Origin of the sequence: Castellaniella sp. (assembly GCF_034674885.1) — a bacterium.
Classification (GTDB): domain Bacteria; phylum Pseudomonadota; class Gammaproteobacteria; order Burkholderiales; family Burkholderiaceae_B; genus Castellaniella.
Genome location: NZ_JAUCDS010000009.1, coordinates 56,809 through 113,840, shown reverse-complemented (window position 1 = coordinate 113,840; position 57,032 = coordinate 56,809). Strand labels below are relative to the sequence as shown.

Annotated in this window: 52 protein-coding genes and 1 pseudogene (2 of these 53 only partly in view); 45 read left to right on the top strand and 8 right to left on the bottom strand. The window is 64.6% G+C overall.

The window, feature by feature from the left end; all coding sequences use genetic code 11:
- Positions 1-953, top strand: the 3' portion of a protein-coding gene (gene tldD, locus VDP74_RS07540; protein ID WP_322999011.1) for a metalloprotease TldD. Its footprint begins 505 nt before the window's first position; the window shows 953 of its 1,458 coding nt (coding positions 506-1,458); the start codon falls outside the window, past its left edge; the stop codon is at positions 951-953.
- A 21-nt stretch (positions 954-974) separates the two neighbouring features.
- On the opposite strand, the gene pncB is transcribed toward tldD, so the two are convergent.
- Entirely contained in the window at positions 975-2,219 is a 1,245-nt protein-coding gene (pncB, locus tag VDP74_RS07535) for a nicotinate phosphoribosyltransferase (RefSeq protein ID WP_322999010.1), read from the bottom strand.
- A gap of 106 nt (positions 2,220-2,325) precedes the next feature.
- Between pncB and VDP74_RS07530 the strand changes: the two genes are divergently transcribed.
- Complete coding sequence (locus VDP74_RS07530) at positions 2,326-3,948, top strand: fatty acid--CoA ligase (protein WP_322999009.1); 1,623 nt, start codon at positions 2,326-2,328, stop codon at positions 3,946-3,948.
- Positions 3,949-3,955: 7 nt separating this feature from the next.
- On the opposite strand, the gene VDP74_RS07525 is transcribed toward VDP74_RS07530, so the two are convergent.
- A complete protein-coding gene (locus VDP74_RS07525) occupies positions 3,956-6,790 on the bottom strand; it encodes a valine--tRNA ligase (protein WP_322999008.1) in 2,835 nt (944 codons plus the stop codon).
- A gap of 196 nt (positions 6,791-6,986) precedes the next feature.
- Here VDP74_RS07525 and ndk point away from each other — a divergent pair, with 196 nt between their 5' ends.
- The 19 genes from ndk (at position 6,987) to rpoD (ending at position 27,610) form a co-directional block, all read left to right on the top strand.
- Positions 6,987-7,412: a nucleoside-diphosphate kinase gene (gene ndk, locus VDP74_RS07520; RefSeq protein WP_322999007.1), complete on the top strand. Its 426-nt coding sequence runs from the start codon at positions 6,987-6,989 to the stop codon at positions 7,410-7,412.
- A 78-nt stretch (positions 7,413-7,490) separates the two neighbouring features.
- Positions 7,491-8,642, top strand: coding sequence for a 23S rRNA (adenine(2503)-C(2))-methyltransferase RlmN (rlmN, locus tag VDP74_RS07515; RefSeq protein ID WP_322999006.1), 1,152 nt, complete (start codon positions 7,491-7,493; stop codon positions 8,640-8,642).
- Positions 8,639-9,139 carry a helix-turn-helix domain-containing protein gene (locus VDP74_RS07510; protein ID WP_322999005.1) on the top strand — a complete coding sequence of 167 codons (501 nt, stop codon included), beginning with the start codon at positions 8,639-8,641 and terminating at the stop codon, positions 9,137-9,139. The genes rlmN and VDP74_RS07510 overlap by 4 nt, the downstream gene beginning before the upstream one ends.
- A complete protein-coding gene (gene ispG, locus VDP74_RS07505) occupies positions 9,136-10,443 on the top strand; it encodes a flavodoxin-dependent (E)-4-hydroxy-3-methylbut-2-enyl-diphosphate synthase (protein WP_322999004.1) in 1,308 nt (435 codons plus the stop codon). Before VDP74_RS07510 ends, ispG begins: the two co-directional genes overlap by 4 nt.
- 3 nt (positions 10,444-10,446) lie before the next feature.
- Positions 10,447-11,730 (top strand): histidine--tRNA ligase, encoded by a 1,284-nt coding sequence (gene hisS / locus VDP74_RS07500; RefSeq protein ID WP_322999003.1) that lies wholly within the window; start codon positions 10,447-10,449, stop codon positions 11,728-11,730.
- An 8-nt stretch (positions 11,731-11,738) separates the two neighbouring features.
- The gene (locus tag VDP74_RS07495; protein ID WP_322999002.1) at positions 11,739-12,377 is read left to right on the top strand and encodes a YfgM family protein; all 639 of its coding nucleotides are present in this window, start codon (positions 11,739-11,741) and stop codon (positions 12,375-12,377) included.
- Between the two features lie 5 nt (positions 12,378-12,382).
- Positions 12,383-13,534, top strand: coding sequence for an outer membrane protein assembly factor BamB (bamB, locus tag VDP74_RS07490; protein WP_322999001.1), 1,152 nt, complete (start codon positions 12,383-12,385; stop codon positions 13,532-13,534).
- Between the two features lies 1 nt (position 13,535).
- Positions 13,536-14,918 (top strand): ribosome biogenesis GTPase Der, encoded by a 1,383-nt coding sequence (gene der, locus VDP74_RS07485; protein WP_322999019.1) that lies wholly within the window; start codon positions 13,536-13,538, stop codon positions 14,916-14,918.
- A complete protein-coding gene (hisC, locus tag VDP74_RS07480; protein WP_322999000.1) occupies positions 14,915-15,991 on the top strand; it encodes a histidinol-phosphate transaminase in 1,077 nt (358 codons plus the stop codon). Before der ends, hisC begins: the two co-directional genes overlap by 4 nt.
- Before the next feature lie 106 nt (positions 15,992-16,097).
- Entirely contained in the window at positions 16,098-16,334 is a 237-nt protein-coding gene (gene hfq, locus VDP74_RS07475; RefSeq protein WP_043681925.1) for an RNA chaperone Hfq, read from the top strand.
- 183 nt (positions 16,335-16,517) lie between these two features.
- Positions 16,518-17,621 carry a GTPase HflX gene (gene hflX / locus VDP74_RS07470; RefSeq protein WP_322998999.1) on the top strand — a complete coding sequence of 368 codons (1,104 nt, stop codon included), beginning with the start codon at positions 16,518-16,520 and terminating at the stop codon, positions 17,619-17,621.
- On the top strand, positions 17,599-18,933 hold the full coding sequence (hflK, locus tag VDP74_RS07465; protein ID WP_416232951.1) for an FtsH protease activity modulator HflK: 1,335 nt from the start codon (positions 17,599-17,601) through the stop codon (positions 18,931-18,933). Before hflX ends, hflK begins: the two co-directional genes overlap by 23 nt.
- A 9-nt stretch (positions 18,934-18,942) precedes the next feature.
- A complete protein-coding gene (gene hflC, locus VDP74_RS07460) occupies positions 18,943-19,830 on the top strand; it encodes a protease modulator HflC (RefSeq protein WP_322999018.1) in 888 nt (295 codons plus the stop codon).
- A gap of 75 nt (positions 19,831-19,905) precedes the next feature.
- Positions 19,906-21,069 carry an ATP phosphoribosyltransferase regulatory subunit gene (locus VDP74_RS07455; RefSeq protein WP_322999017.1) on the top strand — a complete coding sequence of 388 codons (1,164 nt, stop codon included), beginning with the start codon at positions 19,906-19,908 and terminating at the stop codon, positions 21,067-21,069.
- Positions 21,070-21,124: 55 nt separating this feature from the next.
- Positions 21,125-22,420, top strand: coding sequence for an adenylosuccinate synthase (locus VDP74_RS07450; RefSeq protein WP_322998997.1), 1,296 nt, complete (start codon positions 21,125-21,127; stop codon positions 22,418-22,420).
- A gap of 18 nt (positions 22,421-22,438) precedes the next feature.
- The gene (locus tag VDP74_RS07445) at positions 22,439-23,002 is read left to right on the top strand and encodes a phosphoribosyltransferase (protein WP_322998996.1); all 564 of its coding nucleotides are present in this window, start codon (positions 22,439-22,441) and stop codon (positions 23,000-23,002) included.
- 131 nt (positions 23,003-23,133) lie between these two features.
- Entirely contained in the window at positions 23,134-23,346 is a 213-nt protein-coding gene (gene rpsU / locus VDP74_RS07440; protein WP_298015764.1) for a 30S ribosomal protein S21, read from the top strand.
- Positions 23,347-25,290, top strand: coding sequence for a DNA primase (dnaG, locus tag VDP74_RS07435; protein WP_322998995.1), 1,944 nt, complete (start codon positions 23,347-23,349; stop codon positions 25,288-25,290).
- Positions 25,291-25,423: 133 nt separating this feature from the next.
- Complete coding sequence (gene rpoD / locus VDP74_RS07430; protein WP_322998994.1) at positions 25,424-27,610, top strand: RNA polymerase sigma factor RpoD; 2,187 nt, start codon at positions 25,424-25,426, stop codon at positions 27,608-27,610.
- Between the two features lie 57 nt (positions 27,611-27,667).
- Here rpoD and VDP74_RS07425 read toward each other — a convergent pair whose 3' ends face one another.
- Complete coding sequence (locus VDP74_RS07425) at positions 27,668-29,503, bottom strand: sigma-54-dependent Fis family transcriptional regulator (RefSeq protein WP_322998993.1); 1,836 nt, start codon at positions 29,501-29,503, stop codon at positions 27,668-27,670.
- A 315-nt stretch (positions 29,504-29,818) separates the two neighbouring features.
- On the opposite strand from VDP74_RS07425, the gene VDP74_RS07420 reads away from it, so the two are divergent.
- Entirely contained in the window at positions 29,819-31,345 is a 1,527-nt protein-coding gene (locus VDP74_RS07420; protein WP_322998992.1) for an aldehyde dehydrogenase family protein, read from the top strand.
- On the opposite strand, the gene VDP74_RS07415 is transcribed toward VDP74_RS07420, so the two are convergent.
- Positions 31,342-32,217, bottom strand: a complete 876-nt coding sequence (locus VDP74_RS07415; protein WP_322998991.1) for a helix-turn-helix domain-containing protein — start codon at positions 32,215-32,217, stop codon at positions 31,342-31,344. The two genes, VDP74_RS07420 and VDP74_RS07415, sit on opposite strands and share 4 nt — an antisense overlap.
- Before the next feature lie 121 nt (positions 32,218-32,338).
- On the opposite strand from VDP74_RS07415, the gene pobA reads away from it, so the two are divergent.
- The gene (gene pobA, locus VDP74_RS07410; RefSeq protein WP_322998990.1) at positions 32,339-33,517 is read left to right on the top strand and encodes a 4-hydroxybenzoate 3-monooxygenase; all 1,179 of its coding nucleotides are present in this window, start codon (positions 32,339-32,341) and stop codon (positions 33,515-33,517) included.
- Here the strand turns inward: pobA and VDP74_RS07405 are convergent.
- Complete coding sequence (locus VDP74_RS07405) at positions 33,499-34,431, bottom strand: helix-turn-helix domain-containing protein (RefSeq protein WP_322998989.1); 933 nt, start codon at positions 34,429-34,431, stop codon at positions 33,499-33,501. The genes pobA and VDP74_RS07405 overlap by 19 nt on opposite strands.
- A 176-nt stretch (positions 34,432-34,607) precedes the next feature.
- Here VDP74_RS07405 and VDP74_RS07400 point away from each other — a divergent pair, with 176 nt between their 5' ends.
- Both VDP74_RS07400 and VDP74_RS07395 read left to right on the top strand, forming a co-directional pair.
- Positions 34,608-34,970 carry a protocatechuate 4,5-dioxygenase subunit alpha gene (locus tag VDP74_RS07400; protein ID WP_322998988.1) on the top strand — a complete coding sequence of 121 codons (363 nt, stop codon included), beginning with the start codon at positions 34,608-34,610 and terminating at the stop codon, positions 34,968-34,970.
- 2 nt (positions 34,971-34,972) lie between these two features.
- The gene (locus tag VDP74_RS07395; RefSeq protein ID WP_322998987.1) at positions 34,973-35,824 is read left to right on the top strand and encodes a class III extradiol dioxygenase family protein; all 852 of its coding nucleotides are present in this window, start codon (positions 34,973-34,975) and stop codon (positions 35,822-35,824) included.
- Positions 35,825-35,855: 31 nt separating this feature from the next.
- Here VDP74_RS07395 and VDP74_RS07390 read toward each other — a convergent pair whose 3' ends face one another.
- On the bottom strand, positions 35,856-36,590 hold the full coding sequence (locus tag VDP74_RS07390; protein WP_322998986.1) for an alpha/beta hydrolase: 735 nt from the start codon (positions 36,588-36,590) through the stop codon (positions 35,856-35,858).
- Between the two features lie 90 nt (positions 36,591-36,680).
- Between VDP74_RS07390 and VDP74_RS07385 the strand changes: the two genes are divergently transcribed.
- From VDP74_RS07385 to VDP74_RS07360, 6 genes are all read left to right on the top strand, one after another.
- Positions 36,681-37,160: a MarR family winged helix-turn-helix transcriptional regulator gene (locus tag VDP74_RS07385; protein WP_322998985.1), complete on the top strand. Its 480-nt coding sequence runs from the start codon at positions 36,681-36,683 to the stop codon at positions 37,158-37,160.
- Between the two features lie 223 nt (positions 37,161-37,383).
- Complete coding sequence (locus VDP74_RS07380) at positions 37,384-38,436, top strand: aromatic ring-hydroxylating dioxygenase subunit alpha (RefSeq protein ID WP_322998984.1); 1,053 nt, start codon at positions 37,384-37,386, stop codon at positions 38,434-38,436.
- A gap of 70 nt (positions 38,437-38,506) precedes the next feature.
- Positions 38,507-39,481, top strand: coding sequence for a PDR/VanB family oxidoreductase (locus VDP74_RS07375; RefSeq protein WP_322998983.1), 975 nt, complete (start codon positions 38,507-38,509; stop codon positions 39,479-39,481).
- A gap of 48 nt (positions 39,482-39,529) precedes the next feature.
- The gene (locus VDP74_RS07370; protein ID WP_322998982.1) at positions 39,530-40,699 is read left to right on the top strand and encodes an ABC transporter substrate-binding protein; all 1,170 of its coding nucleotides are present in this window, start codon (positions 39,530-39,532) and stop codon (positions 40,697-40,699) included.
- Positions 40,700-40,791: 92 nt separating this feature from the next.
- The gene (locus tag VDP74_RS07365; RefSeq protein ID WP_322998981.1) at positions 40,792-41,790 is read left to right on the top strand and encodes an aldo/keto reductase; all 999 of its coding nucleotides are present in this window, start codon (positions 40,792-40,794) and stop codon (positions 41,788-41,790) included.
- Positions 41,791-41,853: 63 nt separating this feature from the next.
- Positions 41,854-42,747, top strand: a complete 894-nt coding sequence (locus tag VDP74_RS07360; protein ID WP_322998980.1) for an NAD(P)-dependent oxidoreductase — start codon at positions 41,854-41,856, stop codon at positions 42,745-42,747.
- Between the two features lie 10 nt (positions 42,748-42,757).
- Here the strand turns inward: VDP74_RS07360 and VDP74_RS07355 are convergent, their stop codons facing one another.
- Entirely contained in the window at positions 42,758-43,672 is a 915-nt protein-coding gene (locus VDP74_RS07355) for a LysR family transcriptional regulator (RefSeq protein ID WP_322998979.1), read from the bottom strand.
- Between the two features lie 137 nt (positions 43,673-43,809).
- Here VDP74_RS07355 and VDP74_RS07350 point away from each other — a divergent pair, with 137 nt between their 5' ends.
- The 14 genes and pseudogenes from VDP74_RS07350 to VDP74_RS07285 all read left to right on the top strand — a co-directional run bounded on the left by VDP74_RS07350 (position 43,810) and on the right by VDP74_RS07285 (position 56,781).
- On the top strand, positions 43,810-44,967 hold the full coding sequence (locus tag VDP74_RS07350; RefSeq protein WP_322998978.1) for a 4-oxalomesaconate tautomerase: 1,158 nt from the start codon (positions 43,810-43,812) through the stop codon (positions 44,965-44,967).
- A 43-nt stretch (positions 44,968-45,010) separates the two neighbouring features.
- Positions 45,011-46,039, top strand: coding sequence for an amidohydrolase family protein (locus tag VDP74_RS07345; RefSeq protein WP_322999016.1), 1,029 nt, complete (start codon positions 45,011-45,013; stop codon positions 46,037-46,039).
- Between the two features lie 17 nt (positions 46,040-46,056).
- Entirely contained in the window at positions 46,057-46,752 is a 696-nt protein-coding gene (gene ligK, locus VDP74_RS07340; protein ID WP_322998977.1) for a 4-carboxy-4-hydroxy-2-oxoadipate aldolase/oxaloacetate decarboxylase, read from the top strand.
- A 10-nt stretch (positions 46,753-46,762) separates the two neighbouring features.
- On the top strand, positions 46,763-47,680 hold the full coding sequence (locus tag VDP74_RS07335; protein WP_322998976.1) for an amidohydrolase family protein: 918 nt from the start codon (positions 46,763-46,765) through the stop codon (positions 47,678-47,680).
- Between the two features lie 3 nt (positions 47,681-47,683).
- A complete protein-coding gene (gene ligA / locus VDP74_RS07330; RefSeq protein WP_322998975.1) occupies positions 47,684-48,073 on the top strand; it encodes a protocatechuate 4,5-dioxygenase subunit alpha in 390 nt (129 codons plus the stop codon).
- The gene (locus tag VDP74_RS07325; RefSeq protein WP_322998974.1) at positions 48,070-48,936 is read left to right on the top strand and encodes a class III extradiol dioxygenase subunit beta; all 867 of its coding nucleotides are present in this window, start codon (positions 48,070-48,072) and stop codon (positions 48,934-48,936) included. The genes ligA and VDP74_RS07325 overlap by 4 nt, the downstream gene beginning before the upstream one ends.
- Positions 48,936-49,895 (top strand): Gfo/Idh/MocA family oxidoreductase, encoded by a 960-nt coding sequence (locus VDP74_RS07320; RefSeq protein WP_322998973.1) that lies wholly within the window; start codon positions 48,936-48,938, stop codon positions 49,893-49,895. Before VDP74_RS07325 ends, VDP74_RS07320 begins: the two co-directional genes overlap by 1 nt.
- A 37-nt stretch (positions 49,896-49,932) precedes the next feature.
- Complete coding sequence (locus tag VDP74_RS07315) at positions 49,933-51,108, top strand: ABC transporter substrate-binding protein (RefSeq protein WP_322998972.1); 1,176 nt, start codon at positions 49,933-49,935, stop codon at positions 51,106-51,108.
- A 104-nt stretch (positions 51,109-51,212) separates the two neighbouring features.
- Entirely contained in the window at positions 51,213-52,070 is an 858-nt protein-coding gene (locus VDP74_RS07310) for a branched-chain amino acid ABC transporter permease (RefSeq protein WP_322998971.1), read from the top strand.
- 9 nt (positions 52,071-52,079) lie between these two features.
- On the top strand, positions 52,080-53,132 hold the full coding sequence (locus tag VDP74_RS07305) for a branched-chain amino acid ABC transporter permease (protein ID WP_322998970.1): 1,053 nt from the start codon (positions 52,080-52,082) through the stop codon (positions 53,130-53,132).
- Positions 53,129-53,878, top strand: a complete 750-nt coding sequence (locus tag VDP74_RS07300; RefSeq protein ID WP_322998969.1) for an ABC transporter ATP-binding protein — start codon at positions 53,129-53,131, stop codon at positions 53,876-53,878. The genes VDP74_RS07305 and VDP74_RS07300 overlap by 4 nt, the downstream gene beginning before the upstream one ends.
- Positions 53,871-54,554, top strand: a pseudogene (locus VDP74_RS07295) (ABC transporter ATP-binding protein); the annotation flags it as partial. The gene VDP74_RS07300 and the pseudogene VDP74_RS07295, both read left to right, overlap by 8 nt.
- Entirely contained in the window at positions 54,528-55,208 is a 681-nt protein-coding gene (locus VDP74_RS07290) for a hemerythrin domain-containing protein (protein WP_322999015.1), read from the top strand. The pseudogene VDP74_RS07295 and the gene VDP74_RS07290, both read left to right, overlap by 27 nt.
- Before the next feature lie 121 nt (positions 55,209-55,329).
- Complete coding sequence (locus tag VDP74_RS07285; RefSeq protein WP_322998968.1) at positions 55,330-56,781, top strand: aldehyde dehydrogenase; 1,452 nt, start codon at positions 55,330-55,332, stop codon at positions 56,779-56,781.
- Positions 56,782-56,838: 57 nt separating this feature from the next.
- Here the strand turns inward: VDP74_RS07285 and VDP74_RS07280 are convergent, their stop codons facing one another.
- On the bottom strand, positions 56,839-57,032 hold the final stretch of the coding sequence (locus VDP74_RS07280; RefSeq protein WP_322998967.1) for a benzoate/H(+) symporter BenE family transporter. It continues 1,021 nt past the right edge of the window; 194 of the gene's 1,215 nt are visible here — the last part of the coding sequence; its start codon lies off the right edge, out of view; its stop codon occupies positions 56,839-56,841.

Here is a 57,032-nt window from a genome sequence, read left to right as displayed (position 1 = left end):
CTGAATATGACGTCATCCTGGTGGCCGGCAGCGACGGGCGTCTGGTGGCCGACGTACGCCCGCTGGTGCGCCTGTCGGTGACGGTGATTGCCGAACGCAAAGGCCGGCGCGAAATGGGGCATGGCGGCGGGGGCGGACGTACCGGCCTGGCCTATTTCACCGACGATATCCTGCGTGGCTACGTGGATCGCGCCGTGCACGAGGCTCGGGTCAATCTGCAGGCCCGGCCGGCCCCGGCCGGCCAGATGACCGTCGTGCTGGGGTCGGGCTGGCCCGGCATTCTGCTGCACGAGGCTGTCGGCCACGGCCTGGAAGGCGACTTCAACCGCAAGGGATCCAGCGTCTTTTCCGGGCGCATCGGCGAACGGGTCGCCTCGCGCGGCGTGACAGTGGTCGACGACGGCACCCTGCAGGATCGGCGCGGTTCCTTGAACGTCGATGACGAAGGCCATCCTACCCAGCACAATGTGCTGATCGAGGACGGCATCTTGCGCGGCTATATGCAGGACTCTCTGAATGCACGGTTGATGAAGCAGGCGCCCACCGGCAACGGGCGGCGTGAATCCTACGCGCACCTGCCCATGCCGCGCATGACCAATACCTACATGCTGGCGGGCAAGGCCGATCCGCAGGAGATCATCGCTTCCGTCGATCGCGGCCTGTACGCCGTGAATTTCGGTGGTGGGCAGGTGGATATCACCAGCGGGAAATTCGTGTTCTCGGCTTCCGAGGCCTACCTGATCGAAAAAGGCAAGGTCACTCATCCGGTCAAAGGTGCCACCTTGATCGGCAGCGGCCCAGACGCCATGCGCCGCATCGGCATGATCGGTCATGACCTGGCCCTGGATTCCGGCGTGGGCACCTGCGGCAAGGAAGGCCAGAGCGTGCCTGTCGGTGTCGGGATGCCCACCCTGCGCATCGACGGGCTGACGGTGGGCGGCACGGCTTCTTGATGGGGCCGGCGGCCCCGCGCGTCAACTGGCGGGGCTGTTGACGATACCGGTATCTGCGGTCCGGCCGAACACCTGCCGCAGATACGCCAGAAACGTTGCATCGGTGCAATGTTCCTTGCCAGGGCTGTCGGGCAGTTTGGCCGTGGGCATGCCATTGCATTCGAACAGCTTCATGACGATATTTAGGGGCTGCGGCCCCAGGTCGTTGGTCAGATTCGTGCCGATGCCAAAAGCCAGCTGGACCTGATCGGCAAAATGCCGGTAGATATTCAGGGCGCGAGGCAGGTCCAGTCCGTCGGAAAATACGAAACGTTTGCTGGCAGGGTCGATGCGCAATGCCCGGTAATGGGCCAGGGCCTTTTCACCCCAGACGATGGGATCGCCCGAATCGTGGCGCAGGCCGTCGAACAGCTTGGCGAAGTACAGGTCGAAATCGGCTAGAAAGGCATCCATGCCAACCACGTCGGTCAGGGCGATGCCCAGATCGCCACGATATTCCTGTACCCAGTCTTCCAGGGCGCTACGCTGGAAATCACGCAGCCGGACTTTCCCAAAGGCCTGATACGACTGCAGGTATTCGTGCGCCATCGTGCCTACCGGTATCAGGCCGTGGGATTTTGCCAGCGCTACGTTGGATGTGCCTGTGATGACCTGGGGGACGGCGGCCCGCAGTTGTTCCACGACTTCGGTTTGCCAGGCCCGGGAAAATCTCCGTCGCAGGCCAAAATCGGAAATCTGCAATGGGAAACGGCGGGTGGATGCTCTGGAAAAATCCTGCAGCAGTGTGATTTTGTCCTGCAGCCGGCGGCGACCTTCTGCCAGCACGGCGGGTGTCTGGTAACGGCGAAAATACAGTTCGTTGACGATGGCCAGCACGAAGACTTCAAAGGCCATCACGTGGACCTGAGGGCCCCGGGCGACGATATTCAAGGCATCGCCATCCGTGCCGACCTGAATGAAGCGGCGCTGAAAATGAAACAGCGACAGGAAATCGACGAAATCCGATTTTATATAGCGCAGCTGACTCAGATAATCGAGCTCGTCCTGGGTGAAGCGCAGGCTGCAGAGATGGTCGATCTGGGATTCGATGGCCGGGGCCAGATCCGCCAGTGAGTGTTCGGGCTGGCTGCGGCAGATGAAACGATATTCCGCCTGGGCGGCAGGGTGGCGGTGCAGCATGGCCTGCCACATCGTGAATTTATACAGATCGGTGTCCAGCAGCGATGTGATGATGGGCTGGAAGGCAGCGGAATGCGAAAAGGGCATTGGAGAAATCAGAAATGTCGGAACCGGACCCATCTTAGCGGATTTCAAACGCAGGCCTGCGGTATAAAACCAGTGACAAGTGATTATTTTCCTGGAGGCTCGCCCCATGACTGCTGAATCCCTGATGGCCGCACCGTCTGCCTATGGTTACCCCTTGCTGATCAGGCAGCTCTTTGAATCTGCCCGGGCGGCGGCCAGCCCGCATGAAATCGTGTATCAGGGCAGGCGCCTGCAGTATGCCGATTTCTTTGATCGGGTGGGCCGCCTGGCCAGCGTGCTGGCCGGCCTGGGAGTGCGCCAGGGCGACACTGTGGCGGTCATGGACTGGGATAGTCACCGCTACCTGGAAGCCTTTTTTGCCGTGCCCATGATGGGGGCCGTGCTGCAGACCGTCAACGTCCGCCTGTCGCCCGAGCAAATCGCCTATACCCTGAACGATACGGGAGCGGGCGTGCTGCTGGTGCACGATGACTTCGTTCCCATTCTGGGCGCCATTCGAGATCAACTGCAGACGGTGCGCCATTATCTGTCGCTGACCGATCAGCCGGATGGCGGCCGATCGGGGTCAGTCGGGGAATACGAGGCCTTGCTGTCTCGATCGGCACCCGATTTTGAGTTTCCCGAGCTGGACGAACAGACGCGGGCCACCACCTTCTACACCACCGGGACCACCGGCCGACCAAAGGGCGTGTATTTCAGCCATCGTCAACTGGTCCTGCATACCCTGGCCACGATGGCCGCACTAGGCAGCCCTCTGGCTCAGGGGCGGCTGCATCAGGCAGACGTCTACATGCCCATGACGCCGATGTTCCATGTCCATGCCTGGGGCTTTCCCTACATCGCCACCCTGATGGGGGTGCGGCAGGTCTATCCGGGGCGCTATCAGCCCGACGTCCTGTTGCGCCTGATCCGGGACGAGGGCGTCACATTTTCCCATTCGGTGCCCACCATCCTGCACATGCTGCTGAGCCATGCCGATGCGGTGGACACGGACTTTTCCGCCCTCAAGATGATCATCGGGGGGTCGGCGTTGCCCCAGGGCCTGGCTCAGGCGGCCCTGGATCGCGGCATTGACGTGTTCACGGGTTATGGCATGTCCGAAACCTGCCCGATCCTGACTTTGGCCCATCTCCGGGATTCGGGCGCCGATGCCCAGGCCCGCCTGCGCGATCGCACGCGCACCGGATATGCGATTCCCCTGGTGTCGCTGCGGGTGGTGGATGAACAGCTGCAGGACGTCGCCCACGATGGCCGCAGCGTCGGAGAAGTCGTGGTCCGGGCCCCCTGGTTGACTCAGGGATACCTGCATGACGCCGATGCCTCGGAAAATCTGTGGCGCGGCGGTTGGCTGCATACGGGGGATATCGGCACCCTGGATGCGCGGGGCATGCTGACGGTGACCGACCGGCTCAAGGACGTCATCAAGACGGGCGGCGAATGGGTGTCTTCCCTGGCGCTGGAAGACGTCATATCCCGTCATCCAGCAGTCAGTGAAGTCGCGGTGGTGGCGGCGCCCGACGAGCGCTGGGGTGAGCGCCCGCTGGTCCTGGTGGTGCTCAAGCCCGGCCAGGCGGCAGACGTCTCGCAGATCCAGGCGCAGGTGCAGGCCGAGGTCGATGCCGGCCGGTTGTCGCGCTATGCCGTGCCCGAATTGGTGCGCTTCGTGGACAGCCTGCCGCGCACCAGCGTGGGCAAACTCAACAAGCGCGCCATGCGCGAAAACCTGTAGCGCCGGGTCAGTCCTTCAGGCGTTCGCGCTGGGCGCGGACGCGTTCCAGGGTATCGCCGAACTGGATCATGCGCGCTTTTTCCTGTTCCACCACGGCAGCCGGGGCGCGTTCGACAAAGCTGGCGTTGGACAATTTGCCCTGGGCCTTGGCGATTTCCTTTTCCAGGCGGTCGATTTCCTTGTCCAGGCGAGTGCGTTCGGCGGCGACGTCGATTTCCACGTGCAGCATCAGCTGTACGGTGCCGACGACCTGCACGGGGGCGCCCAGATCGGGCAGGTGGTCCACGGCCTGGACGCTGTCCAGCCGGGCCAGCGCCATCAGGTAGGGTGCCAGTTCGTCCAGGTCGGATTCGGCCCCCTGGACCAGCAGGGGTACGCGTTGGCTTGGCGCCAGGTTCATTTCCCCGCGCAGGGCGCGGATCGCATCCGTGAGGGACTTGAAGGTCCCCATGCGTTCCGTCGCAGCGGCATCCAGCAGCGAGTCGCGGGTCTGCGGGTAGGCCTGGACACTGATGCTGGCAGGCGTGTTTTCAGAGCGCACCCCAGCGGCCAGGGATACCTTCTGCCAGAGTTCTTCCGTGATGAAGGGCATGATCGGGTGGATCAGCCGCAGCAGGGTTTCCAGCACGTGGATCAGGGTGCGGCGCGTAGCGGCCTGCTGTATGTCGTCGCCGGTGTTCAGGCGGACCTTGGCCAGTTCCAGATACCAGTCGCAGTATTCGTCCCAGATGAAGTGATACAGGCGGTCGGCCACCTGGTCGAAGCGGTATTGCGCGAAGCCGGCATGCACGTCGCCGGTCAGCCGCTGCAGTCCGTCGATGATCCAGCGGTCGGCAAAGGACAGGTCGCCTGCCTGGGGTTGGCCCAGGCTCTGGCCTTCCACGTTCATCAGCACGAAGCGCGTGGCGTTCCAGAGCTTGTTGCAGAAGTTGCGGTAGCCCTCGCAGCGCTTCAGGTCGAAATTGATGTTGCGCCCCAGTGTCGCGTACGCGGCCATGGTAAAGCGCAGGGCGTCGGTGCCGTAGGCGGGGATCCCGTCGGGGTAGTCCTTGCGGGTGCGTTTGCGGATCGAATCGGCCTGCTTGGGATTCATCAGGCCGGCGGTGCGCTTGGCCAGCAGCGGGTCCAGAGCGATGCCATCGATCAGGTCGACCGGATCGATGGTGTTGCCCTTGGACTTGGACATTTTCTTGCCTTCCATGTCGCAGACCAGCCCGTGCACGTAGACGGTGCGAAACGGTACCTGGCCGGTGTGGTGCATGCTCATCATGATCATGCGCGCGACCCAGAAGAAGATGATGTCAAAGCCCGTGACCAGCACGCCGGAGGGCAGGTAGCGGGCCAGGTCGGGGGTCTGCTCCGGCCAGCCCAGGTCGGTGAACGGCACCAGTGCGGACGAGAACCAGGTATCCAGCACATCCGGGTCGCGGGTCAGCGGGCCGGTGACGCCGGCCGCTCGGGCCTGGCGTTCGGCGTCGTCGGCCGAGCGGGCGACGAAGATGCGGCCGTCTTCCGCGTGCCAGGCAGGAATCTGGTGACCCCACCAAAGTTGCCGGGAAATGCACCAGTCCTGGATTTTCTCCAGCCACTGGTTGTACGTGGTGGTCCAGTTTTCGGGGACGAACTGCACGCGGCCATCAGCCACCACTTCCATGGCGACCTGGGTGATGCTCTTGCCGGGGTGCAGGCTGTCGGCCGGGGCGGGCTGGCTCATGGCGACGAACCACTGGTCCGTCAGCATGGGTTCGATGACGCTATTGGTGCGGTCGCCGCGAGGAACCATGAGTTTATGGTCGCGCACCTGCTGCAGCAGGCCTTGCGATTCCAGATCGGCGACGACGCGCTTGCGGGCCTCGTAGCGGTCCAGGCCGCGATAGGCTGTGGGGGCTTCGTCGCTGATCTTGGCATCCAGGGTCAGGATGCTGATCATGGGCAGGCTGTGGCGCTGGCCCACGGCGTAGTCGTTGAAGTCGTGCGCGGGCGTGACCTTGACCACCCCGGTGCCAAATTCGCGATCCACGTAGTCGTCGGCGATCACGGGGATGGTGCGCCCGACCAGGGGCAGGGTGACGGTCTGGCCGATCAAGTGGGCGTAGCGCTCGTCGTCGGGGTGCACCATGACTGCCACGTCGCCCAGCATGGTTTCCGGACGGGTAGTGGCGACGACCAGATGGGTCAGTCCGGCCGTCGGCGTGGTCAGCGGGTAGCGGATTTCCCACATGTGGCCGTCTTCCTCGGCGCTGACGACCTCCAGATCGGACACGGCCGTGCCCAGAACCGGGTCCCAGTTCACCAGGCGCTTGCCCCGGTAGATCAGGCCTTGTTCGTGCAGGCGGACGAAGACTTCGACGACGCCGCGCGACAGGCGGTCGTCCATGGTGAAGTATTCCCGCGACCAGTCGCACGAAGAACCCAGGCGGCGGAACTGCCCTGTGATAGTGCTGCCGGACTGTTCTTTCCAGGCCCAGACCCGTTCAAGGAATTTTTCGCGGCCCAGGTCGTGGCGCGAGACGCCTTCGGCATCCAGCTGGCGTTCCACCACGATCTGCGTGGCGATGCCGGCGTGGTCGGTGCCGGGGATGAACACCGTGTCGTCGCCATTCATCCGGTGGTAGCGGACCAGGCCATCCATGATGGTCTGGTTGAAGGCGTGGCCCATGTGCAAGGTGCCCGTGACGTTGGGCGGGGGAAACTGGATGGCGAAGGGGGCTGCGGCGCGCCCGGCGGGCGGCTGGACGTGCTGGCCCCCGGCAAACAAGCCTTGTCGATTCCATTCGTCATACCAGCGGGACTCGATATCTTGGGGTTCGAAGCTTTTGGGAAGAGAATGGGAGTCGCTCATGGAATCAGGCTGGGTTCAGACGGCGAAAAAACGATTATTGTAGGCGGATGTGGGGCAGACCGTGCATGGTAAAATGCGCGGTTGACCGCTCGTGTCCGTGGCGCCCGATTTTCGGCAGGCTGCGCGTCGTGCGGGATTCATTCTACCTTTTCATCGGGAAAGTCCCTTTTCCCGTTTCTTCACCGGAAATCCTTTCATGGCTATCGAACGTACCCTTTCCATCATCAAGCCCGACGCCGTCGCGAAGAACGCCATCGGCCAGATCGTCGCCCGCTTTGAACAGGCCGGCCTGAAGGTCGTGGCTGCCCGCCTGCAGCACCTGTCGCGCGGCGAGGCCGAGCGCTTCTACGCCGTGCACCAGGCGCGTCCCTTCTTCAAGGACCTGGTGGATTTCATGGTGTCCGGTCCGGTGTTCGTCCAGGTGCTGGAAGGCGAATCCGCCATTGCCAAGAACCGCGACCTGATGGGCGCCACCGACCCGAAAAAGGCGGCTCCGGGCACGATTCGCGCGGACTTCGCCGACAGCATCGACGCCAATGCCGTGCACGGTTCCGACGCGCCTGAAACGGCGGCTGTGGAAATCGCCTTCTTCTTCCCCGAAAGCAACATTTTCGGCCGCTGATCCCGGCTGGCGGGCCCCGGGCGTCCGGGGCCCGGGTGCCCTGCCGGCAGGGCATTGGTTTTTATTGGTTGAATGCTCATGTCTGGCACTGAATCCGTCAATGTCCTGGGTCTGGACCCAGCCGCCCTGGAATCGCTGGTTGCGCAATGGGGGGGCAAGCCCTTTCGCGCGCGCCAGCTGTCCCAGTGGGTGCATCAGCGGGGCATTGACCAGTTCGCCGACATGAGCGACCTCGCCAAGGACTTCCGCGCGCAGCTGGATGCGCACTGCGTCGTCCAGGCGCCGCCCCTGAACATCGAAAAGCGCTCGTCCGACGGGACGCGCAAATGGCTGTTCGACATGGGGGCGGGCAATGCCATCGAAACCGTCTTCATTCCCGAAGATGATCGCGGCACGCTGTGCATTTCCAGCCAGGCTGGCTGCACGGTGGCCTGTCCCTTCTGTTCGACCGGCTATCAGGGATTCAGCCGCAACCTGACGACGGCCGAGATCATCGGGCAGCTCTGGTATGCCAACCGCGCCTTGCGCGACGACCCCCAGGCGGCCCGCTTGAATGGCCCGGCCGAAGACGCGCAGCGCGCCGTCAGCAATGTGGTCATGATGGGCATGGGCGAGCCCCTGCTGAATTACGACCAGGTGCTGGGCGCCTTGCGTCTGATGGTCAGCGACCATGCCTACGGCCTGTCGCGCCGCCGGGTGACGGTGTCCACCTCGGGGGTGGTGCCGATGATCGATCGGCTGGCACAGGATTGCCCGGTTGCGCTGGCGGTATCCCTGCATGCGCCCAACGATGCGCTGCGCGATCGGTTGGTGCCCCTGAATCGCAAATATCCGCTGGCCGAGTTGCTGGCTGCCTGCAACCGCTATCTGGACCATGCGCCCCGCGACTTCATTACATTCGAGTACATTATGCTCGACGGAGTCAACGATGCGGACGAACAGGCGCGGGAACTGGTCGATATCGCCCGGCAGGTGCGTTGCAAGTTCAATCTGATTCCTTTCAATCCGTTTCCCCAGTCCGGCCTGCGGCGCTCGCCGACGGCGCGTATCCGCCTGTTTGCTCAGCAGCTGACGGACGCAGGCCTGGTGGTGACGGTACGCAAGACCCGGGGCGACGACATCGACGCCGCCTGCGGCCAATTGGCGGGGGAAGTCCGCGACCGTACCCGCATCGATGAACGCTTGCCGGATCGCGCCCGGATCGTCATACGCAAAAAGGAGCATGGATGAGCGAATCCCTGAGGGATAGCCTGATGCAGCGGGAATCACCCGATACGGGGACGCTGTCCATCGGAGACGCATTGAAGCAGCTGCGCGAGGCGCGCGGCCTGACGCTGCCCGAGGTCTCCGCGCGGATCAAGTATTCCGCCGTGCAGCTGGGCTACCTGGAATCCTGCGAATGGGCCCGGCTGCCCGATGGCGTGCCGCTGCGCGGCCTGGTGCGCAACTACGTCCGGTTCCTGGGGGGCGACGTGGATTCCATCCTGCGCCTGCTGGACCAGGCCGTGGGGCCCACCCGGCCACAACCGACTGTCGTGGCCCTGGGCACGCGCCGTGCCCTGCAGCAGGCGGACATGACCCCCAAAGGCGAACCCGCGCATCGGACCTGGGCTTGGCTATTGCTGATCCTGGTGCTGTTTGGCGTGGTGGGCGTGTATGCGGTCAATCGGGGCTGGGTCCCCGAACAGTGGTTGATTTTTGATTGGCTGAAGGCCTTGCGCCCATGACTTCTTCTGTGAATACCGAACCCTCGGCGGCTGCCCGCCGTCCTACGCGTGCCGTTGCCGTGCGCTGGGGCGATCACGTGGTGCAGGTCGGGGGAGATGCTCCGGTCGTGGTGCAGTCCATGACCAATACCGATACGGCCGACCCCGAGTCCACCGCCCGCCAGGTGCGCGAGCTGTGGCAGGCTGGATCCGAACTGGTGCGGGTGACGGTCAACACGCCCGAGGCCGCCGCGCAGGTGGCGGCGCTGCGCAATGCGCTGGACCGCATGGGCGTGCCCGTGCCTCTGGTGGGCGATTTCCACTACAACGGCCACAAGCTGTTGACGCAGTTTCCTGATTGCGCCCAGGCCTTGTCCAAATATCGCATCAATCCGGGCAATATGGGCGGCGGCAAGCGCCGCGACGACAATTTCGCCCAGATGATCGAGGTCGCCTGCCGGTATGAAAAACCCATTCGCATCGGCGTGAACTGGGGCAGCCTGGACCACGAACTGCTGGCGCGCATGATGGACGACAATGCGGCGCAGTCCGCGCCGCGCACAGCCAATGCCGTGATGCGCGATGCGCTGGTGGTCTCGGCCATCAGCAATGCGGAACGTGCCCAGGAACTGGGTCTGCCGGGAAATGCCATCGTGCTGTCCTGCAAGGTCAGCCATGTGCAGGATCTGATCGCGGTCTACCAGGACCTGTCACATCGTTGCGATTATCCGCTGCACCTCGGGTTGACCGAGGCCGGGATGGGCTCCAAGGGCATCGTGGCATCCACAGCCGCTTTGGCCGTGCTGCTGCAGCAGGGCATCGGCGACACGATCCGCATTTCCCTGACTCCGGAACCCGGCGGCGATCGCAGCCGCGAGGTCGTCGTGGCCCAGGAGATCCTGCAGACCATGGGTCTGCGCGCCTTCACACCCATGGTCGTGGCCTGCCCCGGCTGCGGGCGCACCAGCAGCACTGTGTTCCAGGAACTCGCTGCCAGCATCCAGACCTATCTGCGCACACAGATGCCGGCCTGGAAGAACCGCTATCCCGGTGTCGAGAACATGCATGTCGCCGTCATGGGGTGCGTGGTCAACGGGCCGGGCGAGAGCCGGCATGCCGACATCGGCATCAGTCTGCCGGGGACCGGTGAGGTCCCGGCGGCGCCCGTGTACGTCGATGGAGAGCGCACCGTCACCCTGAAGGGCGACGGCATTGCCGACGAGTTCAAGCAGATTGTCGAAGATTACGTGGCGCGGCGCTATGGGCAGGGCACGGGCGAGCAGCCCGCCCATCGCCCAGGTGTCGTGCCGCGCCAAGCAGGTTGATGCATGTCCGAATTCAAGAAAGTCGCCGGCCTGACCGGCATGAAAGACACCCTGCCGCCTGAATCGGCGCGTTGGGAACAGCTGGAATCCCTGGTGCGCGACTGGCTGGCCGGCTACGGCTATCAGAACATGCGCACGCCTGTGCTGGAACACACGCGCCTGTTCACCCGGGGCATCGGCGAAGTCACCGACATTGTCGAAAAGGAAATGTATTCCTTTGTCGATCCCCTGAACGACGAACGCCTGACCATGCGTCCGGAATTCACCGCCGGGATCGTGCGCTCTTCCATCGAGCACAATTTCCTCTACGACCGGCCACGGCGCATCTACTCCATGGGGCCGGTGTTCCGGCACGAACGGCCGCAGCGCGGGCGCTATCGCCAGTTCCATCAGATCGATGTCGAGGCTCTGGGCTTTCCGGGGCCCGACGTGGATGCCGAGCTGATTCTCATGTTGGCGCGCCTGTGGCGCCTGCTGGGTCTGGATGACATCCGCCTGGAGCTCAATTCCCTGGGGCAGCCGGCCGAACGCGCCGCACATCGCGCGGCGCTGATCGCCCATCTGGAAAAGCACGTGGACGTGCTCGACGAAGAAGCCCGGCGCCGCATGCACAGCAATCCGCTGCGCGTTCTGGACACGAAGAACCCGGCGATGCAGGACATGGCCAATGCCGCGCCGCGCCTGTTCGATTTCCTGGGCGCCGAATCCCTGGCCCATTATCAGGGCCTGTGTGCCCGCCTGGATGATGCCGGCGTCGCTTACACATTGAATCCCCGCCTGGTGCGGGGGCTGGATTATTACAACCTGACGGTCTTTGAATGGGTCACCGATCGCCTGGGCGCTCAGGGCACCGTGTGTGGTGGCGGGCGCTATGATGGCTTGATCGAATTGTTGGGCGGCAAGCCGGCCCCAGCCGTCGGGTTCGCCATCGGCATGGAACGCCTGCTGGATCTCTGGCTGCAGAATGCCCCCGAACTGACGCCCGACGAATGCCAGGTGTATCTGGTGCATCAGGGCGACGACGGTCAGCGTCAGGCCGCGCGCCTGGCAGAGTCCCTGCGGGATGCGGGGCTGCGGGCACTTGTCCATGCCGGCTCGACTGGGTTTAAATCACAATTTCGCCGCGCGGACGCCAGCGGAGCCAAGGTTGCCGTGATCGTAGGCGGAGACGAGCTGGCCGCCGGATCCGCCACGGTGAAGTGGCTGCGCGTGGATTCCCCGGACGACGCACAGCAGGAATCAGTCGCCTTCGACCAGCTGGCGCACCACCTCAAACAAAGGATCTGATTACAGGCATGGCATACGATCTCGAAGAACAGGAAAAAATTGACGCGCTGAAAGCCTGGTGGGAACGCTATGGCACGTTCAGCTTGGTGCTGGTGCTGGCCGTGGCAGCGGCCTTCGCGGGCTGGCGTGGCTGGCAATGGTATGCCTCGCATCAGGCGGGGCAGGCCATGGGTTACTACGAGGCCCTGGGCACTGCCGCCAGCCAGTCGGGCGACGATGCCGTGGCCCGTATCAAGGCAGCCAGCACCGCGCTGCGCAGCGACTATGCCAGTTCCGGCTATGCGGCCCGGGGGGTCCTGGTTGCGGCCTGGGCCCTGCAGGAGCGCCACGATCTGGACGGCGCCCGCGAACAGCTGGAATGGCTGGTGCGCGACAGTTCCGCGTCGGCCGTGCAGGCGGTGGCCCGTCTGCGCCTGGCGGGGGTGCTGCTGGCCCAGAAACAATATGATCCTGCGCTGGCCCAGTTGCAGGGGACTGCCCCAGACGGCTTTGCCGGTCTGTATGCTGACCGGCGCGGCGACGTGTTGGCCGCCCAGGGACATGCCGATCAGGCAGTCCAGGCCTGGCGTGATGCGCTCAAGGCCTTCGGGACCGATCCGGCCGCACAGATCGTCCAGCTGAAAATCGACGCCTTGAACGGAGCCTGAGCCCCATGCGTATCCCTGTTCGTCTCATTCGTGCCGCCGTTCTCGGGCTGGCGGTCGCGGGCCTGTCGGGCTGCGGCCTGTTCTCCAGTACGGATGCGCGCTTCGATCCGGCCCCGCTGACGGATTACGCGCCGACGCTGTCGGTGGCGACCCGCTGGTCGACATCCATCGGCAGCGGGGGGGATTACGGCTTTGCGCCGCAGCTTGTGGGCGATACGGTCTACGCCGCCACCCCGTCCGGGACGGTGGCCGCCGTGGATCTGGCCTCGGGGGCCTTGCGCTGGCGCGCTGGCGACGAGGCCCTGCAGGCCGGTGTGGGCAGCGATGGCCGCACGACGGCGGTGGTCACCCGCGAAGGGGTCGTGGTCGCGTACGACGCGCAAGGCAAGGAACTCTGGCGCAGCCAGGCGGCCAGCGCGGTCAATGTGCCGCCGGCCGTGGGCAACGGCATTGTCGCCGTGCGCACCACGGACTACCGCATCCAGGCGTTCGACGAATCGACGGGCAAATTGCGCTGGAACGTCCAGCGACCCGGGCCCGCCCTGGCGCTGCGCACCAGTATCCGCATGGCGATGGCTCCCAATTTGCTGATCGCCGGCATGCCCAATGGTCGTCTGCTGGTCATCGATGCAGCCTCGGGCACCGTGCGCTGGGAAGGTTCCGTGTCCGCTTCGCGCGGAGCGTCCGACCTGGAACGCATCAACGACGTGGTCGGCGAACCGCTGATGGTCGGGCCGCTGCTGTGCGGTGTCAGCTATCAGGGCCGCATCACCTGCTTTGACGTGTCGCAGGGCGGGCGCGCCGTCTGGTCGCAGGATATCGCCTCGGCTACCGGCATGACGACGGACGGCCAGCACCTCTATCTGCCCGACATGCGCGATGTCGTGCATGCGCTGGACCTGAAGGACGGCCATGAACAATGGAAGCAGCCAGCGCTGCTGAACCGTCGCCTGACTTCTCCGGCGCTGGCTGGGCGAGCAGTGGCGGTGGGCGACTACGAAGGCTACCTGCATTTTCTGTCGCGTGCCGATGGCAGCCCGATGGCGCGGGTGCAGATCGGCGGCGGCCCAATCACCTCTCCTCCGTTGACGACGCCCCGTGGCATCGTGGTGCAGACGGGCGGTGGCAATCTGATGCTGGTGGGTGTCGGTGACTGATCTGCATTTCAAACCGGTGGTGGCCCTGGTCGGGCGCACCAATGTCGGCAAGTCGACCCTGTTCAATCGCCTGACGCGATCTCGCGCAGCGTTGGTCGCGAATATTTCGGGGCTGACCCGCGATCGGCATTACGGCGAAGGTCGGGTAGGCGATTTTCCATTCATCGTGGTGGATACCGGTGGTTTCGAACCGGTCGCTACCCGGGGCATTCTGGTTGAAATGGCCCGCCAGACCGAACAGGCGATCGCAGAATCCGACGTCGTGCTGTTCCTGGTGGATGGCCGCGAAGGGATCAATGCCCACGATCACGAGATCGCCCGCCTGTTGCGCAAGACCGGGCAGCGGGTGCTCTTGGCGGTGAACAAGGCCGAAGGCATGCGCGATCATGCCGATCTGGCCCAGTTCCACGAATTGGGTCTGGGCGAGCCCTATGCCATTTCTGCCGCCCATGGCGACGGGGTCTCCGCTCTGGTGGACGAGGCCCTGGCCGCGTTGCTGGCCCAGGCGCGTCAGGATGCCGCCGACAGCCCCGAGAGCGAATCCGCGCAGGAACCCGGCGCCGAACCCGATCACCGGATCAAGCTGGCGATCGCCGGGCGCCCGAACGTGGGCAAATCCACGCTGATCAACACGCTGGTGGGCGAAGAGCGAGTGATCGCCTACGACCTGCCGGGCACCACGCGCGATGCCATCGAGATCGAATTCGAGCGGGCCGGTCGACGCTATACCCTGATCGATACGGCAGGCCTGCGTCGCAGGGGCAAGGTCTTCGAAACCGTCGAGAAATTTTCCGTCATCAAGACCCTGCAGGCCATCGAGGCCTCCAACGTCGTGCTGCTGCTGATCGACGCGCAGGATGGGGTCTCCGACCAGGACGCCCACATCGCCGGTTTCGCCGTGGAGGCTGGTCGCGCCCTGGTGGTCGGCCTGAACAAATGGGACGCCATCGACAGCGAACAACGAGAATGGGTGCAGCGCGAATACGAGCGCAAACTGCGGTTTCTGTCCTTTGCCCGGGTCCTGCATCTGTCCGCCTTGAAGGGGCAGGGGGTGGGGCCGGTAATCAAGGCCGTCGAAGCCGCCCATGCGGCAGCCTTCGCCAAATTGTCCACCCCGAAACTCACACGCACGCTGCAGGCGGCCATCGAGCAGCAGCCGCCGCCGCGCAAGGGCATCTTCCGGCCCAAGATGCGGTATGCGCACCAGGGGGGGCAGAATCCGCCGCGCATCATCATCCACGGCAACGCCCTGGATGCCGTGCCGGATTCCTACCGGCGCTACCTGGAAGGCCAGTTCCGCGATGCCTTCAAACTCGCCGGAACGCCCCTGAGCGTCGAGTTCAAATCCTCGCATAACCCCTACCTGAAGGACAAGCAGTCGTGAGCACGCTCTGGAGCGATCACATCGCGGGCCTGATTCCCTACACGCCTGGCGAGCAGGCCCGGATTCCGAACCTGCTCAAGCTCAACACCAACGAGAATCCCTATGGGCCTTCGCCCAAGGCGATCGAGGCCATGCGGGCCGCGCTGACCGACGACATGCGCCTGTATCCGGACTACCAGGCCCTGGATCTGCGCCGTGCCATCGCGCGGCGCTATCGCCTGGATGCGGATCAGGTGTTTCTGGGCAATGGCTCGGACGAGATCCTGGCGCATGTGTTCAATGGCCTGTTCCTGCGTGGCGGGCGTGCCCTGTGGCTGCCCGACGTCACCTACAGCTTCTACCGCACTTATTGCCGCTTCTACGACGTGCCGCATCGCCTGATTCCTCTGGCGGATGACTTCACCCTGCGGGTGTCGGACTACACGGAAGCCGTCGAACAGGAACCCGCCGGCATCATCTTTGCCAATCCCAACGCGCCGACGGGGCGTGCCCTGGGCCTGGATGCCATCGCCGCCATCGCCCAGGCCCGTCCGGACAGCGCCGTGGTGGTAGACGAGGCCTACGTGGATTTCGGCGCGGAATCAGCCGCCACCCTGTTGCGGGACTTCCCCAACCTGATGGTCATCCATACCCTGTCCAAGTCCCGTTCGCTGGCAGGGCTCAGGGTCGGGTACGCCCTGGCATCGCCCGATCTGGTGGCTGGCCTGTTGCGGGTCAAGGACAGCTTCAATTCCTATCCCCTGGATCGGGTGGCACAGGCCGGCGCTTTGGCCTCGATCGAAGACGAAGGCTGGTTCGACCGCACCCGCCATGCTGTCATGGATGCGCGTGAATCCCTGGTGGGCGCCCTGCGGTCGCTGGGCTTTGATGTGCTGCCGTCGCAGGCGAACTTCGTCTTTGCACGTCATCGCACCCAGGAAGCCAGCGTCATCGCCCGGGGGCTGCGCGACCAGGGCATTCTGGTGCGCCATTTTCAGGCGCCGCGCATTGAACAATATCTGCGCATCACCGTGGGCACGCCGGAACAGTGCACCCGCTTGTGTGATACGCTGAAGAGCGTTCTATCCATTTGATGAATTCATGCGCCGCCGCACGACGCTGGTCGTGCTGCGGCGCATGAATCGCATTAAAATAGCCAATAGCCTAAGTACTATAACTTCAATAACCGGAGCCTCGTCCATGAGCAATAAAGGGCAAATTCTTCAAGACCCGTTTCTCAACGCCTTGCGCAAGGACCACGTGCCAGTCTCGATCTATCTGGTCAACGGGATCAAATTGCAGGGCCAAGTCGAGTCCTTCGATCAATACGTCGTGTTGCTGCGCAACACCGTCACGCAGATGGTGTACAAACACGCGATTTCCACCGTCGTTCCGGCCCGCCCGGTTTCCTTCCAGGTGGATGACTCTGCTGAATAATCCCCGCGCTGTTCCGCTGTCGCCATCGCCCGCCGCGCGTCCCGCGCCAGCGGGCATTGCTTTTGGCCCGAGCGGCATACCGGCCGCGAGGGGGGCCTTTGGGGCGCCGGGCCGCCCCAGGCCCCAAAGCGCCCCCTTGGGGGGCAGCAAGCAGGCGATAGCCTGCGCAGCGTGGGGGCCAGCATGAAATCGCTGGTTATCAGCGTTGATCTGGGCGAACCAGATTACGCCGCGCATGCCGAAGAATTCCTGATGCTTGCGCGCGGTGCGGGGGCGGACATTGCCGAGGTCATGGTGGCGCGGCGCAGTCGGCCGGATGCGGCCGGCTTCATCGGCTCGGGCAAGATCGAGGAAGCCGCTGCCCTGGTCAAGGCCACCGCCGCCGAGGTCGTGCTCTTCGATCAGCCCCTCAGTCCGGCTCAGCAGCGCAACCTCGAACGCCACTTCGAGGTCCGGGTCGTCGATCGCGTCGCACTGATCCTGGATATCTTCGCCTTGCGGGCACAAAGCCACGAGGGCAAGCTGCAGGTCGAGCTGGCGCAGTTGCAGCACCTGTCCACCCGTCTGACCCGTTTGTGGACCCACCTGGAGCGTCAGCGAGGCGGGATCGGCGTGCGGGGTCCGGGCGAATCCCAGCTGGAAACCGACCGCCGCCTGATCGGCGTGCGGGTGCGGGCTCTGCGCGACCGCCTGGATCGCGCCCAGCGCCAGCGCTTGACTCAGCGGCGGGCCAGGGCGCGTGGCCAGACCCTGTCGGTGTCTCTGGTGGGATACACCAACGCTGGCAAATCAACGCTGTTCAATGCTCTGACTCGGGCCGGCGCCTATGCTGCCGACCAGCTCTTTGCCACGCTGGACACGACCACGCGCCGGGTCTGGATCGACGGGGCAGGGCAGGTGGTGGTGTCCGATACGGTGGGTTTTATCCGCTCTCTGCCGCCTACCCTGATCGCCGCCTTCCGGGCCACCCTGGAAGAAACCGTGCATGCGGATCTGTTGCTGCATGTCATCGATGCCGCCAGCCCGCAGCGCGACGAGCAGGCGGCCGAGGTCAACAAAGTCCTGAAGGACATCGGCGCGGACGAAATTCCGCAGATCCGGGTCTATAACAAAATCGACACGGCCGGATATGATCCCCGGGTCGAGCGAAACGAACATGGTACGATTGCGCGAGTCTTTGTCAGTGCGCTGCAACGCAGCGGTCTGGACGGCTTACGGCAGTCGATTGCAGAATTTGGGGGGCCTACGGGAAACAATGCGTGGAATGAAACTGTTCAACCTGAATGATCCGGGCTGGGGGCGCGGTCAGCAAAATCAGGACAACGAGCCTTCCAATAACAAGCCCAATCCCGCAGGCGGCCCGCCCGACCTGGACGAGGTCTGGCGCGATTTCAACAAACGCCTGTCGGGCCTGTTTGGCAAGCGGGGCGGGGGGCGCGGTCCGCGCATGCCTTCGGGGGGCGGGCTGCCGTCGCTGCCCGGGCCTTCGCCGCGATTCATCCTGCTGCTGATCATTGTCGCCGTTCTGCTGTGGCTGGCCAGCGGTTTCATGATCGTCCAGGAAGGTCAGGTCGCCGTGGTCACGCGTTTCGGGAAATACACCCACACGCTGAATCCGGGTCTGCAGTGGCGCCTGCCGTACCCCATCGAAAATTCCCAGGACGTCAATATTTCCCAATTGCGCACCTTCGAGGTCGGTTTTCGGGGGTCGTCACGCAATAAGGTCCTGTCCGAATCCCTGATGCTGACCAACGACGAAAATATCGTCGACGTGCAGTTCGTGGTGCAGTATCGCCTGCGTGCCGACGGGGCGCCGTCCTATCTGTTCAATACCAACCAGCCGGACGAGTCCGTGCGCCAGGCGGCGGAAACCGGCATGCGCGAAATCGTCGGTCGCAAACCGATGGACTTCGTCCTGTATTCGGGGCGTACCGAAGTCGCCTCCGAGGTCCAGGCGCTGGCCCAAAGCATTCTGGATCGCTATCAGACCGGCATCCAGATCTCCACGGTCGCCATCCAGAACGTGCAGCCGCCCGAACAGGTGCAGGCCGCGTTCGACGATGCAGTCAAGGCCGGTCAGGATCGCGAACGCCAGATCAACGAAGGTAACGCCTACGCCAGCAAGGTCGTGCCAGAGGCCGAAGGCCAGTCTGCACGCATGATCCAGGAAGCCGAGGGCTACAGCGCCCAGGTCATCGGTCAGGCGCAAGGCAATACCTCGCGCTTTGACAGCGTGGCGGCCGAATACGCCAAGGCGCCGGGCATCACCCGCGAACGCATGTATCTGGAAACCATGCAGGACATTTTCAGCGACACGGCCAAGGTCATGATCGATGCCCCGGTGGGCAACAACATGCTGTATCTGCCGCTGGACAAGATCATGCAGCAGGCCGCACATGGCTCATCTGCGGACACCAGCGCGGCTGCGGGCGGATCGCCTTCGTCAGCCTCGGGTTCGTCCAGCAGCTCCACCGTCAGTACGGCCGGTGCCGCCGGCGCCCAGGCGGCGTCCCAGCGTGCTCCGTCCCCCAGCGGCCCGGCCGCCCGAGGCGTGCCCTCGGGGCTGGATTCGCTGATGCGCAGCCCGTACTCGAACTAGGAGCCCATGATGCAACGTTTTTTCCCCGCCCTGGTCGGTCTGGTCCTGCTGGTGGCTGCCCTGTCCTCGTGCCTGTTCGTGGTGCGGGAACGGGATTCGGCACTGCTGTTTGCCCTGGGCGAAGTGCGTGAAACCATTACCGAGCCCGGCCTGTACTTCAAGTATCCGCCACCATTTGAAAACGTGGTCTATCTGGACAAGCGCCTGCAGACCATTGAAACCCGCGATCCGGAACGCATCCAGACGGCCGAAAAGAAGAACCTGCTGATCGACTCCTTCGTCAAATGGCGTATCGCCGATCCGCGTCTGTATTACGTCACCTTCGGCGCCAACAGCGGCGCGGCCGTCGAGCGTCTGCAGGCCCAGATCCGCGATGCACTGAACGCGGCAGTGAACGTGCGCACGGTCAAGCAGGTCGTCTCCAGCGACCGTGACACCATCATGAAGGAAATCCAGTCCTCGGTTGCCCAGCGGGCGAAACCCCTGGGGGTGGATGTGGTGGACGTGCGGCTGCGCCGCATCGACTTCGCGCCGGAAATTTCCGAGTCGGTCTATCGCCGCATGGAAGCCGAACGCAAGCAAGAAGCCAACCGCCTGCGGGCCAGTGGCGCCGCCGACAGCGAGCGCATTCGCGCCGAAGCCGATCGCAAGCGCCAGGAGATCCTGGCCAAGGCCTATGCGGAGTCCCAGGCCAAACGAGGCGAGGGCGATGCCACGGCCGCCGCCATCTACGCGAAGTCCTATGGCAAGGACCCTGAGTTCTATAGCTTCTACAAGAGCCTGGATGCCTATCGTTCCTCTTTCTCGGGAACCGGCAGCACCTTGGTGCTCAGCCCCGATTCGGACTTCTTCCGCTATTGGGATCGCGCCCCCGGCGACAAGCCCGCGACGCGTTAGGCAGTACCGATGGGCGGCCTGGCCGGGTGCCGGGCCGCTTTCTTTTGGCTGTGATTTTGGAATGAACCACCCATGATGTCGAACTGGCTCTTGCCGGAAAACCTGTCGGACATCCTGCCCGCCGAAGCACGACGCATCGAAGAACTGCGCCGCGAACTGCTGGATCTGTATCGTACCTACGGTTTCGAACTGGTCGCGCCGCCCATGGTGGAATATCTCGATTCCCTGATGCTGGCCGACGATGAGGCGCTGCGTCTGCGCACCTGCAAGCTCGTCGATCAGCTCTCGGGGCTGACCATGGGTGTACGGGCCGACATGACGGTGCAGGTTTCGCGCATCGATGCCCATTTGCTCAATCGTCCCGGGGTCACGCGGCTGTGCTACTGCGGCCCGGTCGTCCATACCCGGCCGGCCGGTCTGACCTCGGATCGTGAACTGCTGCAGATCGGGGCGGAAATCTTTGGCCATGCGGGCGTGCAGGCAGACATCGAATGCGTGCGCCTGGCGCTCGAGTCCGTGCGGCGCGCGGGGGTGCTGCAGCCGCGCCTGGACCTGAATCATCCCGGAGTAGGGCGGGCGCTGGTTGATGCGGACCCCGCCCTGGCCGAAGTCGCCAATGCGGTCTACGACCTGCTCAGCGCCAAGGACGTTCCGGGGCTGGATGCGCTGTGCGCGGACACCCAGGCCCGTGCCGATACGCGCCAGGCACTGCGGGTCCTGGCGACCCTGTACGGGGATCTGTCGGTCGTCGATCGCGCCCGGCAATGCCTGCCGGACCTTCCTGCCGTGCATGCGGCCCTGGATGCCCTGAGCACCTTGTGCGCGGCGCTGCCCGATGCGCCCATCGCCATCGATCTGGCCGATATGGGAGGCAGCTACGGCTATCACTCCGGCGCCGTGTTCGCGATCTACGCTGCAGGCTGGCATGACGCGCTGGTGCGTGGCGGGCGCTACGACGGCATCGGTCGCAAGTTCGGGCGGGCGCGCCCGGCGACAGGCTTCAGCCTGGATCTGCGCAAACTCTCGGCCGGCCTGCCCGATGCGCAGCGCGCCCGGGCGATCCGTGCGCCCTGGTCCGATGATCCGGCTCTGGCGCAGGCGGTCGGGACGCTGCGCGCGCAAGGCCACATCGTCATCCAGAGCCTGCCGGGAGAACCGCAGCAGTACGATGAATTCCGGATCGATCAGGAGCTGGTCCTGATCGATGATGGCTGGAGACTTCGGACGCTTGGCGTCTGATGGTATAAACTTATTCGTTTCCCAAGGCGGCATGGTGCCGCCACAAGCAAGGCATATGAGCAAGAACATCGTCGTGATTGGCACCCAGTGGGGTGACGAAGGCAAGGGCAAGATCGTGGATTGGCTCGCCGAGTCCGCCCAGGGGGTCGTGCGCTTTCAGGGCGGGCACAACGCCGGCCATACGCTGTGGATCAATGGCCGAAAGACCATCCTGCGCCTGATCCCATCGGGCATCATGCATCCCCACGTCACCTGCTATGTGGGCAATGGCGTGGTGCTGTCGCCCGAGGCCTTGCTGGCCGAGATCGGCGAGCTGGAAGCCGCTGGCCTGGACGTGCGTTCGCGCCTGCAGATTTCCGCTGCCTGCCCGCTGATCCTGCCGTATCACGTGGCGCTGGACCAGGCCCGGGAAGCCCGCAAGGGCGAGGGCAAGATTGGCACCACGGGGCGCGGCATCGGTCCCGCCTACGAGGACAAGGTCGCCCGCCGCGCCTTGCGCGTTCAGGATCTCTACGATCCGGTCGTGTTCGATGAAAAACTGGCTGAAGTCCTGGATTATCACAACTTCGTCCTGACCCAGTATCTGGGCGCCAAGGCCGTCGAGGCCAGCCAGGTGCGCGATCAGGTGATGGCGCTGGCGCCCCAGCTCGAACCCATGGTGGCCGACGTCTCCAGCAACATCCATATCGCTCGCAAGGCAGGCCACAACCTGCTGTTCGAGGGCGCCCAGGGCACCTTGCTGGATATCGATCACGGCACCTATCCTTTTGTCACCAGCAGCAATTGCGTGGCGGGCGCCGCCGCCGCCGGTACGGGGGTCGGTCCGCAGGCGCTGGACTACGTGCTGGGCATTGCCAAGGCCTACACCACGCGGGTCGGGTCCGGTCCGTTCCCCACCGAGCTGCTGGACGATACTGGCTTGCGGCTGGCCACGGTCGGCAAGGAATTCGGCTCCGTCACCGGGCGTCCCCGCCGCTGCGGCTGGTTCGATGGTGCCGCCATGAAGCGTTCGGTCATGATCAATGGCCTGACGGGCCTGTGCATCACGAAACTGGACGTGCTCGACGGTGTCGAGCAGATCAAGATCGGGGTGGGCTATCGCTACAAGGGTCAGTTCCTGGACGTGCTGCCCTATGGCGCGCATGCTGCGGCCGAAGCCGAACCCGTACTGGAAGAAATGGCCGGCTGGTCGGAATCCACGGTGGGCATCACCGAATACGACAAGCTGCCGATCAACGCCCGGCGCTACCTGGAACGCATTGCCGAAGTCTGCGACGTCCCGATCGACATGGTCTCGACCGGTCCGGACCGGCTGGAAACCATCGTGCTGCGTCATCCCTTCCAAGGCTAAAAGGACAAGGATAGAAACATGAGCATTCCGCCGAGCACCGACCGCGACCTCTGGGTCAGCTGGGAACAGTATCACGCGTTGATCGAGCGCCTGGCCCTGCAGGTGCATGAATCGGGATGGGCATTCGACAAGATCCTGTGCCTGGCGCGCGGCGGCGTGCGGGTGGGCGACGTGCTGTCGCGCATCTTCGACGTGCCGCTGGGCATTCTGGCCACCAGCAGCTATCGCGAGGCTGCCGGCACGGTGCAGGGGCAACTGGACATCGCCCAGTTCATCACCATCACGCGCGGCACGCTGGACGGCAAGGTCCTGCTGGTCGACGACATGGTGGACACCGGCCTGACCTTCAGCCGGGTGCACGATCATCTGCTCAAGCAATTCCCCGGCATTACGGAAATGCGCACTGCAGTACTCTGGCAAAAGGGCCATGCCCAGGTCCAGCCGGATTACTACGTGGATCAGCTGCCCACCAATCCCTGGATCCACCAGCCCTTCGAAGACTATGACAGCCTGCGGCCTCATCAGCTGGAGTCCTGGATCCGCAAGGGCGTGCGTTCCGCATATCCCGATGCAAAGGCGTAGATTCCCAGCCTGATTCGTGCTAGAATCTTCTGCTGTCTTATATGGATATTTTCCTTTAACCCAACCGTGGATGCACCGGATCTTTAACGGTTTCCGACATTCATGCTTTTTACAGGCTATCAAGGATTTACATGCCGATTGTCCGCCTCAAAGAAAACGAGCCCTTCGAGGCTGCCCTGCGGCGCTTTAAGCGCACCATCGAAAAGACCGGCCTGCTGACCGAACTGCGTTCGCGCGAATTCTACGAGAAGCCCACCGCCGAACGTAAGCGCAAGCTGGCCGCTGCCGTCAAGCGCCACTACAAACGCATTCGCAGCCAACAACTGCCGCCGCGACTCTATTGATTGATTCCTGAATCCTTCATCCAGGAACTGCTGGCGCGCGTAGATATCGTCGATGTTGTCGGCCGGTATGTGCAGCTGCGCAAAGGGGGCGCAAACCTGCTGGGTTTGTGCCCTTTTCACACTGAAAAATCGCCGTCGTTCACGGTCAGTCCCACGAAGCAGTTCTATCACTGCTTTGGCTGCGGCGCCCATGGCAGCGCCATTCATTTCCTGACCGAGCACACCGGAGCGCCATTTCCGGAAGCCGTGCGCACGCTGGCTGCCAGCGTCGGTCTGACTGTTCCCGAGGAACCTCGCACTCCGCGCCAGCGGGCTGCCGAGCGCGAACGCCGCGAGGAAGGGTCCCGCCAGCGCGACGTGCTGCAGCAGGCACAGGCCCACTACCGGGCCGCCCTGAAGCAGACGCCCCAGGCGATCGCCTACCTGAAAAAGCGCGGGCTCAGCGGTGAGATCGCGGCCCGCTATGGCCTGGGATGGGCGAGTGCCGACCGTCGCGGCCTGGCTGCGGTATTCGAGCACTACGAAGACCCTGCGCTGCTCGAGTCCGGCTTGGTGATCGAGGCCGAGGACGGCCGCCGTCACGACCGCTTCCGGGGGCGGGTGATGTTCCCCATCCTGAATGGTCGGGGGCAACTGATCGGCTTTGGCGGTCGGCTGATCGAGGCGGGCGAGCCCAAATACCTGAATTCGCCCGAGACCAGCCTGTTTTCGAAGGGGCACGAGCTCTATGGCCTGCACGAGGCGCGCGCCGGCATCCGCAGCGAAGGCTGTGTGCTGGTCGTCGAGGGCTACATGGACGTGGTGGCGCTGGCGCAGTTCGGCTTGAACAACGCCGTGGCGACGCTGGGCACGTCTACGACCAGCAACCATCTGCAAAAGCTGTGTCGGGCCAGCGACCGCATCATCTTCAGCTTTGACGGCGATGGGGCGGGGCGCAAGGCGGCCTGGCGGGCCTTGCAGGCGTGTCTGCCGTGGGTGGCCGAAGACGTCGCCATGCGCTTTTTGTTTCTGCCGGACGGCCAGGATCCCGATTCCTACGTGCGGGCCTATGGGGTGCAGGCATTGCGGGCCTGCCTGGACGAGGCTCTGCCGCTGTCGCGATTCATGCTCGAAGAGCTGGCGGCGCGCCATGATCTGCGCGAGGCCGAAGGCCGCGCCGCCTGCGTGCACGAGGCGCGGCCTCTGTTCGCGCAGATGCCCGAGGGCGGATATCGCCTGCAGGTCGAGCGCGAGTTCGCCCAGCAGGTGCGTCTGACGCCGGACGAACTCAGCCTGATGCTGGCCAGCGGGCCGGCGGGGCCTGCCGGGGCTGCGCCCGCCGCCGATTTTCGGCGTCCGGACAGCCCAATGCCGGCTGTGTCGGATCGGCGGGCACCGGATACGGCGCCGGACGACTGGCAAGTCCCCGGCATGCCGCAGGATGAGCCCCCTTGGATGAGTGCCGCATTCGGCCAGGGAGGCGGCGTTTCGCCTGGCCGGCCGGCGACTGGCCGGGCGCGGCGCGGCCGCACGGGCCAGGCCCGGACCGTCACGCCCCTGGCGCGGCGTTTGCTGCGCCTGTTGCTGGCGCATCCCGCCTTGGTGGATGGCCTGGGGGACCAACAGCTTGAATTGTTGGCCCACCATCCCCATCTGCAGTTGGTGCGGGAATTGATCGGTCTGGCCAGCTCCTGCGGCGGCCGGCATGCCGGCGCGCTGCTGGAGGCCGCCGATCCGGATTCGGATCTGGCTGCCGCCATCCAGGATCTGTCCACGGAAGTCCTGACGCAGGAACTGCCCGATCCGCAGGCGGAATGGCGAGATGCCTTGCGGCATATCGAATTGCAGGCCGTGCAGGAACAATGCGACCGTCTGATCGCGGCGGGGCTGGCGGATGAGGCGCAGCGCCGGCGATATCAGGATCTCAGCCGCCGCTTGGCCCGGCTGAAGACGCCGACGGGATGAATCTTCCTGTCAAGTGCAGTAAACTACATGGTTTTCAATAAGTTGAGCGCCTTCAACAGAATTGTCGACCCGGAATGTTGCCTCAATCGGCTTTAGGGCCGAGCGGCAACGAAACTGAGAACGGAAAGAGCACATGACCCAAGCAACTGGCAAAACCCCTGCGGCTGCCAAAAAAACGGCTGCCAAGAAAACCAAGGCCCAGAGCGCCGAGCTCGAATCCGTGGTCAAGGCGGCCAGTGTGACGGCGCCCGTGGCGAAAAAGGCCAGCAAGCCCGCAGCCAAGAAAACCACTAAAAAAGCGGCGGCCGAACCTCGTGCGCCGAAAGTTCCCAGTGGGCGCAAACCCGGGCGTCCGGCAAAGAACGCCAACAACGACGGCGCCGACTACGTGGACGACGATGCGGACGGTGGTGAAGTCATCCCCGATCTGAAGCCCCTGCCCAAGCGCGGCGGCAAGCGCGCCAAGGGCGAGAAGGAAAGCCCCTCGCGCAGCCAGATGACCCCCGAGGAACAGGAAGCCCGGCGCAATCGCCTGAAGATCCTGATCAAGCTGGGCAAGGATCGTGGCTACCTGACCTATGGCGAAATCAACGACCACCTGCCCGACGATCTGGTCGATGCCGAAGCCATCGACGGCATCATCAGCACCTTCAGCGACATGGGGATCTCGGTCTACGACCAGGCCCCCGACGCCGAAACCCTGCTGATGAGCGATAACGTGCCCTCGGCCACCAGCGACGACGACGTCGAGGACGAGGCCGAGGCCGCGCTGACCACGGTGGACTCCGATTTCGGCCGCACGACGGACCCGGTGCGCATGTACATGCGCGAAATGGGCACGGTCGAACTGCTCACGCGCGAGGGCGAAATCGAAATCGCCAAGCGCATCGAGGATGGCCTGAAGCACATGGTCATGGCGATCGCCGCCTGCCCGACGACGGTCAATGAGATCCTGGAACACATCCGCAAGGTCCGCGAGGGTACCGCCCAGATCGACGAGGTCGTGGACGGCCTGATCGACGACGAAGGCGAGGACTACGCCGGTTCCGGGGTCACGTCGGATGACGACGACGGCCCGGCCGGCGGCATGAGCAGCAAGCAGCTGGAATACCTGCGCACCAAATCCCTCAAGAAATTCGACCTGGTCGAGTCCTGGTTCGAAAAGATGCGCCTGGCCTTCGAGGGCGAGGGCTACAAATCCCCGGCCTACATCGAGGCCCGCGAGGCCATTCACGCCGAATTGCTGGGTGTGCGCTTTACGGCGAAAATGGTCGAACGACTGGCCGATGCCCTGCGCGCCCAGGTCGCCGAGGTTCGCACCCACGAACGCGCCGCCATGGCGATCTGCGTGACCCGGGCCGGCATGCCTCGCACGCATTTCATCAAGGCCTTCCCCGGCAACGAGACCAACCTTGACTGGGTGACCGAGGAAATCGCCGCCGGCCACGATTATTCCGACACCCTGGAACGCCATGCGCCTGCCGTGCTGGAAATCCAGCAGAAGCTGATCGAGCTGCAACGCAGCGTCGTGCTGCCGCTGAAGGACCTGAAGGACGTCAACAAGCGCATGGCCACGGGCGAAGCCAAGGCCCGCAAGGCCAAACGCGAAATGACCGAGGCCAACCTGCGCCTGGTGATTTCCATCGCCAAGAAATACACCAATCGCGGGCTGCAGTTCCTGGACCTGATCCAGGAAGGCAACATCGGCCTGATGAAGGCCGTGGACAAATTCGAGTACCGTCGCGGCTACAAGTTTTCCACCTATGCCACTTGGTGGATTCGTCAGGCCATCACGCGTTCCATCGCCGACCAGGCCCGTACGATCCGGATTCCGGTCCACATGATCGAGACGATCAACAAGATGAACCGGATCAACCGCCAGATCCTGCAGGAGACCGGGGCCGAGCCCGATCCCGCCACCCTGGCGCAGAAAATGGACATGCCGGAAGACAAGGTCCGCAAGATCCTGAAGATCGCCAAGGAACCCATCTCCATGGAAACGCCCATCGGCGACGATGACGATTCCCACCTGGGCGACTTCATCGAGGACACCGGTACGCTGTCGCCGTCGGAGTCGGCCCTGCATGGCTCCATGCAGGATGTCGTCAAGGAGGTCCTGGATTCGCTCACCCCGCGCGAGGCGAAAGTCCTGCGCATGCGCTTTGGTATCGAAATGAGCACCGACCAGACCCTGGAAGAGGTCGGCAAGCAGTTCGACGTCACCCGCGAGCGCATCCGCCAGATCGAGGCCAAGGCCCTGCGCAAATTGCGCCACCCCAGCCGGGCGGACAAACTGAAGTCCTTCCTGGAAGGTCAGTAAACACGCCGTCTGCGGATATCGCAGGACACGACAGGCCGCCCCTTGGGGCGGCCTGTGTCATTTCAGCCGGCGATACAAGGTGCTGCGATGGATGCCCAGGCGGCGGGCGGCCAGGGCCATATTGCCGGCGCATTCCTGAAGGACGCGCCGGATGGTGGCCTGTTCGACTTCGCGCAGGGGGGCGTCCATGGCGGCCGAAGGGGGTGTCGCGTATGTCGGGGCCGGCTCGGCGGGATGGGCGGCAATCGGGGCGCCGGGGTGGTCGATGCCCAGATCTGCCGGCAGTTGGCCGGGCCGGATGGCGTCCGGCCCTGGATATTGGCACTGCAGCCGTCGCAGGACGCTGCGCAGTTCGCGGTAGTTGCCTGGCCAGACGTGGCGGGCCAGCACGCCGGCGGCCTCGGGGGTGAGCCGCCCGCCCAGGGCCTGGTATTGCGCGATGATGAACCCCGCCAGGTCGGGATGGTTGCGCAGCGGAGGCAGCGCCAGGGGCATGTCCTGCAGCCTGTAGTACAAGTCCGCGCGAAACAGGCCCCGGGCCACCAGGGCCTTGAGGTCCTGGTGACTGGCGCTGATCAGCCCGAAATCCAGGGGCAGCCGTTTTTCCGATCCCAGGGGCTGGACTTCGCGTTCCTGCAGCACTCGCAGCAGCCGGGTCTGCAGGCCCAGCGGCATGTCGCCGATTTCGTCCAGGAAGAGCACGCCCTGATGCGCCTGGCGCAGCAGCCCGCGCGCGCCTTCGCGCCGGGCCCCCGTGAAGGCGCCGGCCTCGTAGCCGAACAATTCAGATTCGATCAGGTGTTCGGGCAGGGCGGCGCAGTTGATGGCGATGAATGCGCCCTGGCGGCGGCCGCTGCTGGCGTGGATATGGCGCGCCAGGACTTCCTTGCCGGTGCCGGTTTCGCCTTGCAGCAGGACGGCCAGACCGTTGTCGACTGCCCGGATGCCCTGTTCCAGCAGCGGACGGTGGATGGTGTCGGGTTGCGGCAGGGTGTCTGGAGCGGGGCTGGGGGCGCTGCGGGGTTTGGGGACGTCGAATGACACCAGCGCCCGGGTGGGCGTGTGCAGGCTGCCTGTCAGGATCTGGCCATCGCGACGGCGCAGCCGGCTGCTGCGGGCTTGCAGGGCGCCATCTATCCATTGCGAGCAGGGGGTGCCGATCAGTTGCCAATCAGTGTTCAACGCGCGCAGGGCGGCCTCGTTGGCCCCTGCGATCCGGGCGTCGTCGTCCAGCAGCAGGATGGCCGGCCAGGCGTCCGGAGCAGACTGTTCGCCTGGATAGAAGTCCAGGCGGCGCAGCGGGCTGTCGATCAGGATCTGGTTGCTGATGCCCTGGGCCAGCCGCTGGACCAAGGACAGGACATAGTGGTGGAGTGCGTCGGCCGGCCCGGAAAGGTCCAGCACCCCCAGGATGCCGCCCGAGGCAGACAGGATCGGGGCCGCGTGGCAGCTGAGGATGCTGTTGCGGGCCAGGAAGTGTTCTGCTCCGTGAACGCGGACGGCGCGCCCGTCGTGCAGTGCGGTGCCGATGGCGTTGGTGCCGCGCTGGGTTTCGGCCCAGCTGACCCCGGGCAGCAGTGCGACGCGCTGAGCTTTGTTCAGGAAGCCGGGGTTGCCGCGTTCGTGCAGAATCAGGCCGCTGGGGTCGGCCAGCAAGGCGATGCCGTTGGTGGAACCTGCCAGGGCTCCCAGGGCGCAGAGACTGGGTTCCGCGTGGCGCAGCAGCAGGCGATGGGCTTCGATGCGTATGCCGAGATCGGCGCGGGGCAGGGGCGCTGCATCGGCCAGCAGCTGCGGGTCGAGGTCGGCGCAGCGCGCCCACGACTGGTGGATGCGGGTCGAGGCCTGAGCGCGGGTGTCAGGTGTGATGACCAGTGGCGATGAGTGCTGCATGGGCGTCTCCGTCCGGATCGCGATGCGGGTGACGCAATCTGATGCATCGCTGTCGCAAAATGCAGGGACAAGTGTCGCAAAATGCGACAAGCCCCTGTTTTTAAAGCAGGTTCTGGTTCAGTATGCCACTGCTGCGGACGTAAGGAAAGCCCAGTGTCTCAGGGGGCTCCGGCCTCTTGGCAATGGCTTCGCGCACAGGGTGGGATCGTACTTGGCATGGACTTTGCTTGATCTTCATCAGGTGCCGGTGCATGGTGCCCCGGACAAACGGCGCCCCGGCAACGGGACAAGCGCCCCCGAATCAAGGAGACAGACATGGACATGACCGACCTGAAGCACTTTGGGATCGACATCGGCTTTCCCTACAAGAAACACTACGAGAACTACATCGGCGGGCGCTGGGTGGCGCCGGCCGCCGGCAATTACTTTGACAATCTGTCGCCCATCACCGGCCAGGTGTTCTGCGAAGTGCCGCGATCCGATGCCGCCGACGTCGAGGCCGCCCTGGATGCGGCACACGCCGCCCGCAGGGCCTGGGGCGAGACTTCGGTGGCCGAGCGCGCCGGTGTGCTGCTGCGCGTTGCCGACCGCATGGAACAGAATCTGCGTCTGCTGGCGGTGGCCGAGACCATCGACAACGGCAAGCCGTTGCGCGAGACCATGGCGGCCGACCTGCCCCTGGCCATCGACCACATGCGCTATTTCGCCGGCTGCATCCGCGCCCAGGAAGGCGGCATTTCCGAGATCGACAACACGACGGTCGCCTATCATTTCCACGAGCCCATGGGCGTGGTCGGCCAGATCATTCCCTGGAACTTTCCGCTGCTGATGGCCGCCTGGAAGCTGGGCCCCGCGCTGGCCGCAGGCAACTGCGTGGTCATGAAACCGGCGGAGCAGACCCCGGCCTCGATTCTGGTGCTGATGGAACTGATCGGCGACCTGCTGCCTCCGGGCGTGCTGAACATCGTCAACGGCTTTGGCAGGGAAGCGGGGGCTGCCCTGGCGTCCAGCAAGCGCATCGCCAAGATCGCCTTCACCGGGTCCACGCCGACCGGCAAGCACATTCTGCATGCTGCCGCCGACAACCTGATCCCCAGCACGGTGGAATTGGGCGGCAAGAGCCCGAACATCTTCTTCGCCAATGTCATGGATCAGGATGACGCATTTTTCGACAAGGCGCTGGAAGGCCTGAGCATGTTCGCACTGAACCAGGGCGAGATCTGCACCTGCCCGTCGCGTGTCCTGGTCCAGGAATCCATCTACGATCGCTTCATCGAACGTGCGGTCAAGCGTGTGGAATCCATGAAGGCCGGCAATCCCCTGGATGCGGGCACCATGCTGGGCGCCCAGGTCTCGCGGGCACAGATGGACAAGATCCTGGGCTACATCGATATCGGTCGCGGCGAAGGCGCTCGCTGCCTGACCGGTGGTGCGCGCAATGCGCCGGGTGCCGGCCTGGACGAGGGCTTCTACGTCAAGCCGACGCTGCTGTTCGGCGAGAACAGCATGCGGGTGTTCCAGGAGGAAATCTTCGGCCCTGTGGCAGCGGTGACGACCTTCAAGGATGAAGAGGAAGCCATCGCGATCGCCAACGATACCGATTATGGCCTGGGGGCCGGGGTGTGGACGCGCGACGGGTCCCAGGCCTACCGCGTGGGTCGGCAGGTCCAGGCTGGCCGGGTGTGGACGAACTGCTTTCACCTGTACCCTGCGCATGCCGCTTTCGGCGGCTATAAGCAGTCCGGCATCGGGCGTGAAACCCACAAGATGGCGCTCGCCGCGTACCAGCAGACCAAATGTCTGCTGGTCAGCTACAGCCCCAACGCACTGGGCTTCTTCTAAGCCGAGACCCGCAGCCGGAAATCCCGGGGGGATTGTCCGGCTGCCTTGCGAAAGAATCGTGTGAAGTGCGCCGGTTCCGAGAACCCCAGCGCGTCGGAGATCTCGCTGACCGTCATCGAGGTATAGACCAGGCTGCGGCTGGCTTCCAGGGCCAGGCGTTCGTGGATCAGCTGCAGCGGGGTCTTGCCGGCGTGGGTTCGGGTGACCAGGTTCAGGTGAGTGGTGCTCAGGCCCAGCTGCCGGGCATACCAGGCGACCGTGTGCTGGCGGCTGTGAGCCCGTTCCAGCAGTTCGCCGAACCGGGCATAGTGCTGCAGGCCCCGGGCGGCCTGGGGCGGCTGCGTCCCGTCGGCTGTGCGGCTGCGCAGGCGGGTGTAGAGCAGGGTCAGCCAGGCCTCGATCTGGGCTTCCCGGAACGGCTGCCGCGCAGCATACTGGGCATTCAGGTGGGCGCAGGCCTCGTGCAGGCCGGCGCTGTGCTCGCCGGATAGAAATTGATGCAGCACGGGGTGCGGCGGCGGCGTCGCTGCCGTGCCCAGGCGCTGCGCCAGCTGCGTCAACAGCACGTTGGTGATCGTGATCACGTGGCCGGTGCAATCGGCGTCGAACTCGAAACCATGCACGTAGGCCTGGGGCACCTCGACCGCTGCCGGCCCTTCGATGATCGGCCGATCCTGATCCAGGCTGACAATGGCCCGCCCCCGATGCAGGTACAGAATCTGATACAAACCGGCATGACGGTGCGGCCGGATATGCCAATTGTGCAAGCGGCTGCGGGATGCAATCGTTTCGCAGTGCAGCATCTCCGCCAGGGGCCATCCGGCTTGTTCGCCGTACAGCTGAAAGAGGGGGGCAGTCTGGAAATAGTTCATATGGGCAATTTTATGCTTGAAAAGTCCATTCCCAAATCAGCGTTTGGCATTCACCATGAGGCCTGTGCCGGATGACTGAGCGCCAGGGGGCGCCGAATCCGGGCGGAGGAGAATCAGAATCATGAAAACACAGGTCGCCATCATCGGCGCGGGGCCTTCGGGGCTGCTGCTGGGTCAGTTGCTGCATCGCTGTGGCATCGACAACGTCATCCTGGAACGCCATACCCCGGATTATGTCCTGGGGCGGGTACGGGCGGGGGTGCTGGAATACGGTTTCGTCAACCTGATGCGAGAGGCCGGCGTATCGGCGCGCATGGACGCAGAAGGGCTGGAGCACGATGGCTTCACGCTGGCCTTCCAGGGGCACCGGCAGCGGGTCGACATGATGGCCCTGACGGGCAAGTCCGTGCTGGTCTACGGGCAGACCGAATTGACGCACGACCTGATGGATGCCCGCCGAGCCAGCGGCGCGCCGATCTACTACGAGGCCACCGACGTGCAGCTGCACGACTTTCTGGACGGCAAGCCGCGCGTCACCTTCATGCACGAAGGGCAGCGCAAGACGCTGGATTGCGACTACATCGCAGGCTGCGACGGCTTTCATGGCGTGTCGCGCCAGTCCGTGCCGCAGGACCGCATCAAACACTTCGAGCGTGTCTACCCCTTTGGCTGGCTGGGATTGCTGACTGAAACGCCGCCTGTCGAAGATGAACTGATCTATGTCCACAATCCGCGCGGCTTTGCCCTGTGCAGCATGCGTTCGCATACGCGCAGTCGCTACTACCTGCAATGCAGCCTGGCCGAGCACGTCGAGGAATGGTCCGATGATCGCTTCTGGACCGAGCTTTCGGCCCGCCTGCCCGAGGACGTGGCGGCCAAGCTGCAGACCGGGCCGTCGTTCGAGAAAAGCATTGCGCCGCTGCGCAGTTTCGTGGCGGAACCCATGCGCTTCGGCCAGCTGTTCCTGGTGGGTGACGCCGCGCACATCGTGCCGCCCACCGGCGCCAAGGGCCTGAACCTGGCTTCCAGCGACGTCTATACCCTGTATCACGCCTTGCGCGGCGCCTGCCTGGACAATCGTCCCGAACTGCTGGACCGCTATTCGGAGATCTGCCTGCGCCGCATCTGGAAGGCAGAACGCTTCTCCTGGTGGATGACTTCGTTGCTGCATGCCTTCGATGGGGATGCATTCAGCCAGCGCATCCAGCAGGCCGAACAGGACTACTACACCAGCACACACGCAGGTCTGACCACCATTGCGGAAAATTACGTGGGCCTGCCCTACGAGCCGGTGGTCTGATCGCTGCCCAGCGTCCGGCGCCGGAAGTCCTTGGGCGACAGGCCGGCCAGGCGCTTGAAAAAGCGCGTGAAATAGCCGGGGTCGGAAAAACCCAGCGAGTCGGCGATGGCGCTGATCGGTCGGGCGGTGTAGATCAGTTCGCGGCGGGCTTCCAGCAGCAGGCGTTCATGGATCAGTTGCAGGGCCGTCTTGCCCGCCAGCGCCTGGACGATGCTGTTCAGGTGCGCGGCCGTCACTCCCAGGCGCCCGGCGTACCAGCCTACCTGGTGCTGGCGGGAAAAATGCGTTTCGATCATCTGCGCGTAGCGCGCCAGATGCAGGCTGCCCGACGAGGTTTCCGCAGGGCTGTCGGGGCGGGGCGCATGATGGCGGTGGACCCATACCAGCAGGCTGCCCAGCAGGGCCTCCAGCAGGGGGCCGCGCTGCGGGTGGTGGGGATGGTGATATTCCCGGTCCAGCTGATCGAAGGTAAGGCTCGTGTAGCCGTCCTGCGCACCCAGTGTCAGCAGGGCCGGATCTGCCAGGGCATGCAGGCTCAGGCCGTGGCGCTGGCATAGCGGCTGCAGCAGAGCGTAGGTCAGCGTCAGGATATAGCCGCCTGCGCCGGGCTGAAAAATGAATTCATGGACGACGTGCTGGGGAATCACCACCACGTGCCCGGCCGGCTCCGCGCTCAGGGCCTGGGCCTGGCCATCGAGCACGACGGTCGCGTTGCCCGATTGCAGGAACAGGATCTGGAACAGATCTGCGTGCTTGTGGGCCGTGACATGCCAATTGTGCAATTTTTCCTGTGCCGCGATGGTCTCGCAGTACAGCGGGTCCGGCTGGGTCCAGACATTGCCGTAGCCGTACAGCTTATAGATCGGCACTGCGGTGTGGTCGTGGGCGGGCGGGGCTGGGATCAAGTCGGTCATGGCGGATCGGCCTCGGTGGCTATCCACGAAATGTACATTTTTAAGCCGTAAAAATCCATTCTCCGTCTTGCCGCCCGGCCGCATGATGGGTCCTGTCTGACATGAAGTGGCCCCGAGGCTTGTTCCGAGCCTCTGATCCCGGCATCCGGGCGGGGCGTTTTTCAAGGAGACCTCTCATGACGACGGCCCAGACCCGCGCGCGCCGGCGCGATATCCCCGGCACCGTGATCTTTGACGGCGACCTGGCGCGCATCGGCTACGCACTGAACCGCATGTGCTACAGCTTCAATGCCGCGCAGTGTCGCGCCGCCTTCCTGCAGGACGAGGAAGCCTACATGACGCGCTACCGCCTGAGCGAAACCCAGAAGGCGGCCGTGCGCAGCCGCGAGGTCCTGCGCATGATGGCGGCTGGCGGCCACCCCTACTATCTGGCCAAGCTGGCCGGCATCTTCGGCCTGGACATGCAGGACATCGGCGCTCAGCAGACCGGCATGAGCAAACAGGCATTCCAGGCGAAACTCGTCGCGGCAGGAGCATGACCATGGCATATCTCATCGGCAGCATCAGCACATCCCACGTTCCGGCCATCGGCGGCGCGCTCGCGCGCCAGAAACAGCAGGACCCCTACTGGAAGCCCTTTTTCGATGCGTACGGCCAGGCCCGCGACTGGCTGGCGCAGACACGTCCCGACGTGGTCGTCATCCTGCACAACGATCACGGACTGAATTTCTTCCTGGACAAGATGCCGACTTTTTCGGTGGGCGCGGCGCCGTCCTATCAGACGGCGGACGAGGGCTGGGGCATTCCCGCCCTGGTCGAGCCGCGCGGCTGCGTGGACCTGTCCTGGCAGATCGTCGAGACCCTGGTGGCCGATGAATTCGACATCACCACGTGCCAGGAAGCCCTGATCGACCACGCGGTGTCCCTGCCTCTGGCCCTGTTGTGGCCTGAAGGCCAGCAGTCCGGGGCCTGGCCGGTGGAAATCGTGCCGGTCTGCATCAACACGGTGCTGGCGCCGTATCCCTCGGCATCCCGCTGCTACCGTCTGGGGCAGTCGCTGCGCCGCGCCATCGAGTCCTGGGAAGACGACCGGCGGGTGCTGGTGATCGCCAGTGGCGGCCTGTCTCACCAGTTGGATGGAGAGCGCGCGGGCTTCATCAACAAGCCCTTCGACCTGCAGTTCATGGACAGCCTGGTAGACGACCCGACCTGGATCACGCAGTACTCCAACGAGGAACTGGTGGAACTCACCGGCACCCAGGGGATCGAGCTGTTGATGTGGGTGGCCGCGCGAGGCGTGCTGGACGACACGCCGGTGCGCAAACGCCATGCGCACTATCACGTGCCGATCTCCAATACCGCCACCGGCCTGCTGGTGCTGGAACCCGCCTGATTCCGGGGCCGGGGCGCGTCGCCAGACGGCTTCAGGCCGTCGGGCGGTGCCGCGCGGCCCAGTCCAGGATGTGTTCCAGGCAGGCTTCGGGCGCTTCGAAGGGCGCCATGTGGCCCGCATCCGGAATGGCGCGCAGTTCGGCGCCGGCGATTCGGCCAGCCATGTCCTCGTGCCGCGACAGGGGGCTCCAGCGGTCCAGTGCGCCACTCATGAGCAGCGTCGGGCAGGCGATTTCCGGCAGCAGGCTGCTGGCATCGGGCCGCTCGATCAGGGCCTGGATCTGGCCTGCGAAGGAATCCACCGTGGATCGCAGTACCATATCCCGCATGCGCTGCATGAGATCGGCGTTGCGACCGGTGTCTGCGGTGATCATGCCGGCCAGCCAGTCTTCGGCAATGGCGGCGATGCCACCGGCCCGGGCTGCACGAACGATGGCATGGCGCTTGTCGAGTTCGCCTTCCCCCAGGCCCTTGTAGCCGGTATTCATCAGGACCAGCCCTCGTATCCGGCTGGGGGCCTGTCGGGCCATTTCGAGGGCAACGCGTCCGCCCATGGAATGCCCCACGATGATCACCGGCCCGTCGATCTGCCGCAGGACGTCTTCCGCTGCCTGGGCCAGCGAGGTGATGCCGCTGAGACGTGCCGCCAGGACAGACCCGGTGCGCGAGAGCGGTCCGATGAAATCGGCCCAGGTGTCTGCGTCGCACAGCAGGCCGTGCAGCAGGACCCAGGCGGGGGACTCGGCGTTCGAAGTCGAAGCAGGCATGATAATCTTGGCTCGGCGCAGGGGCGGCGCCCCGGGGGGTTGTTTGAGTATTCCGATCCGCGTGCCCGGCGGGTTTTCACGAGATCGCGCATGACGGATTCTATTCTGTACGAGCCCCTTTATGTCCAGCCGGGGCATCTGCTGCGGCGCGCGCAGCAGATCTCGGCGTCCATCTTCCACGACGAGATCGGCAACCGGGTCACCCCGATGCAATATGCGGTGTTGTGCGTGGTGCTGGACAACCCCCATGTAGACCAGGTGTCCATGGCGGGACTGGCGGCGGTGGATACGTCGACGGCGGCCAGCGTTGCCACGCGGCTGGAAGAAAAAGGGCTGCTGCGGCGCGAAGTCGACTCGGCCGATCGGCGCCAGCGCCGATTGTCCCTGACGCAGGCCGGACGCGATCTGCTGGTCGAGGTCAACGATGGCATTGCCCGCTTGCATCAGCGCATCTTCGAGAAGTTCTCGGCACAGGAAGAAGCCCAGTTCATGAACCTGCTGGAAAAGCTGGTCCACTTGAACAATCATCAGAGCCGGGCCCCGCTGACGGCGATGCCGGACGGCCGTTAATTTCCTGTTCCGTTCGGATCGGCCGGGGTGGGGCGCCTGGCCGTCACCTCTCGATCCAGGGTAAACCTCCAGAGGGTTAGTACCAGTTCATCCTTTAAATCCATATTTGTAGAATGGGTAAATGTTCAGTGTTCTGAATAATAGTGTGCTGAACACTTAGGATTCAAATATCTCTGTGGAAATGGCGTGCGGAATATCGTTCCCGCGCGCCGGGAGGACCATCATGTTTCCCATGAATGCCTGGTATGTGGCCTGTACACCGGACGAACTCGTCGACAAACCCCTGGGTCGCACGATCTGCGGCCTGCCGATCGTGCTGTACCGAGGCCAGGAAGGCCGGGTCGCCGCTCTGGAAGACTTCTGTCCGCACCGGGGCGCGGCACTGTCCCTGGGCTCGGTCGTGGACGGCAATCTGATGTGCGGCTATCACGGCCTGGTCATGGATTGCCACGGCAAGGCTGTGTCCATGCCCATGCAGAGGGTGGGTGGCTTTCCCTGCATCCGCAGCTATCCGGTCGAAGAACGTCATGGTTTCATCTGGATCTGGCCCGGTGACGCGGCGCAGGCCGATGCCGCTGCCATTCCCGATCTGCCCTGGGCGGACAATCCGGAATGGGCCTTTGGCGGCGGCCTGTATCACATCCGGTGCAGTTACCGGCTGATGATCGACAATCTCATGGACCTGACCCACGAAGCCTATGTGCATGCCGGCAGCATCGGCCAGGAGGAAATCGACCAGTCGCCGGTCAAGACGCACCTGGAAGGCGATCAGGTCGTCACCAGCCGTGAAATGAACGACATCATCGCGCCTCCGTTCTGGCAACTGGGCATGCGGGCCAGCGGCCTGGACGATCAGGCTCGGGTCGACCGCTGGCAGTATTCGCGTTTCACGGCGCCCGGCAGCGTGATGATCGACGTGGGCGTGGCCCTGGCGGGTCAGGGGGGCATCCAGGCGGATCCCTCCAAGCGGGTGTCGGCCATCGTGGTCGACTTCATGACGCCGGAAACCGAATCCTCTCATTGGTACTTCTGGGGCATGGCGCGGCACTTCAAGCCTGATGATGCGGCGCTGACCGAATCCATCCGCGAAGGACAGAGCAAGATCTTCAATCAGGACCTGGCGGTTCTGGAAGCCCAGCAGCACAACCGCGAGGCCTTCAGCGGGCGCCGCCTGCTGGCGCTGAACATCGATACGGGTGGCGTGCGGGCCAATCGCATTCTGGATGACCTGGTTGCAGCCGAACGCGCGGTGTCCCCCGAGGCCGCAGTGGGCTAAAGTGCAGCTTGTCCCGGTCTTGGCACACGGCACATGGGCCGACCCGCGACCGGGCTCGCGAGAGAGAATCATGACCGATACTTTGTTGTCCGTCCGGGTGTCCGCCAGACATGAGGCAGCCCAGGACATCGTCAGCCTGGATCTGGAAGATCCTGCTGGCGGCCTGTTGCCGGCCTTTACGCCGGGCGCCCACATCGACGTGCATCTGCCCGGTGGCCTGATCCGCCAGTATTCGCTGATGAACGATTGCCGGGAGCGCACCCGGTTTCGCATCGGCATCCTGCGCGAGCCGCAGTCCAGGGGCGGCTCCGTCGCGCTGCATGATCAGGTCCGTGATGGCGACCTGCTGCAGATCAGCGCGCCGCGCAACCGTTTTGAACTGGTGCCTGCCGCGCACAGCGTGCTGTTGGGCGGTGGGATCGGCATTACGCCCATCCTGTGCATGGCCACCGAACTGAATGCCCAGGGGGCGGATTTCACCTTGCATTACAGCTGCCGCAGCCGCGCGCGGGCAGCGTTCCTGCAGGACATCGCGCCAATCGTCCAGGCGGGCCATGCCCACCTGCATTTCGACGACGAGCCGGACACCGCGCTGGATGCGGCGGTGCTGCTGGCCCAGGCTGCGGCGGATCGGGCGCAAGTCTATGTCTGCGGGCCTGCGGGCTACATCGAATTCGTGCGCGCCCAGGCCCGGTCAGCCGGCATCCCCGATGCCCGAGTGCATTTCGAACTGTTCGCGCTGGACGAGGCCGACAAGCCGCGCCCGAGCGATCAGGACTGGGCGTTTCAGGTGCAGTTGGCCAGCACTGGGGAAATCTTCGACATCCCGGCGGACGAAACCATTACGCACGCGCTGGATCGCCAGGGCGTCTTCATTCCCGTGTCCTGCGAGGAAGGCATCTGCGGTACCTGCCTGACCGGCGTGAAATCGGGCACTCCCGATCACCGCGACAGCTACCTGACCGACGATGAACACGCTGCAAACGATCAGTTCACCCCGTGTTGTTCGCGTTCGCGCACGCCTTTGCTGATATTGGATCTATAGCCGTAACTGCTTTCACCTGAAGCACACTTAAAAACCAAGGAGACAAACGTGAAACATTCCATCGGCAAGCTGCTGGTCGCCGCCGCCTTGGGCGCGGGTGCGCTGGGTCTGGCCCAGGCGCAGGATCTGAAGATCGGGATGGTGGTCCCGTCTTCGGGGCCTTTCGCATCGACGGGGCAGCAGATCATGAACGGCGCCAATCTCTACCTGAGCGAGCATGGCGGCATGCTGGGCGGACGCACCGCCGTCCTGCTGGAAAAGGACGATACCGGGATCTCGCCCGCGATCAGCAAGCGCCAGGCGCAGAATCTGCTGATCCAGGACAAGGTCGACCTGCTGGCCGGGTTCGGCCTGACGCCCGCCGCGTTCGCGGTGGCGCCGTTGGCGACCGAGGCGAAGATCCCCATGATCGTGCTGAATGCGGCGACTTCATCCATCACGGAAAAATCCCCCTACATCGTCCGCACGTCCATGACTCTGCCTCAGGTGGCCGCCCCCATGGCCAGCTGGGCAGCGAAAAACGGCATCCATTCCGTGTACCTGCTGGTGGCGGATTATGGGCCGGGCCACGATGCCGCCGCCCAATTCAAAAAAACGTTCACGGCAGCCGGCGGCAGCATTGCCGGCGAGATCAACACCCCGCTGACCAGTCCGGACTTCGCCCCGTTCCTGCAGAAGATCAAGGATGCCAAGCCGGATGCGATTTTCTCCTTCGTGCCCAACGGTGAACAAGGCGTCGCGCTGGCCAAGGGCTACAAGGAACGCGGCCTGGACAAGAGCGGCATCCGTCTCCTGGCCACGGGCGACGTGGTGACCGAGGACGTGCTGGGGGCGATGGGGGACAATGCCCTGGGGATGATCACCTCGTTCCACTATTCCACGGCCCATGATTCGCCGGAAAACAAAAAATTCGTGGCGGCATATGCCAAGGCCTACCCCAATACGCGCCCGAACATGGTGGCCGTGGCCGCCTATGACGGCATGCGCCTGATCGACGAGGTTCTGAAGAAGGACGCCGGCAATGTTCAGGGTGACGCTTTCGTGGCGGCGGCCAAGGGCATGCAGTGGAACAGTCCGCGCGGCCCGGTGAAAATCGACCCGCAGACGCGCGACATCATCCAGAATGTCTACATCCGCAAGGTCGAAAAAGTCGACGGCCTGCTGCAGAATGTGGAATTCGACACCATTGAGGCGGTGAAGGACCCCGGCAAGCAATGATGGCCCCCGGCATCCCATAGCAATCAGTTATAGCTGCTAGTCGCCGATGCGGGCTTATCATGGTCCGATGTTCTGGAGATAATCAAAGCACTATGACACAGACTCGTACGATTGCCGGGATGCCGGTCTTTCCCATCGGCCTGGGATGCATGGGCCTCAGTCACGGTTACGGCCCGGCCGTGCCGCCCGAACAGGCGCAGGCCCTGCTGCTGGGCGCCCTGGACCAGGGTGTGACGCTGTTCGACACGGCGGCGCTCTATGGCTTCGGGCACAACGAAGAACTGGTGGGCCGGGTGCTGTCGCCCCATCGCAGCCGCTTCTTCCTGGCCAGCAAATGCGGCATCTTCCGGGAAAACGGGCAGCGCCGCATCGACGGCCGCCCGGAAACCCTGCGCCGCACCTGCGAAGACTCCCTGCGCCGCCTGCGCACCGACGTCATCGACCTGTACTATCTGCATCGCTGGGACAAGTCCGTGCCCATCGAGGACAGCGTCGGCGCTTTGGCCGATCTGGCGCAGGCGGGCAAGATCCGTCACATCGGCCTGTCCGAAGTCTCGGCCGATACTTTGCGCCGCGCGCATGCGGTGCATCCCATCGCCGCCGTGCAGAGCGAATATTCCCTGTGGTCGCGCAACGTGGAAATCGCCGTGCTGCAGGCCTGCCGCGACCTGGGCGCTGCCTTCGTGGCCTTCAGTCCGCTGGGACGGGCTTTCCTGGCCGACGGCCTGCCGTCCATGGCGCCGCTGGCGGACACCGACATGCGCCGCCGCATGCCGCGCTTCCAGCCTGACACGTTCGGACGCAATCAGGCCTTGCTTGGCCTGCTGCGCGACCGGGCCGAAGGCCTGGGATGCACCCCCGGCCAGCTCGCACTGGCCTGGCTGCTGCGCCAGGGGCCGCACATCATCCCGATTCCGGGCACCACACGCCTGGATCATCTGCGGGAAAACCTGGCTGCCGCGGACTTCGTCCCCGACGATGCGCTGTGCGCCGAGTTGGCCGCCCATTTCCACCATGATCGGGTGGCAGGCGACCGCTATGGGCCCGCCACGCAGCTGGAAGTCGACACAGAGCAGTTTCCGTCCGCCTGAAGCGCGGATATCGATCGGCCCGGCGCCCGGGCCGGACACTTCATTCAGTTTTTGGGAGCAGTCATGCAGACGACACGGTTGGGCTTGATCGGTTATGGCGAAGTCGGCGGGATTTTCTGCGCCGGCCTGGGGCCGCAGGTGGAAGGCGTGCACGCCTGGGACCTGAAGCTGGCCGATCCAGCGGCGGCGCAGCCGCTGCGCGACAAGGCGGCCCACGACGGCGTGGTCCTGTGCGCTTCTGCCGCCGAGCTCTGCGCCGCCAGCAATCTGGTGATTTCGGCGGTGACGGCGTCCAACACCGTGGCGGTGGCCCGCGAGGCGGCGGCGCACCTGCAGCCGGGCACTGTCTTTCTGGACCTGAATTCCGCTTCGCCGGGGGCCAAGCGCGAGGCCGCAGCCCTGGTCGAGGCTGCGGGTGGGCACTATGTCGAGGCTGGGGTGATGACCTCGGTGCCCCCCTATGGCATTCGCGTTCCCATGCTGCTGGGCGGCGCGCATGCGGACGCCCTGGCCAGCCGACTGGTGGCCTGGGGCATGGATGCCAGGGTCGTGTCGCCGGAACTCGGCGTCGCGTCCGCCATCAAGATGTGCCGCAGCGTCATGATCAAGGGCCTGGAGGCCCTGGTGATCGAAAGCTACACCGCCGCCCGCGCCTACGGGGTCGAGGACTACGTGCTGCCGACCCTGCAGGAAACCTTCCCCTCCATCGACTGGACGGAGCAGGGCCGTTATTTCTACAGCCGGGTGGTGCAGCACGGGCGACGTCGTGCCGAGGAAATGCGGGAGGTCGCCAATACCGTGCGCGAAGCAGGCTTCGAGCCCTGGATGGCGGCTGCCACGGCGGAAAAGCAGGACTGGGTGGCCGGCTTGGCCGCACAGGGCCTGTTCGAAGGCGTTCAGCAGGCCGGCGGCTGGCAGGCGTATGCCGATCGCCTGATCAAGCACGCCAAGGGCTGATCAGCCGCGTTCAGTCCGGCTGGATCAGTGACGTGGGGTAGGTCTCGAGCACGGTGCTGCGGATCAGGTCCAGCATGGCCTGCTGCGTCAGCGTCGTGATGCGTCCCGACGCCGTCGCCAGGTACAGCCGGCTGGGCAGTTCGGGCTGACTGATCGGGCGGATGTGATAGCGGTCCGGTTGCGCCGAGGTCAGCACGGCGTGTTCGGTCAGCACCGCGTAGCCGGCGCCGTCGGCCACCAGGTCCAGGATGGCCGGCACGCCGTCGATTTCCAGCCGGATGTTGGGGCGGCAGCCGATCAGCGCCATCTGCGATTCCAGCAGCATGCGGATGGTATGCGGCCGGTTGGGGATCACCAACGGGATGCCCGCCAGCGATCGCAACGGCATGGCTTGCGACGACGGATGCGGGCCCTTGGGGCCGACCAGATACAGCAGTTCGCTGGTCAAGGGGCTGAGATCCAGTTCCGCCGACGCGCTGGGGTTGTAGAGCAGGGCGATGTCCAGGCGGCCCGCCAGCAGGGATTCCTGCATCATCACCGACAGCCCTTCGCTGATGGACAGCGTGGCGTTGGGCAGCCGCTTGCGGAACTTTCGGGTCAGGGGCACTGTCAGCATCTTCGAGGCGCTGGGCACGATGCCCAGGACCACCCGGCCGGCCAGGGCGCCCTGGACGCGGCCCATGTCTTCCTTGGCGCGTTCGACCTGGTGCAGGATCCCCCGGCAGTGCTCCAGCAGTACCTTGCCAGCCTCGGTCGTTGTCACGCCCCGGCCATTGCGGTTCAGCAGGTTCTGGCGCAGTTCGACCTCGAGCAGCCGCACCTGTCGGCTGAGCGCCGGTTGCGCGATGTCCAGAGCGTGGGATGCCTGGGTGAAGCTACCCAGTTCGGCCACGCGGGTGAAGTATTCAAGCTGCTTGAGATCCATGTCAGGGTTTACCCTTAAATTTAGCATGACGTCGATATGATTATACCAATTTGATATAGCAGCTAGTGTATGTATGCCCTTATTAATCAGGCAGCTTGCGCCCATAATGATTGCAACATAGTAGCGGTGGTGACGAGATGCAAAAGCCTGTTCCAGCCTTGTTCATGCGCGGAGGCACATCGCGCGGGCCATTTTTCCTGGAATCCGACCTGCCGGCCGACACGGCGGCTCGCGACCGGGTCCTGCTGGCCGTGATGGGTTCGCCCGACCGACGACAGATTGACGGCCTGGGCGGGGCGCATCCCCTGACCAGCAAGGTCGGCATCGTCCGTACAGGCACTACGCCGGGGGTCGACCTGGAATTCCTGTTCGCCCAGCTGCAGCCTGATCGGGATACGGTGGATACCACGGCCAATTGCGGCAATATGCTCGCGGCCGTGGTGCCGTTCGCCCTGGAACGCGGCGTGATCCAGGCCCAGGGCGATCAGACCACCGTGCGCGTCCTGACCCGCAACACCGGCATGCTGTGCGACATCACCGTGCAGACGCCGCTCACGCCCGCCGGCCGACAGGTCAGCTACGAGGGCGAGGCCCGCATCGACGGGGTCCCCAATACCTCGGCGCCCATCACCATCAATTTCCTGGATACGGCGGGCTCCGTGTGTTCCGGTCTGCTGCCCACCGGCCGGGTGCTGGATCGGGTGCGCGTCGAACCGCCCGCCGGCGCGTCCTTTCAGCCGTTCGACATCGATGTCACCTGCATCGACAACGGCATGCCGCTGGTCCTGTTCCGGGCCCGGGACCTGGGTTGCACCGGCCAGGAAAAACCGGCGGAACTCAATGCCGATACGGATCTGAAGGCCCGTATCGAGGCTCTGCGCCTGCAAACCGGCGAACTCATGGGGCTGGGAGACGTCAGCGGGCGCAATTATCCCAAGATGACCCTGGTGTCGGCCCCGCAGGCCGGCGGCGCCATCAATACACGGTGCTTCATCCCGCACGTCTGCCACGAGGCCATCGGCGTGCTGGCGGCCGTGACGGTGGGCACGGCCTGCGTGCTGGAAGGCTCGGTGTCGAACGCCCTGGCACAGCTGCCGGACGGCGCCCGCAAGGCCGTGTCGATCGAACATCCCAGCGGTGAATTCACCGTTGAACTCGAATTGGATCCGCATGACGCCCAAAAGGTCGTGCGGGCCGCCCTGTTGCGCACGGCGCGTCTCATCATGCGCGGTGAAGTCATGGTCCCCGAATCCGCCTGGCAGGCGGCGGGGGTGGATGGCGAACACGTTCGCTGATCCGGTTTATCAAAAGGAATTCGTCAACATGAACCGACAACCCCTGATCATTGATTGCCACGGGCACTACACCACCGCCCCGCAGGCGCTGGCCGATTGGCGCGAGCGCCAGATCGCCGGAATCAAGGATCCGGCGCAAAGCCCCAAAGCCGCCGATCTGCGCATCAGCGACGATGATCTGCGCGAAAGCATCGAATCCAACCAGCTGCGCCTCATGCTCGAGCGCGGCTCCGACCTGACGATCTTTTCGCCTCGGGCCAGCTTCATGGCGCACCACATCGGCGATTTCCAGGTGTCCAGCACCTGGTCGGCGATCTGCAACGAACTGTGCCACCGGGTCGCCACGCTGTTCCCGGACCATTTCGCCATGGCCGCCATGCTGCCGCAATCACCCGGAGTCGATCCGGCCACCTGCATCCCCGAACTGGAAAAGTGCGTCAAGGAATACGGCGCGGTCGGCATCAACCTGAACCCGGATCCGTCCGGCGGGCACTGGACGGCGCCGCCGCTGTCCGATCATTCCTGGTATCCGATCTACGAGAAGATGGTGGAATACGACATTCCGGCCATGATCCACGTGTCCACCAGTTGCAACCCGTGTTTCCACACCACGGGGGCTCACTACTTGAATGCCGACACCACGGCCTTCATGCAGTGCCTGACTTCGGACCTGTTCAAGGACTTCCCCACGCTGCGCTTCGTCATTCCCCATGGGGGCGGTGCGGCGCCGTATCACTGGGGCCGCTTCCGGGGGCTGGCCCAGGCTTTGAAAAAACCGCTGCTGGACGAGCATCTGCTGAATAATGTGTTCTTCGATACCTGCGTCTACCATCAGCCGGGCATCGATCTGCTGACACGGGTCATCCCCGTGAAAAACGTGCTGTTCGCTTCGGAAATGATCGGCGCGGTGCGGGGCATCGACCCCGAGACCGGCCATTATTTCGACGACACCAAGCGCTACATCGAGGCGGCCACCACGCTGTCCGACGCTGATCGCTTCCAGATTTACGAGGGCAATGCCCGGCGCGTCTTTCCGCGCCTGGATGCCGCCCTGAAGGCCAAGGGCCTTTGATATAGAGGATGATGAATATGAGCACTCCCTTGAATCAGCTGGGTGTCGTGCATCGCACGATTCAACGCGCCGACGCCGCAGCCGTCGAACACCTGTCGCATTTTGGCGTGGCCACCATCCACGAGGCCATGGGGCGCGTGGGCCTGATGAAAACCTATATGCGGCCGGTCTGGCATGGCGCGCGCATGTGCGGCACTGCCGTCACTGTGCTGCTGCAGCCGGGCGACAACTGGATGCTGCACGTGGCGGCAGAACAGATCCGCCCGGGCGACGTGGTAGTGGCGGCTTGCACGGCCGACAGCATGGACGGCTTTTTCGGCGACCTGCTGGCCACGTCCTTCAAGGCGCGCGGCGCGCGCGGCCTGATCATCGACGGCGGCGTGCGTGACGTCGACACCCTGGAATCCATGGATTTCCCCGTGTTCTCCCGGGCCATCAGTTCCCGGGGCACGATCAAGGCCACGCTGGGCTCGGTCAATATTCCGGTGGTGTGCGCCGGCGCCGCCGTGATGCCGGGCGACGTGGTCGTGGCCGATACCGATGGGGTCGTGGTGGTGCCGGCGGCCATTGCCGGCGAAGTGGCCGCCAAGGCCCAGGCCCGCGAAGACAACGAAGGCAACAAGCGCGAGATCTTCGCCTCCGGCGTACTGGGCCTGGACTACTACAAGATGCGCGAAGGCTTGGAAAAGGCTGGCTTGAAGTACCTGGATTAAGGATTGCGCCATGAATACCTCCGACACCTTCGCCAAGACCCCGGGCTGGCTGGATTACTACGACGGCCCCAGCCGCCCGCGTTTCCGCCTGCCGCCCGACGCCGTGGATGCGCATTGCCATGTCTTCGGCCCGGGATCTGTCTTCCCCTACGCTCCGCAGCGCAAGTACACGCCCTGCGATGCGCCCAAAGAAACCCTGTTCGCCCTGCGCGACCACCTGGGGTTTGCGAAGAACGTGATCGTGCAGGCGACCTGCCACGGTACGGACAACCGCGCCCTGGTCGACGCCCTGAAGGCTTCAGGCGGCAGGGCGCGGGGGGTTGCGACGGTGTCGCAGGACATCACGGACGCCGAACTGCGGGATCTGCATGCGGCGGGGGTGCGCGGCACGCGCTTCAATTTCGTCAAGCGTCTGGCGGATTTCACCCCGCGCGAGGTCCTGGCCGACATTGCCGCCCGCATCGCTCCGCTGGGCTGGCACGTGGTCGTCTACTTCGAGGCCAAGGACCTGCCTGAACTGATCGATTTCTTCACCGCGCTGCCGACGACCGTGGTGGTCGACCACATGGGTCGCCCCGACGTTACCCAGCCCGTCAGCGGGCCGGAATTCCAGCGTTTCGTCGCAATGATGCGCGAGCATCCCAACATCTGGAGCAAGGTCAGCTGCCCCGAGCGCCTCAGCCAGACCGGGCCCTACGCCCTTGGTGGCGAACAACGGGCCTACCAGGATGTGGTGCCGTTCGCCCGCCACCTGGTGGAAACCTTCCCCGATCGTGTCCTGTGGGGCACGGATTGGCCGCATCCGAACCTGAAGTCCCACATGCCCGACGACGGGCTGCTGGTGGACTATATCCCGCAGATTGCCCCGACCGCAGCTTTGCAGCACAAGCTGCTGGTGGACAATCCAAACCGCTTGTACTGGAGTTGAGCCATGTCCTTGAACAAGCCCTATACCGACATTCCCGGCACCACGGTCTTCGATGCCGATCAGTCCCGCCTGGGGTATCACCTGAATCAGTTCTGCATGTCGCTGATGAAGGCCGACAATCGCAAGCGCTTTCTGGCTGATGAACGCGCCTATCTCGATGAATGGCCCATGTCGGAAGACCAGAAACAGGCCGTGCTTGCACGCGACCTGAATCGCTGCCTGGCACTGGGCGGCAACATCTATTTCCTGGCCAAATTGGGCGCTACCGACGGCCGGTCCTTCCAGTACATGGCCGCGAGCATGACCGGCATGTCCCAGGAAGACTACGCCGCCATGATGTTGGCCGGCGGCCGATCCGTCAAAGGCAACCGCAAAATCGGAGAGCACTCATGAGTCCCACCCACGCCCGCATCACCGCCAGCGTGTATACGTCCCATGTGCCGGCCATCGGCGCGGCCCTCGATCTGGGCAAGACGGGTACCGACTACTGGGCGCCGCTGTTCCAGGGCTACGAGCCGTCGAAACAGTGGCTGAAGGACAATACGCCCGACGTGATCTTCCTGGTCTACAACGATCATGCCACGGCCTTCAGCCTGGACATGATCCCCACCTTCGCCATCGGCTGCGCTGAACAATACCAGCCTGCCGACGAAGGCTGGGGCGCGCGCCCCGTGCCGCCCGTCATCGGCCACCCCGAACTGGCGGCGCATATCGCCCAGTCGGTAATCCAGCAGGATTTCGATCTGACCATCGTCAACAAGATGGACGTGGACCACGGCCTGACGGTGCCGCTGTCGCTGATGTGCGGCCAGCCCCAGGCCTGGCCGTGCCCGGTCATCCCGTTCGCGGTCAACGTGGTCCAGTACCCCGTGCCTTCGGGCCAGCGCTGCTTCCAGCTGGGGCAGGCGATCCGCCGTGCCATCGAGAGCTTCGACCGGCCCCTGAACGTGCAGATCTGGGGCACGGGCGGCATGAGCCATCAGCTGCAGGGGCCGCGCGCCGGGCTGATCAACAGCGAATTCGACAATGCCTTCCTGGACCGCCTGATCGCCGACCCTGCAGGACAAGCGTCGGTGCCGCACATCGATTACGTGCGCGAAGCCGGTTCCGAAGGTATCGAGCTGGTCATGTGGCTGATCGCCCGCGGGGCGATGGCCGATGTGGCGGGCGGGCCGGCGCCGCGCGTCGTGCACCGCTTCTACCATGTGCCCGCATCGAACACGGCCGTGGGACACCTGATCCTGGAGGAACAGTAATGGCGCACCAGCACTTGAAAGTCGCCCTGGCCGGAGCCGGCGCCTTTGGCATCAAGCATCTGGACGGCATCGCGCGCATCGACGGCGTGGATGTCGTCGCCCTGGTCAGCCGCGATCTGGACAAGACCCGGGCCGTCGCGCAGAAATACGGCATCGAGCAATCCGCCACCGACCTGGACGAAGTGCTCACGCGATCGGACGTCGATGCCGTCATCCTGTGCACCCCCACCCAGATGCATGCGGCGCAGGCCATGGCCTGCCTGCGGGCAGGCAAGCACGTGCAGGTGGAAATCCCCATGGCTGACAGCCTGCAGGACGCGCAGGCCCTGGCGGCCCTGGCGGGGCAGAGCGGCAAGGTCGCCATGTGCGGCCACACGCGCCGCTTCAACCCCAGCCATCAGTATGTGCATCAGCGTATCCAGAAGGGCGAATTCCATATCCAGCAGATGGACGTGCAGACGTATTTCTTTCGTCGCACCAACATGAATGCCCTGGGCGAGCCGCGCAGCTGGACCGATCACCTGTTGTGGCACCATGCCGCCCACACCGTGGACCTGTTCGCCTACCAGTGCGGCAGCCCGGTGGTGAAGGCGAACGCCTTACAGGGGCCGGTCCACCCGACGCTGGGGATCGCCATGGACATGTCCATCCAGCTGCAGGCGGCCAACGGAGCCATCTGCACCCTGTCGCTCAGCTTCAACAACGACGGGCCCCTGGGCACGTTCTTCCGCTACATCGGCGATACCGCCACCTACATTGCCCGCTACGACGATCTGGTCACCGGGCGCGACGAAGTCATCGACGTCAGCCAGGTCGATGTCTCCATGAACGGCATCGAATTGCAGGATCGCGAGTTCTTCGCGGCGATCCGCGAGGGGCGGGAACCGAACGCCAGCGTGGCGCAGGTCCTGCCGTGTTATCAGGTTCTGCATAACCTAGAGCAGCAGTTGGCCGGCTGAAAGGCTGGTGTTTTTATTACTTTCCAGGAGTGAGACCATGAAATTCATCAAGACCCTCGGGGCGATGGCGCTGGCCTTCAGCACGGCCGCTGCGTTCACGCCTGCCCAGGCCAAGGACCTGAAGATCGGCATCGTCATGCCGATGTCGGGGCCGTTTGCCGCTCACGGCAAACAGATCCAGCATGGCGTCGATCTGTACATGGCCCAGCATGGCGACGAAGTGGCTGGCCGCAAGGTCAAGATCATCATCAAGGACGACACCGGCATCTCTCCCGCCGTGGCCAAGCGCCAGGCCCAGGAACTGCTGATCAAGGACAAGGTCGACATTCTGGCCGGCTTTACCCTGACGCCGAACGCCTTTTCCGTCGCGCCGCTGGCCACCGAGGCCAAGGTCCCGATGGTCGTGCTGAACGCCGCAACCTCGTCGATCACCGAAAAGTCCCCCAACATCGTCCGGGTGTCCATGACCTTGCCGCAGGACACGGCTCCGATGGCGCAGTGGGCGTACGCCAACGGCATCCGTTCGGTCTATACCCTGGTCGCCGACTACGGCCCCGGACACGATGCCGAGAAGCAATTCCAGAAGACCTTCACCGAACTGGGTGGCAAGATCATCGGCGAAGTTCGCACGCCGGTCGCCACGCCCGACTATGCGCCGTATCTGCAGCGCATCAAGGACGCCAAGCCTGACGCGGTGTTCCTGTTCGTGCCCAACGGCGAACAGGGCGTGGCGCTGGCCAAGGGCTTCAAGGAACGCGGTCTGGATCAGGCCGGCATCAAGGAACTGGCCACGGGTGACGTGACCGACGAAGACGTGCTGAACGCCATGGGCGATGCGGCCATCGGCATGATCACCTCCTTCCACTACTCGGCGGCGCATGATTCGCCGGAAAACAAGGCCTATGTCGCGGCCTACCACAAGGCCTTCCCGAACGACCGTCCGAACTTCGTGTCGGTGGCCGGCTACGACGGCATGCATCTGATCTATGCCGCCCTGGAAAAGACCAAGGGTGACGCCAGCGCTGCGGCCTTCATGGACGCCGTCAAGGGCATGAAGTGGACCAGCCCGCGCGGCCCGGTGGAAATCGACCCGCAGACGCGTGACATCATCCAGAACGTCTATATCCGCAAGGTCGAACGAGTGGACGGCGTGTTGCAGAACGTGGAATTCGACACCATCAAAGCGGTGAAGGATCCCGGCAAGCAAGGCTGATCCGTGCGGGCGGCGGCGGTGATCCGATGCCCCGCCGCCGTCCGGGTTCCTGTGGAGGCGGCTCCCCGATGGCGTGCCGCCTGTCTTACCCTCCAGGATGAATCATGACTATATTATTCGACGGCCTTGCCTACGGCATGCTGCTGTTTCTGATCAGCGTCGGGCTGTCCGTGACCTTGGGCCTGATGAACTTCGTCAATCTGGCCCATGGCGCTTTCGCCATGCTGGGCGGCTACGCCTGTGTGATCCTGCTCAACAGCTACGGGGTGCCTTTCCTGGCCACGCTGCCAGTGGCGGCCATTGTGCCGGCCATCGTCGGCATCATCCTGGAACGCCTGCTGTACCGGCGCCTGTATGCGGCGTCCGATCTGGATCAGGTGCTGTTTTCCATCGGCCTGGTGTTCATGGCGGTCGCGGCGGCGCATTATTTCTTCGGCGCCCAACAGCAGCCCCTGCACCTGCCTGAATTCCTGTCCGGCCAGATCCACGTCATGCCGGGACTGGATGTGGGCGTCTATCGCCTGTTCCTGGTCATTGCCGGCCTGCTGGTGGCGGTGCTGCTGCAGTGGTCCGTGATCCGTACCTCGTTTGGCGCCCGCCTGCGAGCCGCCGTGGACAATCAACGCGTGGCGCGCGGCATGGGCGTGGACGTCAATCGGGTCTTCAGCCTGACCTTCGCGCTGGGCTCGGCCCTGGCGGGCCTGGGCGGCGCCCTGGGGGTGGAAATGCTGGGCCTGGACCCCGAATTCCCGGTGAAGTATCTGGTGTATTTCCTTATCGTGGTGTCGGTGGGCGGCAGCGGCAACATTCTCGGTTCCCTGTATGCCGCCATCCTGTTGGGGGTGGCCGACGTAGCCGGCAAATACTACATCCCCCAGGTGGGCGCCTTCATCATCTATGCCGTCATGGTGGTGACGCTGATCTACCGTCCGCATGGCCTGTTTGGCCGTTCTCACAAATAGGATGCCGACATGACGACTTCTTCTTTGTCCGGGGCGGGCGCCGACCGGGGCGCGCAGCGGACTGAAATACTGGCCGCCTACCGCCGCACGGCGCACTGGAAGCCCCTGGAATACCTGTTCTGGTGCCTGCCGGTGCTGGCGTACTTCGCCTTCCCGGGCAATTACCTGCTGCTCAGCCAGATCGCCATCACGGGCCTGTTCGCCCTGTCGCTGGACCTCATCTTCGGCTATGCCGGCGTGATTTCCCTGGGCCATGCTGCCTTTTTCGGCATCGGCGCCTATACCGTGGGCCTGCTGGGCTCCCATGGGCTGGGTGATCCTTTGCTGGGTCTGGTGCTGGCGGCGTTCTTTGCCGGCGTGGTGGGCTTTTTCAGCAGCTTCCTGCTGCTGCGCGGCAGCGACCTGTCGCGCCTGATGGTGACGCTGGGCGTGGCGCTGATGCTCTACGAACTGGCCAATAAGTTCACCAGCATCACCGGTGGCGTCGACGGCATGCCCGGCGTGGAGATCAAACCCATCCTGGGCGTGTTCGATTTCGACATGTTCGGTCGGGTAGGCTTCATCTATTCGACGATCGTGCTGTTCGTGCTGTTCTGGGTGGCGCGCCGTCTGGTGTATTCGCCCTTCGGGCAAAGCCTGCGCGGCATTCACATGAACGTGCTGCGCATGCCGGCGCTGGGCGTGCCGGTCAATAGCCGCCTGGTCAAGATCTACACCATCGGCGCGGCTTATGCCGGGGTGGCGGGCGCATTGTTGGCCCAGACCAATCAATTCGTGTCCCTGGATGTGCTCAGCTTCCAGCGTTCGGCCGACCTGCTGCTGATCCTGATCCTGGGCGGCGCCGGTCACCTGTACGGCGGCCTGGTCGGGGCCGTGGTGTTCGTCATGATCAATTATTTCCTGTCCGACATGAACCCGCAGTACTGGCAGTTCTGGCTGGGCCTGATCCTGGTGCTGGTCGTGCTGTTCGCACGCGGCGGCATCCTGGGCACGGCACAGCAATGGATACGATCCGCCCGGCACCGGGCCCAGGCTACTGCCCGCACGGAGTCCTCTTCATGAATGCGGTTCTGCAAACCCACGATCTGGTTCGGCGTTTCGGCGGCTTTACCGCCACCGACCAAGTGAGCCTGAGTATCCCCGCAGGGGCGCGCCATGCCTTGATCGGCCCCAATGGGGCGGGCAAGACCACCCTGATCAATCTGCTGACCGGCTACCTGGAACCCACCTCGGGGCGGGTCAGCCTGCTGGGGCAGGACGTCACCCGGATGCCGCAGCACGAGCGCTGCCGTCAGGGGCTGGTGCGCACCTTCCAGATCAATCAGCTCTTCATGGGCATGACGGTGCTGGAATCCGTGGCCCTGGCCGTCAGCGAGCGCCAGGGGCTGGGCACCCGCTGGTGGAAGCCCCTGGCGTCTCATGCGGAAGTCCTGGACGAGGCCGCCGCCATCCTCGACCAGCTGAAACTGCTGCCCGATGCCTATGAAACCACGCGCGACCTGGCCTATGGCCGCCAGCGCCTGATCGAAATCGCCCTGGCCCTGGCCCTGCGCCCGAAGGTCCTGCTGCTGGACGAACCGGCGGCGGGCGTGCCCACGGGCGAATCGCGCGAATTGTTCGATACCATCGCGCAGCTGCCGCGCGATGTCACCATCTTGCTGATTGAACACGACATGAACCTGGTCTTCCGATTCGCCGAACGGATCTCGGTACTGGTGTCCGGCGCCTTGCTGCTGGAAGACACGCCCGACGTCATCGCCCATCATCCCAAGGTCAAGGAAGTCTATCTCGGAGAATCCCATGGCTGAGCTCCTACGCATGGACAAGGTCTGGGCCGGGTACGGCGATGCCATCATCCTGGAAGACCTGTCCTTTTCCCTGGCGGCGGGCGACAGCCTGGCCTTGCTGGGGCGCAACGGCATGGGCAAGACCACGCTGTTGGCCACACTGATGGGCGCGACCCGCCTGCGCAAGGGCGGCATCTTTTTCGAAGGGCGCGACATCGCCCGGGTGCCCAGCCACTTGCGGGCCCGGGCCGGTTTTGGCTGGGTGCCCCAGGAACGCGACATCTTCCGTTCCCTGACCGTCGAGGAGAACCTGACCGTCGTCGCGCGGCCGGGGGAATGGACGGTGGACCGTGTCTACGACCTGTTCCCGCGCCTGCGTGAACGTCGCGCCAACCTGGGCAATCAGCTGTCCGGGGGAGAGCAGCAGATGCTGGCCATGGGCCGCGCGCTGATGCTCAACCCCAAGGTGCTGCTGCTGGACGAGCCCCTGGAGGGCCTGGCGCCCCTGATCGCGCAGGAACTGCTGCACATCATCGACCGCATGGTCACTGAAGGGCGCATGGCCGTCATCCTGGTCGAGCAACACGCGCGGCAGATTCTGCCGATCACGCGCCAGGCGCTGATCCTGGAGCGCGGCAAGGTCGTATACGCGGGCGATAGCGCCACGCTGTTGCAGGACGGCGCTCTGCTGGATCGCTGGCTGGGGGCGGGTTCGACCGAGCAGGAATCGGCGCCGTCCGCTTCCGCGACGCCGGCCCCGGAGACCCGAATCCCGGCCATCGAGGCGATCCGCGAGGAACACCGCGCCATTGCCGCCATTCTGAACGCCATGTCGCATATCGTGGATGGTATCGAATCAGGCCGCCTGCAGCCGGATTTCAATCTGCTGGCCAGCCTGGTCGAATACATCGTGGAGATGCCCGACAAACTGCATCACCCCAAGGAAGACCGGATCTTCGCCTTGCTGCGCGCCAGGACGCACGAACTCGATGCGCAGCTGGACCAGCTGGAGGCCGAGCACCGCGACAGCGTCCCGGCCACCAGCCGGCTGGATCGGGCCCTGGTGGCCTACATCCAGGGCGGCGCGCCGGCCTTCGATGGGTTTCGGGATGCGGTGCGCACCTACATTGCAAACGAATGGGTCCATCTGAACACCGAGGAAACCCACGTCCTGCCGGCGGCGCGCCGTCTGTTCAGCCCCGAGGAATGGCAGGACATCAACGCCGATTTCGTGCGCAATGGCGACCCGTGGTCCGGTCAGGACAATCGCTATGCCGAGCTGTTCAAGCGCATCGCCAATCTGGCGCCGGCGCCGGTCGGCGTCGGTGGGTCGGGGCAGGGCGGGGACTGATCTCGGCCAGCCTGGTGCGTGGGCGTCGCTCCGCCGGCTGCGCCAGGCCTTGAACACAAAGCGGCCTGACGGCAGGACGCCGTCGGGACACCCCATTGTTTGCCATGCACAGGAGGACACCATGAGCCCCATTTCTCTGTTGATCGGGGGCCGGCGCCAGCCGGCCGGCCAGGGCAGGACCTTCGAGCGCCGCAATCCCCTGGATGACCAGGTGGCGACGGTCGCGCCTGCGGCCAGCCCCGATGACGCCCGGGCTGCCGTGCAGGCGGCTGCCGATGCGTTCGCCGCCTGGTCGCAGACGGGCCCCAGCCAGCGCCGCGCCCTGCTCAGTCGCGCCGCCGATGCCCTGGAGGCGCGCCAGGCGGATTTCGTCGCTGCCATGGCGGCTGAAACCGGCGCCTCGGCCCTCTGGGCGGAATTCAATGTGCATCTGGCCGCCGGCATGCTGCGCGAGGCCGCCGCCTTGACCTCGCAGATCGGCGGCGAGGTCATTCCTTCGGATGTGCCGGGCAATCTGGCCATGGGCCAGCGGGTGCCGGCCGGCGTGGTGGTCGGCATGGCGCCCTGGAATGCGCCGGTCATTCTGGGGGTGCGGGCAGTGGCTACGCCGCTGGCCTGCGGCAACACTGTGGTGCTGAAGGGCTCGGAAATGTGTCCGGCGACGCACGGCCTGATCATTGAATCCTTGCAAGAGGCCGGCCTGCCGGCCGGTGTGGTGAACTTCATCACCAATGCTCCTCAGGACGCGCCTGCCGTGGTCGAGGCCCTGGTGGCGCATCCGCAAACCCGACGCGTGAACTTCACCGGTTCGACCAAGGTCGGCCGCATCATCGCCGGCCTGTGCGCCCAGTACCTCAAGCCCGTCGTGCTGGAATTGGGCGGCAAGGCCCCGCTGCTGATCCTCGATGACGCTGATCTGGACTGCGCCGTCAACGCGGCTGCCTTTGGCGCCTTCGCTAATTCAGGGCAGATCTGCATGTCCACTGAACGCATCATCGTCGACGAGCGGATCGCGGATGCCTTCGTGCAGCGCCTGACGGCAAAGGTCCAGGGCCTGCCGGTGGGCGACCCACGCCAGGGGCCGGTGGTGCTGGGATCCGTCGTGGACATGTCCACCGTACAGCGCTGCAACGCCATGATCGACGACGCCCTGGCCAAGGGCGCCACGTTGCTGTGCGGCGGCAAGACCGACAACACGCTGATGCCGGCCACGCTGCTCGATCACGTGACACCGGCCATGCGCATCTACGCCGAGGAAACCTTCGGTCCGGTCAAGGCCATCGTGCGCGTCCAGGGCGAGGAAGCCGCTGTGGCCTGCGCCAACGACAGCGCCTACGGCCTGTCGGCCGCCGTCATCGGCGCCGACGTGGCTCGTGCGATGCGGGTGGCGGGGCGGGTGCAATCGGGCATCTGCCACGTCAATGGGCCTACCGTCCACGACGAACCGCAGATGCCGTTTGGCGGCGTCAAGGACAGCGGCTACGGGCGCTTCGGGGGCAAGGCCGGGATCGAGGCCTTCACCGATCTGCGCTGGATCACCATCCAGACCACACCGCGCGCGTATCCCTTCTGAGGCCGGCGGCCAGGCCTTCGCGGTCCTGGTCGCCAGGGCGCCGACCGCCCTATAACCTCAGGCACGCCGCTGCTGGATGGCGTGGCAGATGATGCCCAGCACCAGGCCCCAGAAGGCGCTGCCGATTCCCAGCAGGCTCATGCCCGAGGCCGTCGCCAGGAAGGTCACCAGCGCGGACTCCCGGTATTCCGGGGTTTGCAGCGATTCGTGGATGCTGTTGCCCAGAGTGCCCAGCAGGGCCAGGCCGGCGA

Bases quoted from the DNA above. Each gene is read 5' to 3' on its own strand.
- pncB (WP_322999010.1), bottom strand. From the start codon at position 2,219: ATGCCCTTTTCGCATTCCGCTGCCTTCCAGCCCATCATCACATCGCTG.
- VDP74_RS07530 (WP_322999009.1), top strand. From the start codon at position 2,326: ATGACTGCTGAATCCCTGATGGCCGCACCGTCTGCCTATGGTTACCCC.
- VDP74_RS07525 (WP_322999008.1), bottom strand. From the start codon at position 6,790: ATGAGCGACTCCCATTCTCTTCCCAAAAGCTTCGAACCCCAAGATATC.
- ndk (WP_322999007.1), top strand. From the start codon at position 6,987: ATGGCTATCGAACGTACCCTTTCCATCATCAAGCCCGACGCCGTCGCG.
- rlmN (WP_322999006.1), top strand. From the start codon at position 7,491: ATGTCTGGCACTGAATCCGTCAATGTCCTGGGTCTGGACCCAGCCGCC.
- VDP74_RS07510 (WP_322999005.1), top strand. From the start codon at position 8,639: ATGAGCGAATCCCTGAGGGATAGCCTGATGCAGCGGGAATCACCCGAT.
- ispG (WP_322999004.1), top strand. From the start codon at position 9,136: ATGACTTCTTCTGTGAATACCGAACCCTCGGCGGCTGCCCGCCGTCCT.
- hisS (WP_322999003.1), top strand. From the start codon at position 10,447: ATGTCCGAATTCAAGAAAGTCGCCGGCCTGACCGGCATGAAAGACACC.
- VDP74_RS07495 (WP_322999002.1), top strand. From the start codon at position 11,739: ATGGCATACGATCTCGAAGAACAGGAAAAAATTGACGCGCTGAAAGCC.
- bamB (WP_322999001.1), top strand. From the start codon at position 12,383: ATGCGTATCCCTGTTCGTCTCATTCGTGCCGCCGTTCTCGGGCTGGCG.
- hfq (WP_043681925.1), top strand. From the start codon at position 16,098: ATGAGCAATAAAGGGCAAATTCTTCAAGACCCGTTTCTCAACGCCTTG.
- hflX (WP_322998999.1), top strand. From the start codon at position 16,518: ATGAAATCGCTGGTTATCAGCGTTGATCTGGGCGAACCAGATTACGCC.
- hflK (WP_416232951.1), top strand. From the start codon at position 17,599: ATGAAACTGTTCAACCTGAATGATCCGGGCTGGGGGCGCGGTCAGCAA.
- hflC (WP_322999018.1), top strand. From the start codon at position 18,943: ATGCAACGTTTTTTCCCCGCCCTGGTCGGTCTGGTCCTGCTGGTGGCT.
- VDP74_RS07455 (WP_322999017.1), top strand. From the start codon at position 19,906: ATGTCGAACTGGCTCTTGCCGGAAAACCTGTCGGACATCCTGCCCGCC.
- VDP74_RS07450 (WP_322998997.1), top strand. From the start codon at position 21,125: ATGAGCAAGAACATCGTCGTGATTGGCACCCAGTGGGGTGACGAAGGC.
- VDP74_RS07445 (WP_322998996.1), top strand. From the start codon at position 22,439: ATGAGCATTCCGCCGAGCACCGACCGCGACCTCTGGGTCAGCTGGGAA.
- rpsU (WP_298015764.1), top strand. From the start codon at position 23,134: ATGCCGATTGTCCGCCTCAAAGAAAACGAGCCCTTCGAGGCTGCCCTG.
- rpoD (WP_322998994.1), top strand. From the start codon at position 25,424: ATGACCCAAGCAACTGGCAAAACCCCTGCGGCTGCCAAAAAAACGGCT.
- VDP74_RS07425 (WP_322998993.1), bottom strand. From the start codon at position 29,503: ATGCAGCACTCATCGCCACTGGTCATCACACCTGACACCCGCGCTCAG.
- VDP74_RS07420 (WP_322998992.1), top strand. From the start codon at position 29,819: ATGGACATGACCGACCTGAAGCACTTTGGGATCGACATCGGCTTTCCC.
- VDP74_RS07415 (WP_322998991.1), bottom strand. From the start codon at position 32,217: ATGAACTATTTCCAGACTGCCCCCCTCTTTCAGCTGTACGGCGAACAA.
- pobA (WP_322998990.1), top strand. From the start codon at position 32,339: ATGAAAACACAGGTCGCCATCATCGGCGCGGGGCCTTCGGGGCTGCTG.
- VDP74_RS07405 (WP_322998989.1), bottom strand. From the start codon at position 34,431: ATGACCGACTTGATCCCAGCCCCGCCCGCCCACGACCACACCGCAGTG.
- VDP74_RS07400 (WP_322998988.1), top strand. From the start codon at position 34,608: ATGACGACGGCCCAGACCCGCGCGCGCCGGCGCGATATCCCCGGCACC.
- VDP74_RS07395 (WP_322998987.1), top strand. From the start codon at position 34,973: ATGGCATATCTCATCGGCAGCATCAGCACATCCCACGTTCCGGCCATC.
- VDP74_RS07390 (WP_322998986.1), bottom strand. From the start codon at position 36,590: ATGCCTGCTTCGACTTCGAACGCCGAGTCCCCCGCCTGGGTCCTGCTG.
- VDP74_RS07385 (WP_322998985.1), top strand. From the start codon at position 36,681: ATGACGGATTCTATTCTGTACGAGCCCCTTTATGTCCAGCCGGGGCAT.
- VDP74_RS07380 (WP_322998984.1), top strand. From the start codon at position 37,384: ATGTTTCCCATGAATGCCTGGTATGTGGCCTGTACACCGGACGAACTC.
- VDP74_RS07375 (WP_322998983.1), top strand. From the start codon at position 38,507: ATGACCGATACTTTGTTGTCCGTCCGGGTGTCCGCCAGACATGAGGCA.
- VDP74_RS07365 (WP_322998981.1), top strand. From the start codon at position 40,792: ATGACACAGACTCGTACGATTGCCGGGATGCCGGTCTTTCCCATCGGC.
- VDP74_RS07360 (WP_322998980.1), top strand. From the start codon at position 41,854: ATGCAGACGACACGGTTGGGCTTGATCGGTTATGGCGAAGTCGGCGGG.
- VDP74_RS07355 (WP_322998979.1), bottom strand. From the start codon at position 43,672: ATGGATCTCAAGCAGCTTGAATACTTCACCCGCGTGGCCGAACTGGGT.
- VDP74_RS07350 (WP_322998978.1), top strand. From the start codon at position 43,810: ATGCAAAAGCCTGTTCCAGCCTTGTTCATGCGCGGAGGCACATCGCGC.
- ligK (WP_322998977.1), top strand. From the start codon at position 46,057: ATGAGCACTCCCTTGAATCAGCTGGGTGTCGTGCATCGCACGATTCAA.
- VDP74_RS07335 (WP_322998976.1), top strand. From the start codon at position 46,763: ATGAATACCTCCGACACCTTCGCCAAGACCCCGGGCTGGCTGGATTAC.
- ligA (WP_322998975.1), top strand. From the start codon at position 47,684: ATGTCCTTGAACAAGCCCTATACCGACATTCCCGGCACCACGGTCTTC.
- VDP74_RS07325 (WP_322998974.1), top strand. From the start codon at position 48,070: ATGAGTCCCACCCACGCCCGCATCACCGCCAGCGTGTATACGTCCCAT.
- VDP74_RS07320 (WP_322998973.1), top strand. From the start codon at position 48,936: ATGGCGCACCAGCACTTGAAAGTCGCCCTGGCCGGAGCCGGCGCCTTT.
- VDP74_RS07315 (WP_322998972.1), top strand. From the start codon at position 49,933: ATGAAATTCATCAAGACCCTCGGGGCGATGGCGCTGGCCTTCAGCACG.
- VDP74_RS07310 (WP_322998971.1), top strand. From the start codon at position 51,213: ATGACTATATTATTCGACGGCCTTGCCTACGGCATGCTGCTGTTTCTG.
- VDP74_RS07305 (WP_322998970.1), top strand. From the start codon at position 52,080: ATGACGACTTCTTCTTTGTCCGGGGCGGGCGCCGACCGGGGCGCGCAG.
- VDP74_RS07300 (WP_322998969.1), top strand. From the start codon at position 53,129: ATGAATGCGGTTCTGCAAACCCACGATCTGGTTCGGCGTTTCGGCGGC.
- VDP74_RS07285 (WP_322998968.1), top strand. From the start codon at position 55,330: ATGAGCCCCATTTCTCTGTTGATCGGGGGCCGGCGCCAGCCGGCCGGC.